Below are 57,671 nucleotides of genomic sequence, written 5' to 3'. Positions count from 1 at the left end.
TAGATGTAAATACTAAAAAAGTAATAAATAAAATAAATGTAGGTTTAAAGCCAAATGGTATTGCTATTTGGGAATGATAATATGGAGTTATTGGAGGAAATTAGGAGTTTTGTATGCGTTTTTGAGAATGAAATTGCGATAAAAGAACGTTTTATTTCTTTTATTGAAGAAAATGATAATTGTTTTGAAAGGACGCTATTAATAGGACATATAACTGCATCTGCTTTCGTATTTGATCCTAATACTTCAAAAGTTCTTCTATTGCATCATAAAAAACTAGACAAATGGTTACAACCTGGTGGGCATTGTGATGGAAATACAAACACGGTTGAAGTTGCTCTCACTGAAGTTTGGGAGGAAACGGGTTTAAAAATTGCCAATCCAAGCAATAAGATTTTTGATTTGGATATTCATACCATACCAGAACACAAAAATGTCCCAGAACATGAACATTTTGACGTAAGATATTTGTTTGAAGCAGATTCTAATGTTTCTTTAATTCAAAATCATGAAACCAATGAATTGAAATGGGTGTCAATAGCTGATATTGAGAATTATACAAAAGAAGAATCAATCTTGAGAATGGTAAAGAAATTAATATAAAATCCTGAAAATAAGGTCTTGATAAAGTTCACCCTCAGAAACAGAGCCCGCATCCACACCTTTTGATTTTTTGTCTGCGATTTTCAAAGCATGAATAATATTCATCAAATGGCTTATTGGATACAAAGAAGCAGCTTTTTTGTAATCTTTCAGAAAATAAGCATTTACCCCCATCATTTTTGCCAAATCAGCATCAGAATGATTTTTTAAACCTTGTAGCAACAATACTTTCGAGAAGAAATTATACAATATGATTATGTTTGGCGTAATTGGGTGGTCTTTTGTATTGTCCCCAAAGTATTTAATGATTTGATAGGTTTTCTTAGGGTTTTTCTCAATCAGGGCCTTTTGAAGTTCAAAAACATTGTAATCTTTTGAGATGCCTACATATTTTTCTATTGTATTCGCATCTATTGCTTCCTCAGGTTTAAGATTAACTTTTAGTTTATCAATTTCATTATGAATAGCTTGAAGATTGTTGCCAATGTGCTCATTTAACAATTGAACGGCTTTTGGGCTTATTTTAAGTTTTAAATCAGAACAAAGCGAAAGAATAAAATCAGGAACTTCATAATCATACATTTTCTTGAAGTTCAGAATTTGGCCATGTGTGTTAAAAGCTTTAATCCAAGTTTTGCGTTCGTCTTGTGCTTTTCCAAAACTAAGAACAAGTATAGTTGAATTCAAAGGATTTTTGGCGTAATTCTCTAGAAGTGCTTGATTTTCTTTATTGTTTAAGTCCGAAATCATGTGAGCTTCTTTCACTACAATAAGCTGCTTTTCGGCCATCATTGGAAACTTTCTGGCATAATTTATTACATCGCCAGTAGTTATGTCTTTGCCATAAAGAATATATTCATTAAATCCTTTTTCGAAATCGGGAATGGCAATCTCAATAATTTTCTGGACGAATGAATCTATGTAAAATGATTCTGTTCCATGAACAAAGTACAAGGGTTTGAGCGTTTTTTGCTCTAGTTTATTTATTATTTGCGTATTATTATTCGCCATTTAATTTGTTGTCTATCAAAAAATTATCGCAAACTTTTTTTAATTCTTCAAAAAACTCAAGGAATTTTTCATTTAAGAAATAATAATTTTCTTCAAATTCTTTCAAAGACAATGTAAGGTCTATTTCTGATTTGTTTATTTTGTTATTTAGGTTTTTGAAGGCTTTTTCTAAGCCCCAGTTTTCTATATAATTTTTTAGCCAATCGTGTTCAATCATCGAGTTGATCATTCCTTTGAGCATTTCTGGCTGAATCTCTTGGTAGTTTTTCAAAGAATTATATACTCTTTTTCTAAAATGCTCAAAATCTTCTTCTGTAAAAATCAACCAGTTTTTAATTAAAAAATGATCAAATAAAACATCAACAATAATTGGAGAATATTTGCCAAAATTTGGATAAAAAACTTCTTTACATTCTTTAACCACTTTGTGTGTATCAGTTAATGTATCAATAGTTCTGTGTAATTGAAGGCCCATTTTTACATCCTTTGGCAAAATACTATTAGTACTATTCTCGATATTTCCTTTGACAAAATCCTCCAGAAGGTTACCTAAAATTACCCCGTCATTATTTCCAGACAAAAACAAATGTGCTAAATAATTCATGAGATTTCATATTTAACTACTTCGACTCCAAATTTCCTCAAAAAATCAACGCCTTCATCACTCGGAATTCCTTTATATTCGGCATAAGAATTCAAGAAAAATACTTTCTTGATTTTCATTGAATAAATAACTCTTGCACAGGCGATACAGGGAGATAAAGTAACATAAAGTGTAGAATCTTCAACTTTTGCACCGTTTTTTGAAGCATATAAAATGGCATTTTGCTCGGCGTGAAGTGCTAATGAGCAACTACCCTTCGAATCTCTCGGACAGCCGGCATCTCCAAAGTCTTCGTCACAGTTATGTGTTCCTGAAGGCGGACCATTATATCCAATAGATATTATTCGAGTTTCATTAACCAACACTGCTCCTACTTGTGCTTTTATACAGTGGGACCTTTTTGCCAAATCAATGGCCAAATTCATGAAAATATCGTCAAATTTGGGTTTTTCGGGTTTTACAAATTCCATTGATTGTTATTAAAAAGAAAGATAATTTCAAAATTAATCAAATTTGGTTTCGATAAAAAACTTAAATGTTTTTAAAGAGAAATTAGTTTTTTGAAAATCATTTCATTGCCTGATTTGACTTTGAGGTGGTAGATTCCTTTACCTAATGAATTTTTAGAGATTTGAATAAGTCGACTTGGCGTGTCAGTGTAAGATTCTGAAAGAATTTTTCTTCCAAAATTATCAAAAATTTGGTAATCGAAATCACCGAAAGCATTTAATAAAACCTGAAACTGTATATTGTCTGTTGAACTAGGGTTTTCAAGGACTTTAACCACCAATTGCTCCGTTTGAGGAAGATTAAATTCAGCAAAAGTGAGCAGTCTTTTTCTTCTTTTGCTTATTTCTAAAATAGCTCTGGTTCTATTTTTTTGATCTTGCGTAAAAATATTCATACAACTATCAACAGTGTAATCCATGAAGTTTTCTATCATGTTTAGGGTTTTCTGACCTTTACAATTTGAATATTTCGGAACACAAATAGTTGTCAGGTTTGCAGATTCAGTTGGTGGCGTATCATTGCAGAAATCATCTCCACAGTAGTCGTCACCCCAAGTATGAATTAATCCTCCTAACCAATGGCCGATCTCGTGTGTAAGTGTGCGGCCATCTGTATAAACACCATTATTGGCAGTACCTATTTTTTTGCCAAAGGCGTGATGGTCAATCATGACACCATCAATTTTCTCATCGGTTTCGTCTAATTCTAATCCATCATATTCACCTGTCGGAAATTCTGCATAACCTAAAAAGTCATCTTTGAGAGATGTTACCCAAATATTCAGATATCGATTTGAATCCCAGTAGGATAGGTTGGATAAATTAAAATTATCCTTGAAAACATCAAATGAAGCTTTGGGAGAATAAATCCTGTTAATGCCAGAACTAGGTTTTCCATCAGGGTCAAAATTGGCTAAAAAAAACTCAATATTCATATCAGAGCCTACTGGTGAAGTATTGTAGCCTAAAGTTCCGAATTGACGCCTATAATCTTCATTAAGTACTTTTATTTGAGAGAAAACTTGTTCGTCAGAAATGTTGCCGTTTTCTTTTCCTCCTATTGTTCCAGAGGAATTATTATGAATGATATGAACAACAATAGGAATTCTAAGTAATTTTTCTTCAAAAATGGTATTTGCTCCATTTTTTAAAAAAACTTCTGATTTTTTTGCAAAATAAGGAGAATATTTAACACCATATTTTGGGTCTTTTAAGTCTCTAACCGCACATTTTTTTAGCGTTTGTCCATTTGCTCCAATTAAACTAAAAAACAATAGGCTAAAGATCAGCTTTCTCATAGGCTTCCAATATTTGAACAACAAGTGGGTGTCTAACTACGTCTTTTCCATCAAGCTCAATAAACTCAATTCCTTTGATGTTTTTGAGTTTTCTTTCAGCATCTTCCAAGCCAGATTTCTGATTTTTTGGTAAATCAACTTGCGATTTATCTCCTGTTACTATTATTTTCGATGCTGGACCCATTCGCGTCAAAAACATCTTTAATTGCATTGGAGTTGTATTTTGGGCTTCGTCTAAAAGGATAAAGGCATTGTCTAAAGTTCTACCTCTCATATACGCCAAAGGGGCAATCTCTATTGTGTTCTTTTCCAGATATAATTTTAGTTTTTCGCTCGAAACCATATCTTCCAAGGCATCATAAATTGGCCTTAAATACGGATCAATCTTTTCTTTCAAATCGCCAGGTAAAAAACCAAGGTTTTCACCTGCCTCTACAGCAGGTCTTGTTATGATTATTTTCTTGATTTTTTTATCTTTTAATGCTCTAACTGCTAAGGCGACTGCCGTATATGTTTTTCCTGTTCCAGCAGGTCCAATGGCAAAAACGATATCAAATTTTTCGGAAGCTTCAACTAAACGCTTTTGATTAAGTGTTTTAGCTTTTACAATTAGTCCCCTATTACCATGTACAATTACGTCTTTTTGGTTTAAAAACTCGTCAATCGTTTGAGTTTCACCTTCAATGTAATTTTTAACTGCATCCAACGTAAGTTTTCCTGTTTTTTCAAAATGGCTCAAAAGCTTCTCAAACAAACCCTCAAGTTTGTTTACATCTTTTTCTGGACCTTTCAGGTAGATTTCATCCCCTCTTGATATTATTTTGCTTTGAGGATATGTTTTAGCAATTTCTTTTATGTTTTCGTTCTGAATTCCGAAGAATTCATTCAATGCGACGGCCTCAAGTTTAATAGTTTTTTCTGTCAATTGATAGAATTTTAAATTTTTACCAAAATTGTAAAAATTATTCACAATTTCATTGATTTTTCCACAAAATTTTAAGTTAATTTTATTAAATTACTGATAGATAAAGGCTTCTAAGTTTTAGTGAAATGTATCCATTTAAATATTTATTTTTTTTGATGTAATATTGTATCGCGGTTAACCCAATATGAAAAAATAAGGCTTTGAGCGAATCTATAAATATATCGACTATCAGTGAGAATTTATCTCTTCAAAGAGGTAAAGTAGCTCCCCAGGCAAACGAAATGGAAGAGGCTGTTTTGGGAGCTATTCTTATTGATAAAGATGCATTTGCTATTGTAAATGAGCTACTTAATATTCAAAGTTTCTACAGCGAGTCACATCAAATTATATATTCTACACTTTTAGAATTATATAAAAATTCAGAACCTATTGATTCTTTGAATCTCATAAGGAATTTAAGGATCTCAGGTCAAATTCAAAAGGTTGGAGGAGCAAAATATATTGCCACTTTAAGTAGTAAAGTCAATTCAGCGGCTAATATTGAATATCATGCCATGGCTATATCTCAGTCTGCTATCAAGAGAGAAATGATTACCGTAGCCAATGAAATTTTAGAAGATGGATATTCTAACAACAATGACATTTTTGATTTGTTGAATAAAACAGAGCAATCTTTTTTTGGAATTTCAGAGAAAAACATCCGTAAGAATTATTTAGATGCCAATACCATCATGCGTAATACCATTGATGAATTGGAGCATAAAAAACAAACCAATGTTGACGGCTTGACTGGAATTGCCAGTGGTTTTACGGATTTGGATGCATTGACAGGTGGATGGCAAAAGACGGAGTTAACGATTATAGCGGCAAGACCAGGTATGGGTAAAACCGCTTTTGTAGTATCTTCTATGCGGAATGCAGCCGTAGACCATAATATTCCAATTGCTATATTTTCATTAGAAATGTCGGCAACACAGCTAATGCTCAGGATGATTTCTGCAGAAGCAGAGATCGATAGTGAAAAACTCAGAAAAGGAACACTTCAGGGCCATGAATGGGAGCAATTGCACCATAGAATTACTAAATTATCCAAGTCTAACATATTTATTGACGATACCCCAGCTTTGTCAATATTGGAGCTTAGGGCAAAATGTAGACGTTTGAAAGCACAGCATAATATTCAAATGGTTATCATAGATTATCTTCAATTAATGACAGGTGATGATGGTTCAGGCGTTTCGAGCAGCCGTGAGCAAGAGATTGCTGCAATCTCAAGATCATTGAAAAACCTTGCTAAAGAATTAGAAGTGCCTGTTTTGGCTCTTTCGCAGTTAAGTAGAGCTGTAGAGACCAGAGGCGGTGATAAAAGGCCGCAACTATCGGATTTGAGGGAATCGGGATCAATTGAGCAAGATGCTGATATGGTAATGTTTCTTTACCGTCCTGAGTATTATAAAATCACTGAAGACGAATTAGGTAATTCAACAGAAGGAATCGGCGAATTAATAATTGCAAAAAATAGAGCGGGAACAATAGAAAATATTAGACTTCAGTTTATTGGTAAGTTTACCAAATTTGCTAACATCGGTGAATACTCTGTGGGCGGAAGTTCCAACGCTTCATTTAGCCAACATTCAGGTATTAGCGATTTCGAATCCCAAGCAGTAGATCCTGGTTTTAAGACTTTCAGTAGCAGAATGAATGCCGACAAAGAAGCCCCAAAACCAGATTCTGAAGAAGAATACCCTTTTTAAACTCTATAGTTTTTAAGTATCCAGCCCCCTCCTATTACATCATCTCCTTCGTAAAAAACTGCGGCTTGACCAGGTGCTATTGCAGCAACGGATTCTTTGAACAATACTTCAATCTTGTCTTTTTCTATTTGCTTTATAAAAGCTTCTTGACCTTTGTCTTTATATCTAACTTTTGTAACGGTATTTAAGCCTAATTCTGGAATTTTATCATATTTCTGAAGGTTCAATTTTCCTACTGTCATCCCGTTTTTAAGCAGATATTCTTCCGTTCCTAAAATTACTTCGTTGGTCTCTTTTCTTATTTCAGTAACGAAAACTGGATAACCCATAGCTATTTTTAATCCTTTACGCTGTCCAATGGTATAAAATGGGTAACCTTCGTGTTTTCCAACTATTTCGCCAGATTCAAGAACAAAATTACCTCCTTTTACTTGTTCTTCTAGTCCTTCTACTCTCCTTTTCAAGAATCCACGATAATCATTGTCAGGTACAAAACAGATTTCATAAGATTCAGATTTATTCACTAAATCATAAAAACCTTTTTGTTTTGCCATTGTTCTTATTTCCTCTTTTGTATATCCACCAAGAGGTAACAATGTCCTGGATAGACTTTCTTGTGAAACGCCCCATAAAACATAACTTTGGTCTTTGGTTAAATCAACACCTTTAGATATAATATGTCTACCATTTTCCTCCCGAATTTTGGCATAATGACCTGTAGCTATAAATTCACAATCAAGATTATCGGCTCTTCGAAGTAAAGCGTCCCACTTTATATGGGTATTGCAAAGCACACAAGGATTTGGAGTTCTGCCTTCGAGATATTCTCCTGTGAAGTGGTCGATTACAAAATCACCAAATTCAGCCCTAATATCTAATATATAATGTGGAAACCCAAGATCGACAGCAATAGCCCTTGCATCGTTTATAGAATCTAAACTGCAGCATCCAGTTTCTTTTTTTGTACCTCCTGATGAAGCATAATCCCATGTTTTCATGGTCATACCTATTACTTCATATCCTTGTTCGTGTAATAATACAGCTGCAAGCGAACTGTCGATACCGCCACTCATGGCTACTAAAACTCTTCCTTTTTTACTCATGTGTCTACTGCGAGGGTTCAAAGCCCTCCGTTAAATTTTTAAATTAAATACAAAATTACTTAACATTAAGGTCAAATGATTGGTTCTTGTTTATTTTTGCAAAAAAAACTTTAATGATAAACAAGACGATTTTAGTTAAAAGTATTACCAGTCTTTCGGAAGCGAGGTTTTGTGCAGGAATGTTTGTGGATTTTATTTCATTTGATTTTAATCCTAATAGTGAAGATTTTATAAACAAAGCCCAATTTGATGAAATCAGAGGATGGTTAAGTGGTGTTAAAATTTTAGGATCTTTAAATTCAAACGATATTTTTGAAATAATTGAATGTATACAATCTAATAAACTAGACGGATTCCTTTTTGCCGAAGACCAGATTGCCATGATGAGCGAGATTACCGTCCCGTTTAAAGTTGTAGAACTAGCGTCTTTGGATAATATTTCATTAATTGAAAAGGAATCATTAATTATATATACAGGAATGTTTGAACCTGATCTGTTCGAATCAATTGATATTAACAATGAAATATTGCTTGGTTACGACTTTGAAAATGTAAAAATTGATTTTGAAAAGCTCAAAGGTTATGCATTTAAAGGTTCAAAAGAGAATCAACCAGGTATCAATAATTACGACCAATTAATGGATGCATTTGACCTTTTAGATATGTAATAATTTCTTCGTATAAGATAAAATCGGTTTATCAAGTTTTAATACCACTTATGTAGTTTGCAATACACAGTACCTATTTCTGTTCTAAGTTTGTTTCATCAAAAATGAAAAGCTATAAAATTATGTACAGAATTAAAAATCAAGACAGTGTATTAGGAGGTGTCTGCCTAGGATTGGCAGAAAATTTAAAAACAGACGTTGCTTTAGTCCGAGTGGTATGCGTCATATTGTTTTTTACTCCATTTCCCATCGGAATCGCCTACTTTATACTATGGGCTGTATTGCCCAAACATTATTATCAATTGGCAAATAGTGAAGGAATTAATGACAACAATATAAATTTTAAATCAATTACAAATATGAGCAATCAATCAAAAAATGGAAATATGGTGGGTGGATTAATCCTCATCATATTAGGAGCTATTTTTTCTTTCAAAACTTTCTTCGACATTAACCTTTTTTCTTATCTGAAAAATATGTGGCCTTTGATATTAATTGGCCTCGGGGTTTGGATAATAGTGAAAGAAAAAGATGATAATGGTGGCGGGGATATTAATGGAAATATAACTGGTACTGGTTATTAAAAAATATTAAAATGAAAAACAACAGTAGTATATTCTGGGGTGCCATTTTGGTAGCTTTTGGATTTCTAATGCTTGGAATTGTAAACGATTGGTTTCAATTTGAAGTTAGTATCCGTGAAATAGCCAAATACTGGCCAGTACTGATAATTTTGGGTGGAGTAGCTGTTTTATTTAATCATAAAAAAACAGTTTTCAATCCTACGACTGCACTTTTAGTGGCTTTTGCAATTCCATTGGCTATTTATAATGCATCCACTACCGCAATAGATCATGTTAAAGATAAAATAGAAGGAGATTTGAATTTTGACTTTGATGATGATAACGATGATTCTGATTTTACTTTTGAAGATGACAGCGTGAAATCCGAGAATTTTTCTCAAAATTTCAATGTACCATTTGATAAAACTGTAGAAGAAGTTGACTTAGAAATTGGTGGTGGAGCAGCCGAATTTTTTCTTTCTGAACCAGAAAGTGGAAATTTGTTTGAAGCAAATACTAAATTATTTGGCAACAAATTTAACCTAGAAGAAGAAAAAATTGGAACGAAACAGGACATTAAGTTCAAAATGAATTCTAAAAATAATAACAATAATATTAGAATTGGAAAAGGAATGAACAATGACGTTCACTTGAAACTTAGCAAAACTCCTATTTGGAATTTGGATATGGGTATTGGTGCAGGAGAATTGAAATTTGATTTATCTGATTATAAAATCAAAGATATTAGCCTTAAAACTGGTGCTGCCGATATCAGTTTGAAATTGGGAGATAAAATGAAAGAAGCAAAAGTAAAAGTAGAAAGTGGAGTTGCAAAGATTAAAATTTCAGTACCTAAAGGTGTTGCTTGTCAAATAAACATGGAAGGAGCATTAAACGCCAAAGATTTTGATGGATTTACTAAAACAAACTCAGGAACTTGGAAAACTGATAATTTTGATTCAGCTGAAAAAAAGATTTTTATTGATTTAGAAAGTGGACTTTCAGCAGTTTCAGTAAATAGGTATTAATTGATTTATAATAATATCATAAAGACTGGGCTACAAATTAGCTCAGTCTTTATATTTTAAGGCTTCTACAGGACTTATTCTTTTTATAATCAATGACGGCAAAAAAGTGATTAAAAATACCACCAAAAACACAGCAATATTTATTATGAAAACTAAACCCCAATTCCAAGTAATAGGTACAAACTCCATGTAGTAGTTTGTTGCGTCCAGCTTGAATATTTTATATTTATCTTGGATAAAAGCTAAACCTAAACCTATAATATTCCCCCATAATAATCCCCAGATGATTATCCTTGAGCCGTTTGCAAGGAAAATATTTCTTATTTGACTATTTTTTGAACCTATAGCTTTTAATAGCCCTACCATAGGTGTACGTTCCATTATCATTATCAATAATACTGAAATCATATTAAATGCCGCCACAACAATGATAAGAGCTATAACCATCACAATGTTTCGGTCCAAAAGCTTGAACCAATCAAAAAATTGTGGAATTATATCTGTTACTTTTAATACTTCGAATTCTTGTGGAAATATATCCAGTAATTGCTTTTTTACTTGTTCCACATTCTCCATGTTTTTTATGAAAATCTCATAATGGCCAAATTCTCCATTTTCCCAATTGTTTATTTTCTGAATTGCCGAAAGATTGGTTAAAACGTATACTTGATCCAATTCCTCAACATTGGTATTATAAATTCCCACAATTTTCATTTTTCGAGCTCTTGGCGGATTTTGGATAAAATAAACCAATAAGTCCTCATTTAATTTTAACTGCAATTCTTTGGCTATTCTGCTGCTAATCAAAACCTCATTAGTTGAATCATAATTAAGTTTTCTGCCTTCAATTATGTTTTCTGAAAACTCCGTCCAATCAAAATTTTTCTCTAATCCTTTTAACACTACTCCCGATATCTCTTCCTCTGATTTTAGAATTACGGATTTAAGAGCGACTTTATTTACGGATTTAATTTCATTAATATTTTTAGCTTTAGTATAATATTCTAAATTATTTAGCATTGTCGCTTCTTCAAACGAGCGATTAAGTGTAATTTTGTTAACTTGAAGATGGGAAGTTTGGCTGAAGAGTTTTTTCTTTATCGTGTTTTTAAATCCTAAAAGCACAAAAAATGATAAAATTAGCACTGAAACAGCTATAGATATACTTAAAATACCAACTTTAATTATTAAAGATGAGAATGTTTGGTTTTTAGTGTGCCTGATTTTATTTGCCAAAAACAATGCTATATTCATCTATAAAATTATATTTTTGAGAGGTCTATTACTTATATCTATCTTACAAAAGTAATGCATGCAGCTTAAAACTATAAACAATGTATCAAGGAGTTTGAATAATAAATATTTACTTTTAAAAATTTGATGAAGACACAAGAGATTTTAATAATTGATTTTGGTTCCCAATTTACACAGCTTATCGCAAGAAGAGTTAGAGAATTAAATGTTTACTGTGAAATCCATCCGTTTCATCATCTGCCAGAAATAACCGATAATATTAAAGGTGTTATTTTATCTGGTAGTCCATGCTCTGTGAGAGATGAGGATTCACCGAACGTTGATTTGAGCAATATCAAAGGAAAACTACCCTTGTTGGGCGTTTGTTACGGTGCTCAATTATTAGCAAATAATTATGGGGGAAACGTTGAAGCCTCCAATACAAGAGAATATGGCAGAGCATTTTTAGAGGACTTCGATGCATCAAGTGAGTTAATGAGCGGAATAGCTACCAACTCTCAAGTATGGATGTCACATGGAGATTCTATAACTGCTTTGCCCAAAAATGCTAAATTGATAGCTTCTACTAACGATGTCAAAAACGCAGGTTTTGTTTTTGAAAATGAAAAAACTTTTGGAATACAGTTTCACCCTGAAGTAACACATTCACAGGACGGAATTAAGCTAATTGAAAACTTTTTAGTAAATATTTGTGGCTGTGATCAAAGTTATACTCCTAACTCATTTGTTGAGACATCTGTTGCAGAATTAAAAGAGCAATTAGGTGATGATAAAGTAGTAATGGGTTTATCTGGTGGTGTAGATTCTTCAGTAGCAGCTTTACTGATTCATAAAGCCATCGGAAAGAATTTGTATTGTATTTTCGTTGATAATGGTTTACTTAGAAAAAATGAGTACGAACAAGTACTTGAATCTTATAAAGGCTTGGGTTTAAATGTTATCGGAGTAAATGCTCAAGATAGATTTTATGATGCATTAAAAGGATTAAGTGAGCCAGAAGCCAAAAGAAAAGCTATTGGGAAAACATTTATTGAGGTTTTTGATGACGAAGCACACAAAATTCAAGATGTTAAATGGCTTGGTCAAGGAACAATTTATCCAGATATTATCGAATCTGTTTCTGTAAAAGGGCCTTCAGTAACCATTAAATCCCATCATAATGTTGGTGGTTTGCCTGATTATATGAAACTTAAAATTGTAGAACCATTAAAGCTTTTATTCAAAGACGGGGTAAGGATGGTTGGTAAATCTATGGATATGCCAGCTAATATTTTAGGTAGACATCCTTTTCCAGGTCCAGGGTTGGGGATTAGAATACTTGGAGAAGTAACCAAAGAAAAAGTTGAGATTTTACAAAATGTAGATGATATTTTTATTAATGGTTTAAAAGAAAAAGGCCTATACGACAAGGTTTGGCAAGCTGGAGTTATGTTGTTGCCTGTACAAAGTGTTGGAGTGATGGGAGACGAAAGAACTTATGAAAGTGTAGTTGCTTTAAGAGCTGTAACGAGCGTAGATGGTATGACAGCAGACTGGGCACATTTACCTTATGATTTTTTAGGCGAAATAAGTAACAGTATAATTAACAAGGTCAAGGGAATAAATAGAGTGGTTTATGATATTAGTTCTAAACCACCAGCTACTATTGAATGGGAATAATAAAAAAAGCCAAACGAAAGTTTGGCTTTTTTTATGAATTATTTCTTTTAAGTTTCTAAAAAATTCAATTTGGGTTAATACTCCCTTCAAATTTAATTTTTGTTTTCTTAGTTATCTTACTGTCTAAATCTTTATTTGATATTTTTTGTTTATGATATTTTAAACGTCTTACCTCTAGATTTCTTGCTATCAACAGATAAGCAACAAAAAGAATCAACAAGAACAAGCTTAATTGCGTATTAGTATAAAACTTACGTAATATATACGTAATTGCAGTTAATGAGATAGTTGCGAAATACAATATAAATGAGGTTGCAATATGTGATAGACCATTATCCACCATCAAGTGATGTAAATGTAATCTATCGGCTTTAAATGGAGATTTTCCTTTGAGTATTCTTAAACCGAAAACTCTTAAAGTATCAAAAATTGGAACACAAAGAAGAATAATTGCTATAACAGGAGCGTTTTTATAAACTGTGTCTGGATTTGTGTTGTGAACATTATGGTCAACAAACTTTATTGCCAAAACAGAAATTATAAACCCAACAATTAGAGATCCAGTATCTCCCATAAAAATTTTGTTGTTTGGAGAGAAATTGTATCTTAAAAATCCTAATAAAGATGCAGCTAAAGAAAAACCTAAGCATGCCATTGACCATTCGTCATTTAAAGCAAACCAAAGAGCAAAACCTGCAGATGCGATCATTCCAATACCTCCTGAAAGACCATCTACTCCATCAATTAAGTTAAATGAATTAATTAATGCTACTATTAGAAAAATTGTAAAAAAGATACTTACTAAATAATGAAGTTCATATACACCGAAAATTCCAAAAAAACTTGTAATTCGAAGGTCGCTTCCAACTACTACAATTATAGCAACTAAAACTTGAGATCCTAACTTTTTCAGTGCATCTAAAGCAAAAAGATCATCTTTGATTCCTAAAAAAAATAAAATAACTAATCCTGCAAATACCTTGTGAAGTAAAAAACCTTCATCATTAAAATTCCACAACATGTAACCAATTAATGTACTTGCAAAAATTGCAACTCCTCCGAAAGTAGGAGTTGGTGTTTCATGGGAGCTTCTTTTAATTGGGTCTACCATAAGTCCTTTTAAATTGCAGATATTAATTATTACGGGAATAGACCTCCAAGTAATAAGAAAAGACAAAATCATTGAGATTGAGACTTGGTAACTCTTTTCAAAAAAAAGGTTTTCGAATATAAAATTCATTTTTTAAATATTTTCTTTTACAGAAAGTACCAAATATAAGAATAAAACATTTTTTAGTCCAAAAAATAAAGGAATATTGCTCCAAATTCTTATTTAAAGGAAAATTAATTAAAGTATTTCTCGATTTCTGACAAATATGGCCGGATTTCCTTGATAAATTTTATATTCATCCAAATCCTTAGTTGCAACTGAACCAACTGTCAAAATCGCATGTGATTTAACCTTTACTCCTGGACAAACTACAGACTTTGCTCCTATCCAAGCTCCTTTTTCAAGGATTATTTTGCCAGGCATTAAATCAAACAATTCTGATTTATAATTGTGATTTCCAGTTAATAAAAGTGCATTTTGCGATATACAAACATTTTCATGAAGTACAACTTCCACAAAATTATCAATCCATACTTTTTCCCCTATCCAAACATTATCTTTTATTTTTAAAAACCATGGATATTTTATGTTCACACTTGGCTTTATGGTTACATTATGACCAACTTCTGCTCCGAAAAGTCTCAGAATAAATATTTTTATTTTGATCGGAACGGGTAAGTTGCTGTTAATAAATATACTACTAATAACGTGCCAAGTGAATCTTTTAAAAATACTACCTGGTTTGTACCAAGAATTGTCGAATTTTTTAAGGTTAACTTCTTTCATTGATTTATCCTTGAAATAAGTTCGTTACTTTTTTTTCTACCTTCTTCTAATCTTAGAGCTAAGAATTTCGCTGTAGCCTCAAAATGCTGTTGATAGGCCTTTTTATCTCCTAATTCTAAAATATTTGTCCATTCATGAACCGCTGTATGGAAAGCTAAATCATCAATCAAAGCAGATTTATCAAATACAGCAGTTTCAATAGTTTCATTTAAAAGGTCGTCATTTAAAAACAAATATTCCGCCAAGCCAACTCTTAGTTTGAATGGAGGCGTTTGACAAACCAAGTTTTTGTAAGGATTTATCCCTAAATCAGCCCAAGTACAAACCATACTTACTAAACTCAGGTGAGAGTTTGGCTTGTGGTCGTCGCCAGGGTTTAAGGTGTATTCTCGCATGATGTCATCGTTGAGCATCATTTTTTTATTATGATCTTTAAAAACTTGATCTCGGGCTTTTAAGATTTTTGACCTGAATTTTTCCTTGTTTTCAGTTATCATCATTCCAAAAAGCTCATTTTCGATAGTTGCAAATTTTCTGACGTCTTTGATAGCGTAGGGATTATGAAAAGCCAAACCAGAATAAACATGAGATTTATATGAAAAAATCCTTAGCGTAAGCAAAATCTTTATATTATCAATTCCGTGTATTTGATTTTTGTTTTCCCATGGGAATGATTTCCTGTGCATAAAAGCAGTGCCAATACTTTCAAATCCTACGTGTGTAATCACTTGAATATCAGCCATCATTTTGTCGTGGGCATGGAAATCATCTAAAACTTCAACTTTTGACCCCAATTTATCGAATAAATCAAATGCAGTCTGAAATGCAGAAAGGCTAGCTCTGTGATTAAAAAGAGCAATTGTTTGACCTTTTGGGTTTATTGCAGGACCAAAAAGTGCATGAGACCCAACTATCTGAGAATCAGCCGGAAGGTGTTTTTCAAAAGCAGCCATTTCTGGCGTTTTTACGGACGTTTGCCCTGTAACGATTGCTCCATATTTAGTTGATGGACCTGCATATTTTACTACTTCTTCAATATTTTCGGCTTCAACACAATACATGATGAAATCACAAATGCGTGAAACTGAAACTGCGTCTTTCAGAATTTGAATATTTGTATCGGAAAGTTCATTTTGAAGAGATTCAAATTTAGAAGAAACATCACAACCATATACTTCTAAAGATAAGGAATCCCAGATTTTGGCAAACAACTTGCCCATGTCACCCAAGCCAATAATCCCTATTTTCATTAGTTTTAGAAGATTTTTTACAAATTTAGGACAAAACAATGGTTATAAAAAAAGGTTTGACGTAAATAGCCAAACCTAATTTTTCAAAATCCGAACCGAAATTATTTGATTCCGTATTTATCATTATATTTTTCAGCTAATCTTTTTTGTTTGTCATCAAGATTAACTTCTGCTCCTCTGATAAAAGCATTGGTAACTTTTGAAGTTCGCATATCTAATATATCGCCTTCTGAAACTATATATGAGGCTTGTTTCCCAACTTCTAAAGATCCTACAAAATTATCAATGCCTAGTATTTTGGCATTATTTAGTGTTATCATTGATAAGGCTTGTGCCTTCGTCAAACCATGCCCAACAGCATTTCCTGCCACAAAAGGCAAGTTTCTTGTTCTCCAATAAGAGTCATTGTATTGCATACCTACCAAAAGTCCTTTTGCAAATAACTTTGCTGGAAGTTTGTATGCTTCCCAAACTTCAGAATCACCACGTGAAGGTAATCTATGAGTTGAAGGAATAATAATTGGTACATTGTTTTCTTTAAGAGCAGAAATGGCTAAATCTGAACTAACTTCCCCGACAATAACTGGGAATTTAATCGCATGTTCTTTGCAAAATGCTATTGCATCAATTATTTCTTTGTCACTCCCTGCTTGTATATATAGTCTATCCACTCCATTTAAAACACCATTTAAAGCTGTTAGTTTTAAGTTGTCGTATTTTTTGTCGTCTTGGGACAATGCTAAAGCTTGATTAAAAAAAGTGTGAAGTTCGTCAACTGTTTTATTATAGTTCTCGTTCTTTTTACTTTCCCTCTCAAAAGTGGTTCTATTAAATGAGTTAGTAACCTTTGAAGGCCAATTTAACCAAACACCATCATCTGCTTTTAAAACTGCATCTTCCCAGTTCCAACCATCAAGGTACATTACTGAAGAACGGCCTGGAATTAAACCACCTTCAGGAGTAGCCTGCGTTAATAAAATACCATTACTTCTTACAGTAGGAATTACCTCAGAGTCTGTATTATAAGCTATCAAAGCTCTAACATTAGAATTTATTTCACCTATTTCATTAAAATCTGAGGTTGTCCTAACTGCTTGTATTTCGGTAAGGCCCAAAGAGTTCGCAGGTGATATTATTCCCGGGTAAATTTGTTTTCCAGCAAATGATACTTTTTTTGCATTTGGGTATTTTGAAGAAAGATCTCCATCGCCGATTGCTAAAATTTTTCCTTTTTCAATAACTAAAGAGCCATTATTGTATTCAACTCCATTGCCTACAAAAATATGTGCACCTGTGTAAATAATCGTTTCTCCAGATGATTTTCCAACTGTAGGGTTCTGGGCAAAACCGAGAAAGGTACTAACAATTAAATATATTAATATCGATATTTTTTTCATTTTCATTATTTGTTTAGATTTTCAAGAAACTGATCAAGTTGTTCAACTGAAACACCGTCATATTCAAGTATAGCATCGCAGTGGATATTATCTCTTCTTGGTCTTGCGGTAGGTTTTACTGTTGGGGTGCCTTTACTTTTTTCAGCTAATAGTTTCTGAATGATTCTGTTTTTTTCTATTTCAAGGTCTTCTATTTTGGCAGCTTCTTTATCTAAATCAAAATAAATAGTACCATCGATAATTGTTTTTTCTGGTTTAGCATAAACCGAAAGTGGATTATCTGTCCAAAGCACTAAATCAGCATCTTTTCCTTTTTTGATAGATCCTAATCTTTCATCCAAATGCAACATTTTAGCGGGATTAAGCGTAACTGTTTTCCATGCTTCAGCCTCGCTAAGTCCACCATAAAGCATTGTTTTTGCAGCTTCTTGGTTCAATCTTCTGGCCATTTCGGCGTCATCTGAGTTTATCGCTGTATTTACACCAACTTTAGTCATAATGGCTGCATTGTAAGGAATTGCTTCTTTTACTTCCATTTTGTATGCCCACCAGTCAGAGAATGTAGAACCATTGATGTTTCTGGCTTTCATTTTGTCAGCCACTTTATAACCCTCTAAGATATGCGTAAAAGTATTAATTTTGAAACCCAAAGAATCGGCAAGTTTCATCAACATGTTAATTTCAGATTGTACATAAGAGTGACAGGTAATATTTCTCTTACCATCCAAAATCTCTACTAATGCAACTAATTCAAGGTCTGTTCTAGGAGCTGTTAATCCTGTTTTTACTTTTGCTCCATTATAAGTCGCCCATTCTTTTTTGTAAGCAATAGCTCTGGTAAATGCATCAGTAAATACTTGCTCTACTCCCATTCTTGTACTAGGGTATCTGTTTGGCACCTGAGGCGAATTTCCTCTTTTTACGTTTTCACCCAAAGCAAATTTTATAAATTTCGGAGAATTTGGGATGATTAATTTATCCGCACTTTCACCCCATTTAAGCTTAATTATAGCAGATTGACCTCCGATACAGTCTGCCGAGCCGTGCAAAAGTTGAGAGGTAGTAACACCTCCAGCCAATTGACGGTAAATATTTATATCTTCCGAGTTTACAACGTCTTCTTGTCTTACTTCTGACGAAACAGATTCAACTTCATTTATAGAGAACAATGCGATATGGCTGTGTTCGTCAATGATTCCGTTTGTTAAGTGTTTGTTTGTACCATCAATTACTTTTAGTCCTGCAGAAGCTAAGTTTTTACCAATGGCATCAATTTTTCCGTTTTTTATTATGACGTCGCCTTGGATATTTCCATCTGCTTCATTGGTCCAAATCGTGGCATTTTTGATAATAAAATCTTCCTTAGAAGGTTTTTCTTTATTTCCAAATGCAGTAAAAGGATAAATAATTTCCCCTAATTTTTCCTCAGACGATTTTTTTGTCGAATCTGCTTTTTTGTCTTCGGTTTTCGAGTCTTCGTTAAGTGTTGCATTCCAAACAAAAGATTTGCCATCTGCGTCTTTCCCATCACCGTTTATTTTTTTGTCTGTTATATAACCTGATAACCTAACAAGACCAGCATTTCCCTTTTTATAATTGATAGTTAAAAAATTTCTGTCTCTGGTCGTTGTAGCCTTAACTTTAGTAGAATCATTTTCAAACAACTCTATAGAAGGTTTTTCGTTCTCGCCAGTTATTTCCAATTTTGAAAATCCTGAAAGATCAGTAGAATAGGTTCCTTTAACTGATGAAAGGCTTAAGTCGTTTATTACGAATTTATTGCCTTGTATCCAGTTTTCTAGAATTTTGGCCTTTGGGTCAAATATTTCCTCATTACTTATCAATAAATTTGCAATCATTCCATTTTTAATACTTCCAACCAAATTATCTATTTTTAGGGCTTTTGCAGGGCTTGAAGTCAAAGCGTCAAGAGCAGTATTTTTGTCTAATCGCAATTTTATCGCCTTTTGTATATTTCCAAAAAACTGAGACTTATCTACTAAATCAGATGGTGAAATAGAGAAACTTATATTATTCTTTGCAAGAACCGCTAAGTTTGAAGGAGCCATTTCCCAGTTTTTCAAGTCTGTTAAAGAAACGATTTCTGCATCAAGAGGATCTTCTACATCAAGGGCTTTAGGAAAACTTATAGGAGCTATTATATGTGTGTTCAGCTCTTTTATTTCACTAATTCTTTTGTAGTCATCGCCACCAGATTTAAGAATATATTTTATTCCAAATTCTTTTCCAATCTTATCAGCTCTTTGAGCGTCTAAAAAGCTTTTACCATGAAATACTGCTGGCAATGCCATGTTTTGAGCTAAGGCTTCTAAAGATAAATTTCTTTCTGAGCCAATTCCACCGTTTGTATACCATTTAGCGTCATAATATGCTTGACGTAAAAGGGCAACAGAACCCATTAAAGAAACTGGGTAAGATTGTATACTTGAACCCTTATCAAATGAAAAATGAGAAGAAACATTAGATTTTAATAAAACTTCATTTTCAGTTGTATTATTTAACGAAACTAAAGCTGAATTCCCTCTTGCTATTCCATCTTTTTGGTGAGTTACTGTTGCTCCGAAGCCAATTTTTCTTAATTCCGCCGCAGATTTATCATCCACTTTGAAAATCTCATCTGCTTTTACTTCAGGTTTAATGGCTTGATTCCATGCAAAAGCTCCTTCTTTTCCTGACTTAAATTCCATATTGTAATATCCGCCACCAGGTTTTCTTTTGATTTCGGGCATACCATAATCAGAATAAATATCTACAAATCCAGGATAAATATGTTTGCCTGACATATCCATAACTTGGGTTGTTTTAGGGTAATCGAAGTTTTTACCAACTTTTTCGATTTTATCGCCTTTTATTAAAACCCAACCTTCATTTATGGTTGTTTTTCCATCCACATGAACGGTAGCATTTTTAAATAGGTAATAATCAGGCCTTTTGTCTTTTACTCCATTTTCATGAAAAGTTTCTTGCGAAAAAGCAGAAAACTTGCAAATGATAAAGAGAATAAGTAAGGATAGGTTTTTTCTCATAATATATTAGTATTGTTGAAAATATTTAATCTTTAAAAGTATAAAAAAGTGTAGAAATAAAAAAAAGCTTAAGAACAGAATATTAAATATATAGATGTAAGTTAAGTATTTGAGGATTTAATGCAATTTTGGGTAAAAATGAGCAATAAATTGTTTTTCTACTGTTAAAAAAGACCTATAAAATCCGTACTTTTGCCAAAATTTTAAATTTATGAAACCTACGCTTTTGATTTTAGCAGCCGGTATGGGCAGCAGATATGGAGGAATTAAGCAAATTGATGCTTTTGGTCCAAATGATGAGACAATTATTGATTATTCTTTGTTTGATGCAATTAGAGCTGGATTTGGCAAAATAGTTTTTATTATTCGAGAGGAATTAAAAGAGGATTTTGTTAGACTTTTTGGGCCAAAATTGGATGGTAAAATTGAGTATGATTTTGCAATTCAAGGTTTTCAAAGTTATGTTCCTGCCGAATTATCTAATGTAAAAAGAGAAAAACCTTGGGGAACTGGACACGCTGTACTTTGTGCTTGGGAACAAACCTCGGCTCCTTTTGCTGTAATAAATGCGGATGACTTTTATGGATATGATGCTTTTAAAACAATGGCAGATTTTTTAAGCACAAATACTAACGAAAATGTGCATTCAATGATTGGTTATCAGATTAAAAATACGCTTTCTGAAAATGGAACAGTTTCGCGTGGTGTATGTGTAACTAATGAAGAAGGTTTTCTGATAAATGTAACTGAGAGAACAAAAATAGTAAGGCAAGAAAATGGAAAAATAGTTTTCTTAGATGAAGGCGAACCAGTAGTTTTAGGTGAAAATACACCTGTTTCTATGAATTTTTGGGGTTTTATGCCTTCTGTTTTCCCAATTATAAAAGAACTTTTTGAAGTCTATGCTAAAGAGAATTTTGATGCTCCTAAAGCTGAGTTTTATATTCCAAAGGTTATGAGTTATTTGATAGAAAATAATAAAGGCAATTGCAAGGTTTTTGAAAGTTCATCTGATTGGTTTGGGGTTACTTACCCTGAAGATAAGGAGATGGTTATGGGAGCTTTGAATAAGCTGATAGAACAAGGGAAATATCCTGAGAAATTATGGAATTGAAAAGAAGCCGAGATTAATTCTCGGCTTTTTTTTTTTTTATAGTATCTATTATCGTTATTTGTTCTATTATTTGGGATGGTTTTATAATAGATTCCGCATTTTGGAGAATCACATCTGCAATATTATCAAATAATAAATTCCAGTTTCCGCCAAACGTTTCTATTTTTCCCTTTAGCTCTAAACCTTTTATAGACGTTTTAATCGTGCCGTCCATCTCTTTCGGTTCAAAACCAAATCCTGCTTGGTTTGGCCATAAACCTGCCACCAAATGGTCTTCTTGAATATCAATCCCGTATTTGGTGAAACTACCCAAGGTGCCATGTACGATATATTTTGGGCCTTGATCTTTCACCATTAAACTTGATTTTAGTGAAACTTTTAATTTTCCATAATCTAGTTTCAAATCAAATGCATCGTCAATTTCAGAATGGGCTCTTTGGGTAAAAACCTCTCCAGATATTTTTTCAGGATTACCGAACAAATAAATAGATTGGTCGATAAGATGAGAACCTAAATCATATAAAATCCCATTGGCTGGAGCTATTCTTTCTTTCCATTTTTTAGCATTCAAAACTGGCTTGAATCTATCGAAATGTGCTTCGTAGGCTAATATTTCTCCTAAAACACCAGATTCTATTACACTTTTTACGGTCATAAAATCCGAATCAAATCTACGGTTTTGGAAAACAAAAATTCTAAGGTTCATGGCTTCTGCCAATCTGAAAAGTTCTTCGGCTTCGTGTTTATGAGCTGTAATGGGCTTTTCTATCAATATGTTTTTTCGAGCTGAAAGGCATTTTTTTGCATATTCGTAGTGGGTGTCACTGGGAGAGCAAATAGAAATTAAATTCAAGGATTCATCTTCCAATAATTCCTCATAAGAATCGGCCCGCGAAGTATTTGGAAATAAATTCTGCGGTATTTGTTGAGAGGTTACAATCTTTTTTAAGTTAAAATTTTGATTGGTTTGAAAAAAAGGAGCTTGCAAGTATCTTCCAGATAATCCAAAACCTATAAGACCTACATTTATCATATTAATATTATTTAAAAGATTGAATACCCGTTATTTCGTTTCCTAAAATCAATAAGTGAATATCATGAGTGCCTTCATAAGTCACTACCGATTCCAGATTCATCATGTGCCGCATTACTGAGAATTCACCTGTGATTCCATTTCCACCCAAAATTTGGCGTGCCTCTCTCGCTATTTCTAGAGCAATCTGTACATTGTTTCTTTTGGCCATTGAAATTTGGGATGTTGTTGCCGTGCCATTGTTTTTGTTGACTCCTAATTTCCAAACCAAAAGCTGAGCTTTCGTGATTTCGGTCAACATCTCGGCCAATTTCTTTTGAATTAATTGAAAGGAGGCAATTGGTTTTCCGAATTGGATTCTTTCCGCTGAGTATTTTCTGGCTGTTTCATAGCAATCCATAGCGGAACCTAAAGCTCCCCAAGCTATACCGAAACGGGCGTTATCCAAACATGATAAAGGTGCTCTTAAGCCATCTGCGTCAGGCAAAATGTTACTTTTCGGTACTCTAACATCATTAAAAACTAACTCACCCGTGGCACTTGCCCTCAATGACCATTTGTTGTGTATTTCGGGAGCAGTAAAACCAACCATTCCTTTTTCTACTATTAATCCTTTGATTCTTCCAGCTTCATTTTTTGCCCATACCACTGCCAAATCAGCAAAGGGAGCATTGGAAATCCACATTTTTGCTCCGTTTAATATCACATGATCGCCGTCTTCTTTGAAGTTGGTGACCATACCGCTTGGATTAGAACCATGGTCAGGTTCTGTTAAACCAAAACATCCCAGCCATTCTCCAGAGGCTAATTTTGGTAAATATTTCATTTTTTGTTCTTCCGATCCATATTTGAAAATGGGAAACATCACCAAAGAACCTTGAACAGATGCCGTGGAGCGAATGCCCGAGTCACAACGTTCTAATTCTTGCATCATCAATCCATACGAAATATAATCAGCTCCCATCCCACCGTAAGCTTCTGGTACTGTTGGGCCAAAAACGCCCATTTCGCCCATTTCTTTTACCAAATAATAAGGAAATTTGGCCTTTTGAGCGGCATCTTCAATTATTGGAGAAATCTTTTTCTTCACAAAATCTCTTACTGAATTTCGAATCAATTTTTGATCTTCAGTAAGAAGTTCATCTATATTGTAAAAGTCAGGCGACTCAAATTCGTCTTTTTTGCTCGATTTTATGAATTGATTTTCCATAATTATAATTCAACTAATATTTGATTGGCTAAAATATCAACTAAAGTCTCTCTTTTTCTGATTAAATGCACTTTATTTTTATAAATTAGAATTTCTGCAGGTTTAAATCTTCCGTTATAATTAGATGCCATAGTAAATCCATAAGCTCCGGCATTTTTTATACAAATAATATCTCCTTCATCGGTTTTGGCTAATTCTCTATTTTTTGCGATATCGTCTGTTTCACAGATATATCCTACTACGTCATAAACTTCGTTTACTGCAGCATTTGGTTTTGAAACATTCACAACATCGTGAAATGCATCATACATCATCGGCCTTATGAGGTGATTTAAACCTGTATTAAGTCCCAAAAGTGTTTTTGTAGGGTTTTCTTTAACAACATTTACATTTCCGAAAAGAAAACCACTCTCACTTACCAAAAACTTGCCTGGCTCAAACCAAAGCTCTAGTTCTCTTCCATATTTTTTACAAAAATCTTGAAAACTTGCACTTATTTTTTCGCCTAAATCCACCATGTCTGTAACGCTATCACCGTCTTTGTAGGCAACTTTAAAACCACCCCCAAAATCGATGTATTTTAAGTCTGGGAAACTCATAGCAAAGTCAAAAATCACTCTGGCTACTTCCACAAAAGTCTTTCCATCTTTGATATCAGAACCCGTGTGCTGGTGAATTCCAACTATATTTAGATTATATTTTTTAGCTATTTCAAGAATTTGCTCTTTATACTCTATCGCTATTCCGAATTTAGATTCTTTGTGGCCTGTACTAATTTTCAGGTTTCCACCACCTTCTACGTTTGGTCTTATCCTGATCAAAACTGGAACAGAATTGCCATATTTTTCTCCAAATTTTATCAAAGTTGGGAGATTATCAATATTGGCAAGGACGTCGTTGTTTATACTTACTTCTATCTCATCAAAAGATACTCCGCTCGATGTATAGGTGATTTGACTAGGATTAAAACCTGCTTTCAAAGCTACTGCCATTTCTTGAGGCGAAACCACGTCAATATCTACACCTAAAGTATGCATTAATTTAAGTATAGAAATGTTGGTATTGGCTTTGCAGGCATATTTTATTTTCATTTTTACACCCTTAAAGGCATCTTTCAAAGCATTGGCTTTTTCTTCTATTTTGTCGCCATCATATACATACAATGGCGTGCCGAATTCTTCACATAAAGCTAAAACACTTTGATTTTGAATAACAAATTGCCCGTTTTCTACTGTCATTAAAATATTTTTTTTCGCAAAAATACGCTTTTAGCCTTGAAATATTGAAGGATTTGAGAACATAATTTAAGGCTTTTTATTAAATTACTGAATCTTAATTTTAGTTTTTTACAAATTCAAAAAGAAACCCTTAAATTGCATTAAACAAATTACATTTCATGAAAAAACAAACCTATCTGTTATTTATTCTTTTTACTTTTTTTCATATCACTTCACAAGCTCAAATCAAATCTGGGCCAATGCTGGGATATTCAGACATGCGTGAAGTTCTATTATGGGTACAAACCGATAAAGCTGATTTTGTGAAATTTTCATACTGGGATAAAGAAGCTCCAGCTAAGAAATACTTTACAGAGGAAATCCAAACAAAAAAAGACAATGCTTTTGTAGCAAAATTAATCGCAGATGAAGTTTTGCCTGGCAAAAAGTATGGTTATGAAGTTTGGATTAATAAGAAACCTATAAAAGCCGCAAATCTTCAGGAGTTTCAAACACAAACTCTTTGGCAATATAGAACAGATCCGCCGAATTTTAAATTTGCGGTAGGAAGTTGCACTTATACCAACGAAGAAAGATTTGATAGGCCTGGAAACCCATATGGTAAAAGTCCGGATATTTTTACAAAAATATATGAGCAAAAACCCAATTTTATGGTTTGGGGCGGTGATAATATCTATTTGAGAGAGCCAGATTGGAATACCAAAACTGGTATAAATCATAGATACACAGATTACAAAAGCTTAAAACAACTTCAACCATTGTGGGCCAATGTTCATCATTATGCTATTTGGGATGACCATGATTTTGGTGATAATGACGCAGATAGGAGTTTTTGGAACAAAAGAATGACTTTGGAGGCTTTTAAGAATTTCTGGGGTAATCCAAACTATATTTTTGAAAACGAGGGAATTACGGGAACATTTATGTGGGAGGATGTTCAATTTTTCTTGATGGATAATCGGTACTTTAGAGCTCCAAATAGCCTAATTGATTCAACGAAAGATTATTATGGAGAGAAACAATTGAATTGGTTGATTGATGCTCTGAGTACTTCGCAGGCTCCATTTAAGTTTGTAGTCACTGGCGGACAAGTAGTAAATCAGGCTGGTGTTTTTGAAAATATGTCAACATATCCTGTTGAAAGAAGAAAATTATTGGATAGAATAGAAGCCAATAAAATATCAGGTGTAATTTTTATCTCAGGTGACAGGCACCATACCAATCTTCAAAAATTAGAGCGGCCAAATAATTATACTTTGTATGATTTAACTATTTCTCCTCTAACATCTAGTGCAGGCAAACCTTTAGATCAAGAATACAAGGCTAAAACAATAATAGATGGTACGGAGTTGAATAACTCTCAAGCCTTTGGTATTATGGAAATTACAGGAAAAAGAACAGATAGAGTTCTTAAAATTAATGTATTCGATGGAAAAGGAGAAAAAAAATGGGATTACACAATAAATGCCAAGGATCTCAAAGCTAAAAAATAATTGATAAATTTATGAAGAATTCAGTTTTTGTAGATTCAGAGATAAGCCAACTCAAACGGCTCATTATTCATAGTCCCGACAGTGGATTAGGGAAAGTGGTGCCTTCCAAAGCCCAGGATTGGTTGTTTGAGGACATCATCCATTTGGAAACTATGCGTAGAAAAGAGTATGATTACTATGTCAAATTGTTACTCTTTTTTTTAGATCCAGAAAAAATAAAAGGGAAAGCTGAAGAATCAAGTGCTAAAGGTAATCGAAACTTTTTTAAACCAAATGCCGAAGGATATTTCAACTCTGATAAAGTTATAGACTTTGAAAAATTGCTCGCAGAAGTATTAAGTATAGAATTGGTAAAAGTGCAATTGATAGCCGCTGTCAGTGCAATAGAAGAATGTTCTTATCTGGAAATGCAAAGTTTTTTGACTTTTGATGCAAAAGAATTATCAAAGGTTTTGATTACTGGAATAACAGATAAAGGCGAAATGTTTTTTCCTCCTATTCCTAATCTTATTTTCACGAGAGATATCGGAATTGTAGTAAATGACTATCTGATTTTAAACAAACCAGCCAAAGTTGCTCGTTCCAGAGAATCTCTTTTGGCTAAATACGTTTTTTTTAATCATCCATATTTCACCGATTTGAAATATAAAATCATTGAAATTGAGGAAGATGAGGAGCATTTTTTACTTCCTGAAGACCAAGGAAAACGGATAGATACGCTAGAAGGTGGAGATGTAATGATGGTTGCCCCAAATCATTTGCTGATTGGAATTAGTGAAAGAACAACTGTAGAAGCTGCTCGACAAGTTATTGATAAGTTATTTGAAAAAGACATTGTAAAAAAAGTAACTTTAATAAAAATTCCGGCCAAGCGTGATTACATGCACATTGACACCATTTTTACCCAAATTAAAAAGAATGTTTGGGTTTTGTTGGGTTCATTGGCACGTACCAAGGAAGTTGCTCAAAATGAAAAAGTTTGGGATGAATTAGGTCAAAGGTTTAAACATGAAGATATTGTAATAAAACAATTTTTTAAAGAAGCTGGAAATATTCAAAGCCGAGATTTCGATAATTTAGAAGAATTACTGAAATATGTTTCCGAAATTGATCTAAAATGTATGGAACCTGTTAATTTTATCTATTCTGGCAACAATATTTTTCCGTTTGGTGCCAGAGAACAATGGACGGATTCATGTAATCTGTTGGTTTTGAAAGAAGGTGTGGCTATCGGTTATGATAGAAATGATTATACTGGAGAAGCTTTTAAAGAGCATGGATTCAAACTCATACATGCCAAAGAATTGGTTTCGATGTTTGAAAAAGGTACCGCTAAGCCTGAGGAAATTGAAAATACGATAATTTTACTACCATCTTCAGAGCTTTCAAGGGCTAGAGGAGGATCGCATTGTATGAGTATGCCTTTGGAGAGGGTTTCGGTTATTAAGAAATAAATTTATAGGTTAGATTAAATTTTTAAAATTATGCAAGAGCAAATCACATCTAATGTATTGATGGTAAGACCAATAAGTTTTGCCTATAATGAGGAAACAGCTTTATCAAATAAATTTCAAAAGAAAATTGAAAATTCAGATGTCGATAATAATCAATCAGCTCAAATTGCTTTTGATGAATTTGTAGAGCAATTGAGACTTAGAGATATAAACGTCATGGTGATTCAGGATTATGCAGAGCCATTTACACCAGACAGTATATTTCCTAACAATTGGCTTTCAATGCATCATTCCGGTAAATTGATACTATATCCAATGGAAGCTCCCAACCGCCGAGCAGAAAGGAGGAATGATATTATAGAAAAGATAAAAACAGAATATACTGTAGAAGAATTGATAGACCTCTCCTATTTCGAAGACCAAAATAAATTTTTAGAAGGAACTGGAAGTTTGGTATTGGATAGAATAAATAGGATTGCATACGCGTGTTTGTCGTCTAGAACCAATATTGACGTTTTGCAGGAATGGGAAAGAATTATGAATTATGAAATGGTTCTTTTTAAGGCAGAAGATCAAGATGGTGTTGCAATTTATCATACAAACGTGCTCATGTGCATGGGAGATACTTTTGCTGTGGTTTGTTTGGATGCAATTTCAGATATAGATGAGCGACTCGCCTTAAAACAAAAAATAGAAAGCACTAATAAGGCTGTAATTGAAATTAGTTTCGAGCAAATGAATAATTTTGCGGGCAATATGTTGCTTCTGAAAAATAAGAAAAATAAGAAGTTTTTGGTAATGTCTGATAAAGCTTATGAATCTTTAAATGAAGCTCAAAAAGCTAACTTGTCTGATTATGCTGAAATAATACATCCAGAATTAGGTGTAATTGAGACTATTGGTGGTGGCTCAGCTCGTTGTATGATAGCTGAGATACATTTGGTAGCCAAATAACACCTTATTTTTATAAAAAAGATGCTGCCTTTTTGGGACAGCATCTTTTTTGATTTTATTGGAATTTAAAATTATAGGCAAGAGATAAAATTGGAGCACCAAATACTGTCAATTTATAAGCTTTGATGGCTGTTCCTTGATTTTTTAAGAATACTGAATATGCATTCTTTCTTCCATAAAGATTGTAAACCGTAAAATTCCAATTTCCTTTCCATCTTTTTGCTGGGTCCATACTTGGGTTGTAAATATTCCATGAGAAATCTAAACGGTGGTAATCAGGAATTCGGGCGTTGTTTCTAAGCGAATAAAAAGGATAGCTTCTGTCTTGAAACAATATATATCCTTGAGGCATAGTGAAAGGTCTACCAGTGCTATATGTAAAATTAAAGGAAAAATCGTGGTGTGTTCCTTGGTTTATGATTACAGTAGCATTAGCCGAATGCGGTCGGTCATAATTTGCTCTGTACCAATCTCCCTGGTTTATTTGTTGAGAAGTCGTTGGACCTTCATTCACTTTATTCAAACTCCTAGAGTAAGTATAATTTATCCAACCTGTCAACTCCCCTTTTTTCTTTGAAAGCATAAACTCAAAACCATAAGATTTGTTTTTACCTTGAAGTAACTGGCTTTCTGGATATTCTTGTAAAAGAAAATCTGCACCAGGTTTATAATCAACTATGTTTTTTGTTTGTCTCAAGTATGTTTCAAACGAATATTCGTATACATTATCTGGCAATTCTTGGAAAAAACCCATTGTATATAAGCTACTTACTTGTGGTTTTATGTAAATATCTGAAGTTTTCCACCGAGAGGTTGGTAATGGAGTGGTAGTGTTGGTAATAACTTGCAAATATTGTCTCATCAAATTATAGCCAAACTTTAATGATCTTCGCTCCGTTAATTGATAACGCATACCAACTCTTGGTTCAAATCCACCATAAGATTTTTGCACTTGGCCTTTATTTACATACGCCGTATCTAATAATGAAACCTCGTCTCTCGGCATACCAGCTTGGTAAATTCTGTATGAGCCTGGTCCCATGTTTAAAAAGTGGGAATATCTTAATCCTGCCGTAATCACAAATTTATCGCTTACTTCTATTTCATCTTGTACATAAGCACCTAATTCATAGGCGTTTTCGTGTTGTGTAAAAACTGGAGTAATGTTTTGATTTGTACCTGGGTCCAATTCCCCTGGGTTTATCAAATAGTTTATAGCATCTAATCCAACTTCTAATTTGTGTTTTCCTTTGAAATAATTCAGGTTGGTTTTTATCTGTTTATAGGTAATTCCTGACTTGATTTTCACCTTGTTATCAACGTTTAATTCAGGTAACAATGTGGTTGGGCTATAATCCGAGGATATTAATTTAGTTTGAAAGTTTAGGTTATTATTAATGGCATAAAACCAGTTCAAAGTATTGTTGATAGTTCTGTATTTGTATTGGGTATTTGTAGAATTTATTTCGTTTATCGTACCCAATATTTCCGTTTGAAAAAAATCATAACTTCCATAAGAACTTAGGGTAAGGGTATTTTTTGAATTTACTCTAAAAAAAATCTTTGACGAAGCATCACCGAATTTTGCTTTGATATTGTCAAGTTTTGGTGACACCAAAGGCAGTAAAAAATCATTGAAAGCTGCTCTTCCTGATAATGAAATTCCTAATCTATCTTTTATGATAGGAATATCCATTTTTAATCTATTCGAAACCATACTAATTCCACCAGACATTTTAAATTTATCCAATGAAGGGTTTGCTAAAGATACATCTAATACAGCAGCAGCTCTTCCTCCAAACCTTGTTGGAACATTTCCTTTGTATAAATCAAAGCTTGCAACGGCTTCAGAAGGGAAAGCCGAAAACAAACCAAACATATGAGTTGGGTTAAATATAGGGGCATCATCTAATAAAATCAGGTTTTGGTCGGTTGCTCCTCCCCTAATGTTAACCCCGTTTGCTGCTTCACCAACGCTAGTTACACCGGGTAACATTTGCAATCCTCTAAGTATATCCACTTCACCTAGTGCCGACGGAATCTTATTTAAAGTCTTAATACTGATGGAATTAACGCCAAGGATGGGTCTTTTTACATTGGTTTCTTGGTTTTTGCTACTTACGATTACCTCTTCGAGGTCGTTTGAAACCAAGAATAATTTGATATCAAGTTTTACATCATTTTTCTCATTTAATGTAATTCTCCAAGGTTTATAGCCAACAAATTTCACAACTATAATATTTTCTTTCTTTAGAGCAGTGATGTTAAATTTTCCTGCCTTATCAGTTATCGCATTTTGTTCGCCATAATTTAAATTTACATTGGCACCTACAAGTGGCTCATTGCTTAATGAGTCTGATACTTGCCCAGAAATTATGATGAATTTTTGGGCATTCACTTTTGTCGCAAAAAGCGATAATAATAAAAGTAGAAGTATGTTTTTCATATTTTTCATTTACTTATAAAGGCCAACCTTCTGGTTTTAAGGGGGTTCTCGTGTTTGTTTTTATACATGGGGCAAAAGGCGGTCTAGAGCCATCAGCATTTGCGGGTTCATAAACAGCAGCTCTTCCCATTAGATAAATCGGAACGGCATCTTTTGTGTCTGTTCTGTCTACCCAAATACTTTTAGTGACAGCTTCGCCTACCATAAAATACCCACCAACGGCTTCTGTACTATTTTTAATGTTTTTTAAGTTTCCAATCAAAGCCGCTGGTGGTGAATCAACCAGTGTACCGTTGTTTTGGCTTTGGTTACCTAATATTTTTAAATATTGAAAGGAACCCGCCGAAACATTTTGCTGCTTTATTTGCACTACAAAACCGTTGTTTTGGTAAAAAGGTATTTTAGCAACTAATCTATTTTTAATTTCCTTTCCTCCAGATAGTGCATCACTCATTACGTTAAGCTCTTCTGAATATAGTACTTCCCAACAGTTTCCATCACATCTGTAATCGTAGATTACACCATCTTCAGCAAGGGAACGGACAGTAGAGCATTTTCCTAATGGTGCTGGTGATGTTAGAAAAATACCTCCTTCGCAGGTTTTACAAACTGTTTGTTTTTCATAAAGTCTATAAGTCCACATGTAATTATCTCCAGGAGCTGCATCATCTTTTGTACTAACATATACCAAATGAGCTGGGACATAATTTTCCCCTTTTTTTATACCCTTTGGATCAAAAACTACAGTGTAATCAGTAATAGGAGGCGTTTTTTTCATGGTTTCATCACTTGATTCATAAATGTTGCCATCAGCTAATTCCACTCTCAGTTTATATTTATTCCCAACTTTTGCCTTAAAACCCAAAGGCAAATAGTAATACCCATTTGTATTTTCAACACAATTAACCACATTGAGTCCATTTTCTATAATTGTTACCTTAGCTTTTGTTTCAGGTAAATATCTTATGCTATTGCTGTTGTCTGTAGGAATGAACTTCTTTAAGTTAATAAATTGGTCTGTATTTGAATCGTCAATTGTTCCATCGACAATCAATATCGTTTCCGTAGTAATCACATTAAGTTCGAAAGGCTCTACGCAAGCAATGAAAAGACATAACACCAAGATGTAATAAATCTTAGTTTTTAAAACATTGAATATTATTTTCATTCTACCCATCCTAATGGTTTTTTATCAGTTCTATTTTGTGAAGCAATACATGGAGCTGCTGGTGGACTAATCGCTGAAGGTTCAGGAGTAATTGGTCGTCCATTAGTAAAACCAATAGCTTTGATGCCAGCAGACATCTCAGTCCTGTTAATTACAAATGTTTTTGAGGCTTTTGAGCTTACCATAAAAACACCTCCAATAGGTTCGGTAGAGTCATTGATATTTTTAACATTTCCAATTAAGCCAGCAGGAGGTGTATCTGCAAGGCTACCATTTCTTTGTGTTTGATTTATTAAAATATTAAAATATTCAAAAGCGGATTGTGAAATAGAATATTGCTGAACTTCAATTAGGGCATTTCTAAACTGGAAAAAAGGAATTTTAGCTATAAGCCTTCCCGTTATATTTTGACCATTTGCATATTTATCTGACATAACATTTACGTCTTCATTATAAAAAATATCCCAGCAATCTTTATTGCATAAGTAATCGTAGGTAGTTCCTCTTCGTTTTAAATTTGCATCATCAACACATTTGCCAAGAGGCAATGGATTTACATTAAATCTTCCACCTTCACAACTTTTACAATAGCCTTGTTTTTCAAACAATCTCCATTGCCATAAATAAAATTGCTTATCGGTATTAATGTCTTTTGTGTCTATATAAATTTCATGACCGTCAATATTTTTATCCTTGTAAATTATCCCATTAGGAGATAATACCGAATAGATTTTTTCGATCGGAGCAACCTTATTAGCAGTTTCGTTACTTGATTCGTAGGTTTTCCCATTTAGCTCAAATCTAAGTTTATATGGTACTCCAATCTTCCCTAAAAAACCTTCAGGTAGATAATATTTACCTCCTTCAGCATAAGTACAATCATAAACTTTGGTCTCATTTTCAATCACCTGAACTTTTGCCTTTTCTACACTAAAAAAATCAATGTTTTTATCAGAAGGAGTATTTCTTCTAATCCTAACAAATTGTTCAGTATCCAAATCGTTTATATCAGCCTCAATAAACAATATCTCTTTTTGGCTGCCGTAGTTAATTTCAAAAGGTTCTACGCACGCTAAAAACGTCCCTAAAACAAATAGGTAATAAATTTTCTTTTTAAGTATATTGAATATTCTATTCATATTAATCTACCCAACCCAAAGGTTTCTTATCAGTTCTGTTATGGTCCTCAATACACGGTGCTAGCGGCGGTCTTGTAGTATCATTCCCCATTGGCTCTGGATTTGCTTGTCTACCTTTTAGTAATCCGATTGCACTTACTCCAGGAATCAATTCAGTTCTGTCAATTACAAAGGATTTAGTAGTTTTAGCACTTACCATAAATATCCCTCCCACGGGTTCTGTGGCATCAGTAATGTTTTTCACATTGCCAATCAAGCCTGCTGGTGGTGTATCTGCCAAGCTACCGTTTCTTTGTGATTGATTTATTAAAATATTGTAATAATCAAAAGCAGATTGAGAAATTGAATATTGCTGAACTTCAATTAAAGCATTTCGATATTGAAAAAAGGGTATTTTTGCGACCAATCTACCTTGAATATTCTTACCATTTGAATAAATATCAGACATAATGTTTACGTCTTCATTGTAAAAAATATCCCAACACTGAGCATCACAAGTATAGTCGTAAGTTACACTGCGTCGTTTTAGGTTAGCATCTTCTACACATTTTCCAAGAGGAAGAGGACTCGTGTAAAATCTGCCGCCTTCGCAACTTTTACAATAGCCCTGTTTTTCAAATAATCGCCATTGCCAAAGGTAAAATTGTTCATCAGTATTTATATCCTTGGTATCAATAAAGATATTATGTCCATCAATTTCTTTCCCTAGATAACTTATGCCTTTTTCATTTAAAGTTGAGTATATTTTTTCAATTGGAGAGACTGGATTGGCTATTTCTGAAGTGGATTCATAAGTTTTTCCTGCTAATTCAAACCTCAATTTGTAAGGAGTTTCAAGTTTACCTAAAAATCCAGAAGGAAGATTATATTTACCGCTACCAACGTATTGACACTCGATAATATTATTTTCGTTTTCTATCAAATACACTTTAGCGGATTCTACATTTACATATTCAATACTATTAGCAGAAGGAATATTTTTTTTGATTTTAACAAATTGCTCTGTATCGAAATTATTAATATCAGCTTCGATAAATAATATTTCTTTTTGACTTCCAAAGTTCAAATCGTACGGCTCTACACACGCCAAAACAGTTAAAAAAACTGCTAAAGCTCCCAACTTTACACTATATTTCATTAAGAGAGTTAAACTTTGTAAATGTACTGAAAATCTTATTCTTTACAGTAGATTATTTCTAAATCAGCCCAAATTTGCTAACAAAGTATCGAAATGTGTAGACAGATTTTGCAATTTTTATTATTTCAAAATAAAATGTTGCTTGATTATCCCTTTTTTGAAAAATACAATTCCAATAAAGAATAAGTCAATGGTTATACTTACTTTTTCATGATGAATAATTGTATTCCATGCGTTTTTCATTTCTTCTGACCAATAGATATCATCAAATACGAAGCAAGAATTCTCATCAATTTTTGAGAGGCAAAGTTCGAAATACTTAATAGTAGGCTTATATTGATGATTGGCATCAAAAAAAACGAAATCTACTTTTTCGAATTTATTTATTGCTAAAGCCAAATTAACGTCAATATTTCCTTCAATGGTTTCAATGTTATTGGTATTTAATGTTCTAAAATTGTTCTTTGCAATTTTTAAAGTCTCTGGACATCCTTCTAAAGTTTTAATTTTTCCATTTGGAGCGGCTTTTGAAAAATACAAAGTTGTGATACCAAATGAAGTACCTAAATCAATAATGTTTTGAAATTGATATTTTGAAATGAGTCTGTAAAGCATTTGGGCCCATTTTCTGGGCTTTAATGAGGTCCTAGCTAAATCTGAAACGCGTTCTGGATGGTTATTTTTTTTTCCAGCTCCAAAATCTACCCTTTGTATTTGCTTATTATTTTGAAGTAGTAATTTTCTTATATTTTCGATCTCTGAAAAATCCTCTTGAGCGTTTTTTCCTTTAAATATAGAATTGTAAAAATCAAAAACGAAGGGGGAGTGAATTCCATGAGCATTTTTTGCTTTGAAATAATACTTTAGGAAATCAAAATACATGTATTAATTTAAAATATAAGGTACGGTAAGTACAAACTCAGGAATAGCAATCAAAAAGGTTTTGCCATCTAATAATCTCTCCATGGTATAGAAGCCGTACATTTTCCCAATAGTGGACTTAAAATTACATCCAGATACATATTCGTGAAAGTTCCCTGGCTCTATAATGGGTTGATTACCAACTACTCCGTCGCCAATTACTTCTATAGAAGAACCGACTGAGTCCCAAATGTACCAATGACGTTTTAATAGCTTAAAAGTCGATTCTGAGTTGTTTTCTATTTTGATTTTATAAGAAAATGCAAAATGATTTTGCTCAGGGTCTGAATAAAAAGGCTGGAATTCTGCTATTACAGATACTTTTATGCCCTTTGTAACTGCCGTTTCCATAATCATTTAGTGTTTTTTTATTCAAAACGAATCTTTTTTGAATTTCGTTGTAAATAAAACAATAATTTTGAAACCAATCAATTAAAATCGATTAAAACGTACTAAATGGATATTAAAATAGAGAATTCGTGGGCAGATATTTTAAAAGAGGAATTTGATAAAGAATATTTTCGGAATCTAATGCAATTTATTGATAATGAATATGCTAACAAGGTTTGTTTTCCTCCTAAGAATCAAATTTTTAATGCTTTTAACCTTTGTGATTTAAAGAATACTAAAGTTGTGATTTTGGGCCAAGATCCTTATCATGGAATTGGTCAGGCAAATGGGCTCGCTTTTTCGGTCAATGATGGTGTTCCGTTTCCTCCTTCTTTAAGAAATATATTCAAAGAACTTAAAAACGATTTAGATATTGATATTCCATTTTCTGGGAATTTAGAAAAATGGGCTTCTCAGGGCGTTCTATTATTAAATGCAACTTTAACAGTAAGGGGAAATCAAGCTGGATCTCATCAAAAACAAGGCTGGGAAGTATTTACTGATGCTGTAATTTCTATTTTAAACAAAGAAAAAGAGAATCTTGTTTTTATGCTTTGGGGTGCCTATGCTCATTTAAAAGGCAAAAATATAGATGAAAACAGACATTTGGTTCTAAAATGCAAACATCCATCGCCTTTATCAGCTAATCAAGGAGGTTGGTTTAATCAGCAACAGTTTTCTACGGCTAATGCATATTTAGAAAAAAACCACCTCGCTCCTATTATCTGGTAATCTATTTCTGAATTTTCGAAAAATTAGCTTTAGTTTTGCAGTATGCAGAAATATGAAATTGTAGCTACTACATTTATGGGTCTTGAGCCCATTTTGGCAGAAGAAATCACCAAAATGGGAGGAGAAAACGTTGAAATACTCCGAAGAGCCGTGAGGTTTATTGGAAGCGACGAATTGCTTTATAAAGGCAATCTCGCATTAAGAACAGCACTACGCTTATTGGTACCCATAGATGAGTTTGAGGCAAAGAACGAAGAAGAGCTTTATCAAAATGTGTATGGTTTTCCATGGGAAAAAATCATGGGGCTCGACCAGACTTTTGTTATCGACGCAACCATTAGTGGCGAGTTTTTTAAACATTCCAAATATGTGGCACTAAAAGTTAAAGACGCTCTCGTAGATAGATTTAGAGATAAAAAAGGCAAACGACCAAGCGTAGCTCGTGATCATGCTGACGTGGCTATTAATGTGCATGTTTCAGGAAGTGCTGTAGTTATTTCCTTAGATTCTACGGGTCAAAGTTTGGACAAAAGAGGATATAGAAGAAAATCTAATGAGGCACCAATAAACGAGATTCTTGCGGCCGCTATTATTCTTAAAAGTGGTTGGAATGCAGGTATTCCTTTTTATGATCCTATGTCTGGTTCGGGTACTTTTAGTATCGAAGCAGCACTTATTGGTACAAATACGCCACCGGGGGTTAATCGCTCTTTTACGTTTCAAAATTGGAGAGATTTTGATGCAAGAACATTTGGTGAGGTAAAAAAGAAATTAGAAAGTGAAATTGTACAACCTGATTTGCAGATTTTTGCAAGAGATATTTTAGCCTCAAACTTGGAAAACATTGCAGAGAATGCTGAATTAGCTGGAATGGATGAATTTATCAATGTCAAAAAGGCAGATTTCTTTGAAACTGAACCTAAGACTGAAGGTGGAATTTTGGTGCTTAATCCTCCTTATGGCGAAAGAATGAAACTCGATGACTTGTTTGATTTTTATAGCAGAATTGGAGACACTTTTAAACAAAAATATGCGGGTTTTGATGCTTGGCTGATTAGTTCAGATAGAGAAGCTATAAAGAAAGTTGGCTTAAGAGGCGAACAAAAAACAGACTTGATGAACGGAGGTTTAGAGGCAAGATTATTGAAATACACCCTTTTCAAAGGAAAAAAAGAATAAAAAAAAGTTTGCTTTTTTGAAGCAAACTTTTTGATTTTTTATTTTATCAAGCTAAACAACCTACTCCATCGAATCTTATTCAGAAGTGAGCCGTCTGCGTCTATTGACATCCATATAAATACAGCCTTACCTACTACATGATCGGCCGGAACAAATCCCCAGAATCTTGAGTCGTCTGATTCATAACGATTGTCTCCCATCATAAAGTAATAGTCTTGGTTGAAAGTGTACTCATTGATTTGTTTTCCGTCAATAAATATTTTTCCGTCCTTGTATTCGGCATTTTTGTTGAGATCAAAAACTGTAATTACTGATTTGTACAAAGCAATGTTTTTCTCATCCAAGGTAATTTTCATACCTTTTTTTGGCACCGTAATTGGTCCCCAATTGTCTCTATTATTGGCAAACAAAGTAGTTTGATGAGGAAATGCATTGTAGTTTTGATCTGAAGTATCACCTTTTGCAATAATGTCAGGGTAGATATTGGTCACAAAGTCGTATTTTTTCAATTCCGACAAAGCAGCTTCTGTAGAGTTTATTTTATAAAAGACTTTTCCTTCAGAAGATTGAGCTCCCATATTTACAATTCCCAATTTTTCAAATAATTTCTCATTGATATTGGTATTGCACTCGATGTTATAATATTTCTGTGTGCCTGGAGCATCTTGAAACTTTACATTATTGACATAAGGAGCCGCATCTCTAACTTCTACTACATCACCAGCTATTCCTATACATCTTTTGATATAATTGGTTCTTAAATCCACCGGATATTTATCATAACCACCATATGGATCTGGTCTCTCAGGACATCCTGGATAGTTAAATACCACTACATCACCGTTTTTTACATGTGTAAAACCGGGTAATCTGTAGTTTGGAACTTGAATTAATGTAGAAAAAGAAGGGATTTCAGTAAACCAAATCTTCTGATGAGTCAAAGGAACCTGCAATAAAGTTTTAGGTGTACGAGCTCCGTAATGTACTTTTGAAACAAATAGGAAATCGTTTATTAATAAACTCTTTTCCATTGATCCGGTTGGGATGGTATAGGCCTCTAAAAATAATCCTCTAATCAATGTGGCGGCAACTACAGCAAATAGTACTGAGTCCCACCATTCTCGCATGGGTGATTTCTGTTTTTTAGTTTTTTTTTCTTCTTGTTCTGCCATGAATCTGTCTAAAATTAAATTTTCACAAAAATATACATTATACGGAATAAGACACAGTAAATTGTCAATATTCCATTTTAAATCTTTATCAATCAATAGAATCTATGATTTCATCAAAATCATTTTCCATTTCTTTGAATCTTTCTACCACTCTTTTTAAAAAAGTATCGCCCATCATTTCGTCAATATCGTCCTCTCCGGATACGTCTAATTCAGAAACTTTGTAAATTTGCTCAAACATTCCTGCTTCAAATTTTATTATATATTTGTTGTTGAATGAATAAAGTTCTGCCTTGCAGAAGTCATTTTCTATATTTTTAACAAATCTCATGAAAAATATACTATTTATTGTTTTGTTGTTTCCTATTATTTTGGCCTGCAAAGGTAACAAAGAATCTGCTGAATTTTTTAAACGTGGAAATTTTCATTATAAAAACAACGAATTAGACAAAGCAGAGCATTTTTTTACGGAAGCCATCAAAAAGGATGAGAATTTTGCCGATGCTTATAATAACCGAGGTGTAGTATATTTGAAAACCTCCAAAATAGAGAATGCTATTAAAGATTTCGAAAAGGCAGTGGAGCTTGATGGAACATTTATTGATGCCAAACTCAATCTGGCTAAGGTTTATAGCGAAATTGGGAAAACAGAAGAAGCCGAGAAACTTTTCAAAGAAATTGAGCCTAAAATGAAGACTTCTAGTGATTTTTATAATCAGTTTGGTCAAAATTTTGTTCGCCAGAATCATTTTGAAGAAGGAGAAAGCAATTTGAAGAAATCGCTTAAAATAAATCCTAAAAATGTGGAAGCACTGACAAATTTGGGTTACATAAAATTGATAAGCAATGAAGTAACTGAGGCAGAAAGTTTGTTTTTGAAGGCTTTAGAAATTAATCCTGACTTTGCATATGCTCTTAATAATCAGGCAGTGGTTTTGGGTAAAAAAAGATTATTTGCTGAAGCAATAAATCTATTAGAAAAGGCTGAAAATAAGGATGTTAATAATATAATTTATACCAATAACATGGCTTTGTTTGCACTTGAAAATAGCAATTCGATATTAGGATTGGACAAAATCAAGAAAGCTGAAAAAATAGATGAAACCAATCCTTATACTGTGCGTAATCAAGGTATTTATTTACTAAATATGAAGAAATTTCAAGAAGCTTTACTTAAATTTTCGGAAGTTGAGAAAAACAATCCTGAAGTTGATTATATCTATTATTATTTGGGAAAATCTTATTTAGAATTAAATAATAAACCTAAAGCATGCGAATATTTTAAACTAGGAACCAAACTTAATGATGCTTGGTCTAAAGATTATGCTGTGAATTGTAATTAAATAGGTTTTAGAAATTCGATATTACGTTTTAAGCCTTCAAATTTTGTCCTTTTTAATGCAGAATTTTTAAAAACTGAATTAAATATTTCTTCCGTAATTTCTTCCCAATCACCTAGTTTTTTTAAATCATCATTCATTTTGAATTCTTGAATAGAATGTGGCTTAGTAAACCGATTCCAAGGGCAAACATCTTGGCAAATATCGCAGCCAAAAGCCCAATTTTCCATTTTTCCTTTGAATTCAGCAGGAATTTGTTCTTTTAATTCTATAGTCAAGTAGCTTATACATTTACTTCCGTCTACCACATAAGCATCTACGATGGCATCTGTTGGACATGCATCTAAACATGCTGTGCATGTACCACAATAATCTTTTATTGGTCCATCATATTCTAGTTCTAAATCGCAAATTATCTCTCCAATAAAGAAAAAACTCCCAATGTTTCTATTGATTAAATTGCTGTGTTTCCCTATCCAGCCTACACCTGATTTTTTTGCCCAAACTTTGTCCATTACGGGAGCAGAATCTACAAATACTCTTCCATTTATTTCTCCAATCTCAACCGTCATTGCAGCAAACAACTCTTTAAGTTTGTCTTTTATAACAAAATGATAATCAGTCCCATAAGCGTATTTAGATATTTTTATGTCTTCTTTTTCTTCTGACTTTTTTTCTTCAGGAAAATAATTCAAAATGAAAGTTATAACCGATTTTGCACCTTCAACCAAAAGCCTAGGATCTAGCCTTTTGTCGAAATGATTGGCCATATAGGCCATTTTTCCATTGTAGTTTTTTTTAAGCCAAATATCCAAAAGCGGAGCTTCTTTTTCTAGAAATTCAGCTTTTGAAATTCCACAAAAGTCAAAACCTAGCTCCTTAGCTTTTTCTTTAATAAATCTTGTATATTTCTCTTTTTGCAAAAAAAACTATTATTTTTCCCAAAAGTAAGTTGGTTTATTTTCTAAGCAAAGGTTTTTTATTGTCAGTTTAGAAAGTATTTTTGTAAGAATCATTGCTAATTGAGTAGATGAACCCAAAAATTCGTGCTTTTATAATTCTTTTATTTATTGGTTTTGGTTGTCAACCACCGCCTGATTTACCTCCTTTTGAGATTACAGTAACTGTTTTACCCAATAGTACATCAGTTCAATTAGATTGGACTATTGTGAATGACCCAAGGATTGGAGATGTTAGATATGATCTTTATCTAAGCAATACACTTATAAATGGTAATATAAACGGCAATACTTACACGATAAATAACCTTCAATATAATACCTTATATACTGGCCAGTTGGTAGGAAAAACACTTCGAGGTGATACAGAGTCTAGAGATTTTTCATTTACAACAGGTAAGGAATACATTTCTATTCCAGATGCAGGATTTGAAACTGCATTAATTGATGCAGGAATAGATACTGAATTGATTCAAGACGGAAGAATGATAAAAGAAGATACAAAAGGTGTCAAATCAATATCGGCAAATTCTTATAGTATCGCTAATCTTGAAGGAATTCAATATTTTACAGACTTAGAAGTTTTGAATGCTTCCCAAAATTCTATTTCTTTGGTTAATTTGGGAAGCAATGTCAATTTGATAAAGCTGGATTTAAGTAAAAATAACATTACAAACTTGAATCTTTCAAGTAATACTAAAATTAATCAATTAACTGTTTTTTCAAATCAACTCAATCAACTTAATATTACACAATGTGTTGATTTGGAGGTTCTTGTGGCTGATCATAATAGATTAAGTGCTTTGGATTTGACGCGTTGTACTTTGTTAAAAACTTTGGGTCTAGGTTTTAATTTATTTACTCAAATAAACTTATCCGCAAATACGAAATTGACAGATTTAGACATGGAAGCCAACAGTCTCAATTCTATAACCTTAACCCCTTTTGTAAATATGTTTAATTTGAATTTGAAGGCTAATAATCTTTCTAGTTTAAATATTTCCACTAATACCAACATAAATTTTTTAAATTTGCAAAATAATAGACTATCAAGCGTCAATTTGGCTTCTAATTTGTTATTAAAAGCTTTAGACGTTTCAAATAACAGACTGACCAGCTTAAGTGTAAAGCCTCATTCTCAATTGATAAGTTTAAATACTGTAAATAATCCGAATTTAGGACAAATTTGTGTTGCGGATGTACCAGCTGCACTAGACAATTTTGATTTTGAAAAGGACGTTTTTACGCAATATGTTTCTAATTGTAATTAAAATAAAATGACTTACGCGACAACCGAAATAACCAGTGCTGAGATTCTTTCAGACAATCCAGTACACCAAAGATTGTATTTTCCATATGAAATGGCCGCAAAAATTATTAGTGGTAAAGTGCTTGAGTTAGGTTGTGGTTGGGGCCGAGGGGTTGAAAAACTAATAAGTTCGTGTGAGCATTTTACGGGTTTGGACAAAAATGAGCCATTGATTAAGGCTCTTCAAGAAAAACACCCAAAGCATTATTTTAATACGGCTAATCTTCCTTTTTTAACAGAATTTGAAGATAATACCTTTGATTTTATCGTTACTTTTCAGGTAATTGAGCATATACAAAACGACCATAAGTTTTTACAAGAGGCACACCGTGTGCTAAAACCAGGTGGAAAAATACTCCTAACCACTGTCAATAAAGATTATTCTTTAAGTAGAAATCCTTGGCATATTAGAGAATATAAAACGGAAGAACTTAAAAACTTGATGTTGAAGTATTTTAAAACTTTGGACGCCAAAGGTGTTGGTGGAAATGATAAAGTTTGGGAATATTATGCTCAAAACAAAGCTTCGGTAAACAAAATTATGCGTTGGGATATTTTTAATCTTCAACACAATTTGCCTGCATGGATTTTGAGAATTCCTTACGAAATACTGAACAGATTCAATAGAAACAAACTTTTGCAACAATCTGAAGGTTTGGCGGCAGAAATCAATTGGGACGATCATTATTTAAGCGAGGAGCCGGAGAAATGCATTGACTATTTCTTTGTGGCTACCAAATAATGCACCTTTACATTCATATTCCTTTTTGTAAACAAGCATGTTATTATTGTGATTTTCATTTTAGCACCAACCTTCAACAAATGGAGAAAGTTGTAAATGCTATTTGTAAAGAGATTGAACTTCAAAAAGATTATTTAAAAGAGAAAAAACTCCAAACGATATATTTTGGAGGAGGAACACCTTCGCTCCTATCAGGAAATGATTTTGAAAAAATCTTTTCTACTATTTCAAATATTTATGATTTATCAGCTTTAGAAGAAATTACCATTGAGACCAATCCGGATGATATTTCTTTGGAGGCAATAAATACTTGGAAATCATTTGGAATAAATAGAGTGAGTTTGGGTATTCAAACTTTTAATGAAGAGCTTCTAAAATTTATGAATCGTGCTCATAATTCGGAGCAAAGCTTTGAAGCCGTTAAACTTTTGCAAAGTAATTTTTCTAATAATCTTACGGTAGATTTAATTTATGCCAAAAATGGCGGTGATTTTTCGAATGAAAAACACAATGAGATTCTCCAAAAAGATTTAGAGATAATTAAGGATTTTAATTTAGAACATATTTCTGCCTATAACCTAACTATTGAAGATTCAACTGTTTTTGGTAAATGGCTTAAGCAAAAAAAAATAGCTCCAATTAGTGAAGATTACGCAGCTGAACAATTTGAAATACTGGTAGAAGGCTTACTAAAGCAGGGTTTTATTCAATATGAAATATCAAACTTTGCAAAAAATGATAAATTCGCTATACATAACTCATCCTACTGGAAAAACGAAGAATATTTGGGCATAGGGCCTTCTGCACATTCGTATAATCTTGAAACAAGGCAAGCGAATGTTTCAAATAATACAAAATATATCAAAGAAATTGAAGCGGGAATTGTTCCTTTTAATTTAGAAAAACTTTCCGTTTCTGAAAAAATTAATGATTATTTACTCTGTGGACTAAGAACCATTTGGGGAGTTGATTTAAACAAAATATCCCAAATGTCAGAAGTTGTTCCTTCTTCTTTTTGGGATACTTTAGAGACTCTGAAATCTCAAAATCTTATTTTGCAAAACGAAAACACTATCAGAATCACGGACAGAGGTCGAATATTTTCTGATAAAATCGCTTCTGACTTGTTTTGGGACTGAAATTATTCAGCTACACAAACTTCTTCGTAAACTGCAGCCAAGTGACCACCAATCATTTCAGCTGAACGACCTTCAATATGATGTCTCTCTACGAAATGCACCAATTCACCGTCTTTAAATAATGCTATAGAAGGAGAAGATGGAGGCAATGGAATATAGTCACGCATACGTTGCGTCGCTTCTGTGTCTACACCAGCAAAAACTGTCACCAATTGGTCAGGCTTATTCTCTGACATTTGAAGAGAAAGTTTTGCACCTGGACGACATGTACCTGCCGCACAGCCACAAACTGAATTTATTACTACTAAAGCAGTACCTTTTTGATCTGCCATAAATTGATCAACATCTGCTGCAGATGTCAATTGCTTAAACCCTACTGATGTAAGGTCTTCTTTCATTGGAGCTACTAAATGAGGAGGATACATTTTTATTTTTTATTTTAATCCCCGACCCCTTCGGGAAATTTCAAATTCTTTTCAGCAAAATGGAGGGGTTAACCCAAAAAGCTTTTTTTACAAAAAACCAAGTTCTAACTTGGCAACTTCACTCATCATCTCGGTGCCGTAAGGAGGATCAAAGGTAAGTTCTATACTAACGTCATTAACTCCCTCAACTTCTCTGATTTTTTCTTCTATCTCTGAAGGAATTGCCTCAGCCGAAGGACATGATGGTGATGTTAGTGTCATTAAAACGAATACATTATTGACAGGGAATATTTTGATATCATAAATTAATCCCAACTCAAAAACATCTACGGGTATTTCGGGGTCATATACTTGCTTTATGGCCTCTATTACTTTATTTTTCAATTCTTCTTCCTGTGCGTCCATTTCAATTAGGCTTTAAATACTTTCTAAAAAACACTTATTTAATTTATTAAGTTCTTTATTTTCCTAAACTTTGGTAAGCCAAAGCGTAGGTTTTCATTTGCTTAACCATAGAAGCTAATCCATTAGAACGGGTTTGAGCCAAATGGCTTGTAAGGCCTATTCTATCTATAAAATAAAGATCCGCATCTAATATTTCTTGCGGAGTATGATCAGATAAAACCTGCAAAAGCATGTTTACTAATCCTTTTACTATAATCGCTTGACTATCAGCTTCGAAAACAACATTTCCATCTTCAAATTTTGCATTAAGCCAAACCAATGACTGACAACCTTTTATTATATTATCCTCTGTCTTGAATTCATCAGCCAATCCGGGTAATTTTTTACCTAAATCAATGATGTATTCGTACTTCTCTTCCCAATCATCAAATAATTCGAAATTCTCAATTAATTCTTCCTGTTGTTCGTTTATCGTCATTTTTATGAAAGAAGTTTTTGTACTTTCTTGATGCCAGCTATTAAAGAATCGACTTCTTCAAAAGTATTATATACTGAAAATGAAGCCCTTGCAGTGCCTGGGATGTTAAATCTTTGCATCAAAGGCTGCGTACAATGATGACCAGTCCTTATAGCAATACCTTGCTGGTCTAAAATAATTCCTATATCTTGGGGGTGAATATTTTCTAGAACAAATGATATAACGCTAACTTTTTCCTTTGCTTTTCCTATAATTTTCAGTCCTGGAATTTCTTCTAATTTCTCAGTAGCGTATTCTAAAAGTTGATTTTCATGTTCTGCAATGTTCTCCTTTCCGATTGTATTTATATAGTCAATCGCAAACTTAAAAGCCATAACATCTGCTATATTGGGTGTTCCAGCTTCAAATTTATATGGCAAATCGGCATAAGTTGTTTTTTCAAAAGTAACCTCCTTTATCATTTCGCCGCCACCTCTGTAAGGAGGCATGGCCAAAAGAAGGTCCTTTTTTCCATATAATATACCTACTCCCGTAGGACCAAAAAGTTTGTGTGCTGAAAGAGCATAAAAATCTACATCTAAATCCTGCACATCTATATTAATATGACTACTTGCTTGTGCACCGTCTATTAAGACCTTTGCCCCTACTTTATGAGCTTCATCAATGATGGATTTAATTGGATTTATTGTCCCTAAAGCATTAGAAACATGAACTACTGAAACCAATTTCGTTTTATCAGAAAGCAGGTTCTTGTATTCATCCATTAAAAGTTCACCATCTTCATTTATTGGAATTACTTTTAAAATAGCACCTTTTTCTTCACATAGCATTTGCCAAGGCACTATGTTGGAATGATGCTCAAGTGTCGAAATGATTATTTCGTCACCTTCTCCAATAAATTTTTTCCCAAAAGTATTGGCTACTAGATTTATTGAATCGGTAGTGCCATAAGTAAAAATTATTTCCTCAGTTGAGGCGGCATTCAAAAAAGTCTTTACCGTTTTTCTTGTATCTTCAAATGCAGCAGTTGCTTTTTCAGCCAAATGATGAATGCCTCTGTGAATGTTGGCATTGTAGGCCGAATAGTAATCTGTAATAGCATCGATTACTATTTTTGGCTTTTGCGTGGTGGCTGCATTGTCAAAATATACTAATTTTTTGCCACCTACCGTTTCTTCTAAAATAGGGAAATCTTTTCTAATCGTATGTATATCAAGCTCCACTTTACCTATTTTTTTTATCTCAAAACGAGATTATGTTAATTTATTTTCAATTAATACATCCAGCATATCTCTTAATTTTTCAATTTTTATTTGAGATACAACGTCTTCAGCAAAAGCCACCAATTGTAATCTTATGGCCTCTGGTTTAGGAATACCGCGAGATTGCATATAAAATATTGCTTCATCGTTAAGTTTTCCTGTTGTGGTACCATGCGAACATTTTACATCATCTGCCCAAATCTCCAACTGAGGTTTAGAATTCATTGATGCATTGTCAGAAGTAATTACGTTTCTGCAGTTTTGATAAGCATTTGTTTTTTGGGCATCTTCTCTAACAAAGATTTTACCATTAAAAACGCCATTGCTACTGTCCATTAACACGCCTTTATAAAGTTCATTACTTTCGCAATTGGGCTTTCTGTGGTCTACTAATGTATGATTGTCAATGTGTTGTTTGCCATTAGGAATATACAAACCAAACATGTGGCTTTCTATATGCTCTCCATCTAAAACCAAATTTAGGTTATTTCTAACAAAGCCTCCATTGATAGTAACTGTGGCTGCATAAAAATAACTTTTTGCGGCTTGAATTACTTGAGTTGTTCCTAAATGATAACTTTTATCGTTTTCATCTTGAATTTTATAGTAATCTGCTCTTGCGTCTTCATCTACAAAAATCTCAGTAACAAGATTCGAAATAGCTGCATGCTCTCCAACAGTTTGGAATATTTCTACAACTTTCACCTCAGCATTTTTACCAATAACTATCAGATTATGAATGTTATTAGAAATGTCACCAGAATTTACGTCTGAGATGTTTTTTATTATTACTGCTTGGTCTAAAGTAGAATTATCAGGTATTATGATGACTGAACCAGTCGATGCTAAGGCTACATTTAAGGCAGAAACACTTTCTTTTTCAAGATCAAGGGATTTTCCGTAATATTTCTCAATTATTTCTGGATTTTGCTCCAAAGCTTGGTCGAGAGACATCACTTTGATTTTGCTACTTTCCTCAATATGTGATAGCTCAGTTTGGAAAATTCCATTTACAAAACACAAAGAAATACCTTCTAAATCACTTAAAGGTAGACTTTTGAAGATAGAAGAATCAAAATTTGAGGCTTTGGGGAACGAAACGGAAATTTTCTCTAAACCTTTCAGATTTGAATATTTCCAATCTTCATTTTTAACACTTGGTAAACCCAAAGATTTATATTTCTCAAATGCAGATCTACGAATCTTGTTAAATGAAGAATCGGACTTTCCGTTGAGATTTTTTTGAATATTTTCAAATTCAGCCTCGTATTGGGCCTGAATATTGGGAAATGACATTTTTGTTTTATTAAATGAATTAAAAAATTAAACCATTGAAGCTTCTAAAGCATCTGCTTCGGCTTTAATCCAATCGTAACCTTTTTCTTCTAGTTCAAGTGCCAATTCTTTTGTACCTGATTTCACAATTTTTCCTTTGTATAAAACGTGAACAAAGTCTGGCACGATGTAATCCAACAATCTTTGGTAGTGGGTAACTACTATGAAAGAGCGATCTTTCGAACGTAATTGGTTTACACCATCCGCCACAATTTTCAATGCGTCAATGTCAAGACCTGAGTCAGTTTCGTCCAAAATACCCAAAGAAGGCTCTAACATGGCCATTTGGAATATTTCATTACGTTTCTTTTCACCGCCAGAAAAACCCTCATTAAGCGAACGTCTCAATAATTGATCATCGATTTTTACAGATTTTGCTTTATCTTTCATTAACTTAAGAAACTGTGCAGCATCTAGAGGATCTTTTTCGTGGTATTTTCTGATTTGATTGATAGCAGTTTTCAAGAAATTGATGGTTGTCACACCAGGAATCTCAACAGGATATTGAAAAGCTAAAAATATACCTTCAGCAGCTCTTTCCTCAGGTGCCAATTCCAATAAATCCTTACCATTGAATTCAACAGTTCCTCCGGTTACTTCATAATCTTCTCTTCCTGCTAAAACAGATGCCAAAGTACTCTTTCCTGAGCCATTTGGGCCCATTATAGCATGCACTTCGCCTGGTTTTATTTCTAAATTTATACCTCTAAGTATTTCTTTACTTTCTACTCTTGCTTGTAAATTACTGATTTTCAGCATATTCTAATTCTGAATGATTATATGGTACAAAGATAATTCATTAATATAAATATTAATCATTATTTTTAATAACTCTAAATAAGGCTTCCTTGTTCCATTTTTTGGTTTTTTTAAATGAAATATTGAATTTAGATCCAATATTAGGTTCAATAATACTTGCCTTTCCAAACACATTCCACAAATAATCTAATTCAATCGATTACAATTTTGGATTTTTCGGCTTTATAGGCATTTCAAAGTTATTTGCACCCTGAACATTAACTTTTCTCTTATATACTTTATCATGAATAGAAGCATAAAGTATATCGAAATTTGGCCCACCGAAACATAGATTGGAAACTTGTCCTTTGGTTTTGGGAACTGGAATTATGGCATTTACTCTACCTAATTGGTCCATCACCTGTAATCCACTTAAGCTTGTTACATAAATCCTTCCTTCTTTGTCACATTTAATTCCATCGCTCCAGGCATTTTCGTCTTTGTCAAGTACATGTAACCAGCCAAATCTTTGTTTGTTGGCTAAGCTTCCGTCTGGCAAAATAGAATAAACCCAAACCCAATGCGAAGCAGATTCTGTTACGTACAATTGTGTTTGGTCAGGCGAAAAGCACAATCCATTGGCAAATTTCAAACCCTCATCTACAATCGTTCTTTCTCCATTTGGTTTGATCAGATAAAGTTTACTTGGTTTTTCTCTACCATCTGGCGAGGTAACATACACATTTCCGTTGTAGGAAATCGACACATCGTTTCCAGGGGTTTCTTCAGCTAAAACTGAATAGGATTTATTGTCTTTATAAGCATGAACCTGCTTGGTTGGCGGTTGTGACCATCCACCAGTTGCGGTTATCATATCACCAGCTTTTGAGAAAGTAGTTCCACTTGCTTTTTTTGAATCTTCAATATATACTTCTACCTTACCATCTAGTGTAATTTTATAAGTCTTGGCATTAGGTATATCTTGAAAAAACACTTCTCCTTTCGCATTTACGGCTGTCCCTTCTGTAAAACCGTAGTTTTCACCGACCAATTCCCAGCCTTCATTTTCAATTAAAATATCTTTCAAAAATGGATTATTGGTACTTCCTGTCTTGATTTTGTTTGGATAGTCTCGCCATAACCATCGCATGGCTTCTGGGAAAACTGCCGTTCCGTGCTGTCCGTTATGTGCTCCTTCTCCCCAAATATGCTTGACATCATAGCCTGAAAAAGTCAAAGCTCTTTCCATTGATTCGTTGGCTTTCCACCAATCACCAGCATAAATATTTAAGTCATTTGAACCGTCTTGTAAGAAAATTCTGATCGGTTTTGGTTCGTGTTTTCTTACTAAAATATCATATCTATCTGCTCCACGTAAACCTGTGTAAGTTCCGATAGCACTAAAAACTCTCGAAAACTCTTCGGGACGCTCCCATGCTACTGTAAATGCACAAACAGCTCCACTGCTTGAACCTCCAATTGCTCTATCATTGCCATTTTTAGAAAGAATTATCGACCTTCCATCTTTGGTTTTAATTTTTTCTACTTCGGGTAAAATTTCTTCCAGTAAAAACCTTACGTAATTGTCTCCAAGACCATCATATTCAAAGCTTCTATTGAATCTATCGATAGCATTTTCTGCATTTTTTGTTTTTACTTTGCCAGGCGTGATAAACACACCTATAGTTATTGGCATTTCTTTGGAATGAATAAGGTTATCAAAAACTATGGGAGCTTTCCATTGTATGCCGTCTTGGTTTACATAAACACATGCAGGCTTTTTTCCATCATATTGTACTGGAATATAAATACTTACCTCTCTTTCTGTACCAGGGAAAATCTTGGAATTGTCATAAGTAAATTTAATTATTTCCCCTTTTGGTACATTGGACTGTTCAACAGAAGCTGGGTCTACTGAATAGTTTTCAAGGTTACTTTGAGCGAGGGTTTTGCCCAAAATAAACATCAGCAGAAATGTTATATTTCTTTTCATTTTTTAAGGTGATTGGTTGAATATTAATCAAATTTTAATTGCAATTTATTGAATTAAAAGCACTTATTTTTGAAAACTTTAAAAGTATCGGTTAATAGCCAAGTATCTTCAATTTATTTTTCAAAAAAAATATAGATTTAGTATTTCTTAAAAACTATGGGTGCTATTTTTGCTTTGAACTAAATGATTATTTAATGGAAAACAATATAAAATTTCTCTACGAATACCTCAACAACGCCTCTCCTACTGGTTTTGAAAGTACTGGACAGCAGATTTGGCTTGACTTCATAAGACCCTACATTGATGAAACCATCATTGATGTTTATGGAACTGCTGTTGGAGTTGTAAATCCTGGGAAAGCGTATAAGGTAGTTATAGAAGCTCATTCGGATGAGATTTCGTGGTTTGTAAACTATATAACCGATAGCGGATATATTTATGTAAGAAGAAATGGTGGCTCTGATCATCAAATAGCACCGTCTATGCGGGTAAATCTTCATACCAGAAAGAACGGTATTGTTAAAGGAATTTTTGGGTGGCCGGCAATTCATGTTAGAGATTCTGCCAAAGAAGAAACGCCAACATTAAAAAATATTTTTATAGATGTAGGTGCTGCCAACAAAGCTGAGGTAGAGGCAATGGGCATAACTGTAGGAACAGTCGCGACTTTTGAGGATAGCTTGATGGAATTAAATGAAAAATTCTATGTTGGTCGTGCTTTGGATAACCGCATGGGAGGTTACATAATAGCTGAAGTGGCACGAAGATTAAAAGAGAACAAGAAGGAGTTGCCTTATACGCTTTATATTGTAAATGCAGTACAGGAAGAGATAGGATTGAGAGGTTCAGAGATGATTTCAAGAAGGTTAAAGCCTGATGTGGCCATCTGTTGTGATGTTACGCACGACACCCAATCGCCGATGTACAATAAGATTAAGGATGGAGATATTGCTTGTGGAAAAGGCCCTACATTATCTTATGGCCCAGCTGTTCAAAACAATTTACTAAATATGTTGATAGATTTGGCAGAAGAAAAAAATATTCCTTTTCAAAGAGCTGCGGTTAGCCGTTCGACTGGAACAGATACAGATTCGTTTGCTTATTCTGGAGAAGGTGTTGCTTCTGCATTGATTTCTTTACCTCAAAAATATATGCATACTACCGTAGAAATGTGCCATAAAGACGACATAAACGCTTGTATTGATTTGTATTATGAGTTTTTGTTAAATCTTAAAGCAGGAACTGATTTTAGGTATATTGCTTAAGAAAATACTTAAAAAACCCTTGTTGATGGTCAGCAAGGGTTTATTCACATCCCACAATTTTATAAATCTTACCATCAGTTTTGGTGTACAAATAAATTTCTCCAGCAATTCCTTGTCCAAATCTCAAATCGGTTTTCGAATTTGAACATAAATCTTTAAAATTTACAGAATTTCCATTCAATTCTAATTGAAATTCAAAAATGGGGCTTTGCTTTCCAAATTGCATTTCTTTGTTTTCTGCGTAAAAAACTCTTCCTGAAACAATATCCCCAAATATATATTTACCTTTTAGATTAGATATTTCATTTTCATTGTAAACAAAACCGGCTGAAATGGCATTTCCGTCTTCGTGGTCATATTGAAGACTTGGATATTGATAGCCAACATCATTTTTTGGTAGATTATATAAAACATCCATGTTTTTGAAAGGATCTATTACAAAATTTCCCTCTCTAACTGGCCAACCATAATCCGAACCTTTTTTTCCAATGTTGATTTCTTCCACATTTTTATGCCCAATGTCTGATATCAGCATTTTGCCATCAGGCGTCCAATAAATTCTATTGGGGTTTCGAAAACCTCTACAATATACCTCTTGAGCATCTTCTGGTTTAAGAAAAGGATTACTTTTTGGTATGCCATATTTTCCATTTTTACTGTTGTTTCCTTTTGGGTCAATCCGCAACACAGAACTCCAAGGTGTTTTTGTGGAATTACAAATTTGTGGAAAACCGTTTTCAGATGCACCTCCATCACCAATACCTATGAAAAGTAGACCGTAATCTTCGTCTGTCTTTTCAATATTCGGTTTGAAAGCGATTTCTTGCATACCGTGGATTTGCGATACGAAATCGATTCTGAAAATCTCTCTTGGTTTTCCTTTAAATTTTTCTGCTAATAGGTTATCTACTTTCCACTCCAAAATAACCCATTGCAAAGCTACTTTTATGCTATCATTGTAAAAATAGTCAGCCTTGGCAGTTTTTGCTTTTTCAGCGTGAGAGGTATAAAACAAGCCGTTTTCCTCAAAATCTGGATGGAAAGCATAGGAGCCTAGTCCAGTGGCTAGCCCTGGAACATGAATGAAATTTGGTTGAAGTTTTTGAAAATCCATATACGGAATCAATTCCTTTCCTTTCATTTCATAAATAATACCTCTGAGGTCAGATAGAAAAGTCCTATTTTTGAAATTGACCATCGTATTTATCCTAGCTATTGGAATTTTATTTGAAGTTGCTGGAGCGGTATTTATATATTCTAATTTGAGCTTTAGCTTAGACTTTTCTATTGGAGGTAAAATTCTTCCGTATAAACCTTCAATCGGTGTTGCTTTTTTGTCTTTTCTTTCAGAATGAATATATGCAACTAAATTATTGACATCTTGGTCTTTTAAATGTTCAAAAGAAGGCATTGTTTGTTTGTATTCTTGCACAAGTGTTGTGGCTCTTTTATCAAATGACTTTAGAAGTTTTGAAGTATTTATTATTGCATTCTTTACCCATTCCACCGGCATTTCATTGGTAACAAAAGCCAAATTAGGCCCAATGCCTTTTTGTTTAAAATTATGACAGGATGCACAATTCGTTTCGAAGAGGGCTTTTCCTTTAGCTATGGCTTTTGGGTCTTGAGAATAAACAGAAGTTTTAGTTTTTTGCCCAAATGAACAAATTGAGATATAAAAAAACAGTGAAAACAATGAGAGTTTTTTCACAAGGAATAATTTTAAGGTTGAAATGTTAGGTTTAAAATTACTATTAAAAATTTACTTTGTCCTACATTTCATAATCAGAAAATTATTTTTTTGTTAAGAATAGAATTAGAAAGGTTTTTTTTGAAAAAATAAAAGAATAGATTAGCAATTTTAGGATATTATTGAACTTTAAGCCTTAGTTTTGCATTGAAATAAAAGCAATGGGGACGACCGGTTTTGACGGCATGATGCCATTGCGAGTATAAGCATGTATGGAGTTGGTGGAAGGTCTCCATTTAAAAAATCTACCGAACAATATCTGGCAATACATCGTATGCCATGGCTGCTTAATTTCGGAGTAAATTAGCATTCGCCATCGTTCCACTCTAGCTAACCTCTGTTGCGAGAGATTCTGGGGCGTCGTAAATAGAGAGGCGTTTTAAGGCGGACTTCTGACTTTAGAATAGTAAACGAGAAGATAAGAATTGGGTTAGGTACGTCGGACGGCTTCCCAGTTTCGAAAATTAAGACCGAATAAACATGTAGAAGGCTCGACAGTAGCCGTGTTCGGACCAGGGTTCGACTCCCTGCGTCTCCACGAAGTAAAACTCTAACTAATTTATTAATAAATAGTTAGAGTTTTTTTATTTAAACATTTTACAATATCTCTTTTTAGTTTTAAACCTTTTAAATATGTTTGGGAAACGCTCCTCAAAAATTTCATAAATAACACTTCCTCTTTTTAGTAAAAACAGAGTTTGAAGTCAACGAGTTTGAAGTTTAAAAGTTAACTTAGAATTCTAAAATATTTTTTATTTAATCTGAAATGTTTTAAAGAAATGGTATTTTTAATTTTACATTTTTGAAATTCCATCATTTTTAATTTAATGTTATTTTTTGGTATGTTTTCTTATCTCTTGTAGTTAATTTTAAATAATAGTCGCCTTTTTTTAGGGTTGAAGTCTCAATTTCTACATTATATACCCCCGCTTTGTAGTTTTCCCCGTCTATAATCCTCATTTTTTCACCAGCGTAATCATTCAAGAGAACGAGTGTAACATTCTCGTTTTTATCTAATTTAAACTCAAAAAATACTTTCTTGTCATTAACGGCAGCAAAAATAGCTGGTTCAAATTTGATGGCTGATAAAGGTTCGGCAACTGAGGTTGTTATACCTTCATTGGTTGAAGCCACCAAAACATTATTCGAAGTTAGATTTTTGGTTTCAGTGATAGGAACACTAAATGTTGCGGGTGCTGGAGGGCAGCATTCAATACTCACAGTAAAAATGCTTCCAGCATTTACTTTAAATCCAGGATTCACTGTTACTGATTTGGCAGCCTTCATTGTTACATTGCTTGGAGGTTCAACGGTTCCTACTGTTTCTAACAATGATTTATGATATGTACAACCTACTATGGCAGTGCTTCCCGCATTATTATTAGTCAATACATACACATTTCCACCGTTCAAACAATCATCGGCATCGTCATTGAGAATAGTGCCTGTCATGGTATAGCTTGCACCGATGCCATAATCGCCACCTTCGTTAACGGTAATAATGATGGTTTCATCTCCTTCAAAAATACTATCACCAGTTGGGTCAATTGATAATTTAGCCGTTTTTTGGCCCGATAAAATTGTAATTGTACCATAAGTTCCATTAAACTTATTAGAATTTATCTTTCTTCCATTAGGGAAATTATTAGGAAAAAATGAAACAGTATAATCATTACTTGGATTGGCTCTCCCCGAAATTGAATAGTTAATCAAGTAATCATTTGGAGCATTGGCAGGTAAATTAAAATAGAAATCTAAAGTAGGTGTTGTGTCATTTTCCATCATTGAAATAGAAACATTAGCTGCTAAAGGACCCTCTGTTTGGCTGCTCGCAATGACATTTGATGAGTTGAGCGAAACTGCTTTATTTCCTGTTTCTGCTACCGAACTTCCAAGAATGAAAACCCATGAATCAGGAGTAGTTTTTATGTTGTCTGCTAAATCACGAATATTTTGTAATGTTACTCTCATGCTATCGTTCACAGCCCCCATGCTACTTAATGGCACAATCATAACTTTATTTTCATAACAACCAAATTGTGCAGGAATAATGCTATTAGTTTTCAGATTCTTTAGAACTAAATTCGTATTATTCATATTTGCACAGCCTAATGTTTCGTTGTATGTGGCCGAAATTTGGTCGACAATGACATAATAATCATCCGTTGGTTCTGGGTTGCCAAACAAAATTGAAGCAATGCGGTCAATTACTCCTGATACAGTCGGTGTATAAATTACATTGGTAGAGCAAAGCAGTTTTAATCTAAAATTATAACGTCCATCAGTAAGCGTAGATATATCCCATTTTACTTGCGTACCGCTTGGGTCTGATGTTTCTTGGGGTATTAAAATTTCGATTTTGGTGTTTCTTGATTTTAAAGAATACATGTTAAAATTCTTACAATCAATTACAACCACCAATTTTTGCTATGAATGTATTGCCCGTAGCACTAAAACCAGGCAGTAACGTAACCGATTTACTGGCTTGATAATTAACCGTGGCATTTGACACTTGATTAGTAGCCGTAATCTCTAATTCGGTATAATTTACAGAAGACCCTGAATTAATCGAACTGGTTAAAGTGATGTTCCCGCACCCTGTCGTACCTCTTCCCTGCACTACAAAATTGTAAATATTCTTATCGCAGTCATCATTGGCAATATTGACCATAGCTGTTTTAAGTCCTATGGTGGCGGGGGCAAAGGTCAAAGTAAATGTAACTGACCCTGCTGCGGCAATGGTAGTGGGTAGCGTGATGCCGCCAACCGTAAACAAAGACGCATCAGTACCTGTTAAAGTAATTCCCCCTGCGGGAACGGTCAATGGGTCTGTACCTGTGTTTTGAATGGTAAAGGTACGCACAAAGCTATTACCTATTCTTACCAAACCAAAATCCGTATGGTCGCTGGCAGTGGGTGTATTGTCGCCATCGACAATGTTGGTAGCATTACCTTGTAGGTTGATTTCAGCCAAATTTCCCGTTCCAGTACCTAACACAATGTAAACATTGTTTGAACCACCATTAGAGACCGCTATATCCTGCTTACCATCGCCATTAAAATCGCCCATAATTGCCGAAATAGGTCTTGTACCGAGGGTTATGTCGGTGCTACCCGTGAAATTGCCCGTGCCATCGCCCAAACGGATGGAAAGCGTATTTGAATTCAAATTTGCGGTAG

The 57,671-nt window shown here is 33.6% G+C and carries 52 protein-coding genes and 1 other RNA gene (2 of these 53 running past the window's edge); 19 read left to right on the top strand and 34 right to left on the bottom strand.

The genetic code is table 11. From position 1 onward, the window contains the following. Window positions 1-77 carry the 3' end of a hypothetical protein gene (locus EGI22_RS18615; RefSeq protein WP_255069950.1) on the top strand. It extends 952 nt beyond the left edge of the window, so 77 of the gene's 1,029 nt are visible here — the last part of the coding sequence; the start codon falls outside the window, past its left edge; the stop codon is at window positions 75-77. Continuing rightward, the gene (locus tag EGI22_RS18610; RefSeq protein ID WP_255069949.1) at window positions 55-603 is read left to right on the top strand and encodes an NUDIX hydrolase; all 549 of its coding nucleotides are present in this window, start codon (window positions 55-57) and stop codon (window positions 601-603) included. Before EGI22_RS18615 ends, EGI22_RS18610 begins: the two co-directional genes overlap by 23 nt. Here EGI22_RS18610 and holA read toward each other — a convergent pair. The 5 genes from holA to EGI22_RS18585 form a co-directional block, all read right to left on the bottom strand. Further along, a complete protein-coding gene (gene holA, locus EGI22_RS18605) occupies window positions 595-1,614 on the bottom strand; it encodes a DNA polymerase III subunit delta (protein WP_255069948.1) in 1,020 nt (339 codons plus the stop codon). The two genes, EGI22_RS18610 and holA, sit on opposite strands and share 9 nt — an antisense overlap. Further along, complete coding sequence (locus tag EGI22_RS18600; protein ID WP_255069947.1) at window positions 1,604-2,218, bottom strand: ACP phosphodiesterase; 615 nt, start codon at window positions 2,216-2,218, stop codon at window positions 1,604-1,606. Before EGI22_RS18600 ends, holA begins: the two co-directional genes overlap by 11 nt. Beyond that, window positions 2,215-2,688, bottom strand: a complete 474-nt coding sequence (locus EGI22_RS18595; protein ID WP_255069946.1) for a dCMP deaminase family protein — start codon at window positions 2,686-2,688, stop codon at window positions 2,215-2,217. Before EGI22_RS18595 ends, EGI22_RS18600 begins: the two co-directional genes overlap by 4 nt. 71 nt (window positions 2,689-2,759) lie before the next feature. Then, entirely contained in the window at window positions 2,760-4,025 is a 1,266-nt protein-coding gene (locus EGI22_RS18590) for a M43 family zinc metalloprotease (RefSeq protein WP_255069945.1), read from the bottom strand. After that, window positions 4,006-4,950, bottom strand: a complete 945-nt coding sequence (locus EGI22_RS18585; protein ID WP_255069944.1) for a PhoH family protein — start codon at window positions 4,948-4,950, stop codon at window positions 4,006-4,008. Before EGI22_RS18585 ends, EGI22_RS18590 begins: the two co-directional genes overlap by 20 nt. 200 nt (window positions 4,951-5,150) lie before the next feature. Between EGI22_RS18585 and dnaB the strand changes: the two genes are divergently transcribed. After that, a complete protein-coding gene (gene dnaB, locus EGI22_RS18580; protein WP_255069943.1) occupies window positions 5,151-6,704 on the top strand; it encodes a replicative DNA helicase in 1,554 nt (517 codons plus the stop codon). Here dnaB and mnmA read toward each other — a convergent pair. Next, the gene (mnmA, locus tag EGI22_RS18575; protein WP_255069998.1) at window positions 6,701-7,807 is read right to left on the bottom strand and encodes a tRNA 2-thiouridine(34) synthase MnmA; all 1,107 of its coding nucleotides are present in this window, start codon (window positions 7,805-7,807) and stop codon (window positions 6,701-6,703) included. The two genes, dnaB and mnmA, sit on opposite strands and share 4 nt — an antisense overlap. Window positions 7,808-7,920: 113 nt before the next feature. Here mnmA and EGI22_RS18570 point away from each other — a divergent pair, with 113 nt between their 5' ends. From EGI22_RS18570 to EGI22_RS18560, 3 genes are all read left to right on the top strand, one after another. After that, window positions 7,921-8,475, top strand: a complete 555-nt coding sequence (locus EGI22_RS18570; RefSeq protein WP_255069942.1) for a hypothetical protein — start codon at window positions 7,921-7,923, stop codon at window positions 8,473-8,475. Between the two features lie 104 nt (window positions 8,476-8,579). Continuing rightward, window positions 8,580-9,059, top strand: coding sequence for a PspC domain-containing protein (locus EGI22_RS18565; protein ID WP_255069941.1), 480 nt, complete (start codon window positions 8,580-8,582; stop codon window positions 9,057-9,059). A gap of 11 nt (window positions 9,060-9,070) precedes the next feature. Further along, window positions 9,071-10,066 (top strand): DUF5668 domain-containing protein, encoded by a 996-nt coding sequence (locus tag EGI22_RS18560; protein WP_255069940.1) that lies wholly within the window; start codon window positions 9,071-9,073, stop codon window positions 10,064-10,066. Window positions 10,067-10,108: 42 nt separating this feature from the next. Here EGI22_RS18560 and EGI22_RS18555 read toward each other — a convergent pair whose 3' ends face one another. Then, on the bottom strand, window positions 10,109-11,320 hold the full coding sequence (locus tag EGI22_RS18555; protein ID WP_255069939.1) for an FtsX-like permease family protein: 1,212 nt from the start codon (window positions 11,318-11,320) through the stop codon (window positions 10,109-10,111). A gap of 126 nt (window positions 11,321-11,446) precedes the next feature. Here EGI22_RS18555 and guaA point away from each other — a divergent pair, with 126 nt between their 5' ends. Next, window positions 11,447-12,979 carry a glutamine-hydrolyzing GMP synthase gene (gene guaA, locus EGI22_RS18550; RefSeq protein ID WP_255069937.1) on the top strand — a complete coding sequence of 511 codons (1,533 nt, stop codon included), beginning with the start codon at window positions 11,447-11,449 and terminating at the stop codon, window positions 12,977-12,979. A gap of 64 nt (window positions 12,980-13,043) precedes the next feature. On the opposite strand, the gene EGI22_RS18545 is transcribed toward guaA, so the two are convergent. The 5 genes from EGI22_RS18545 to EGI22_RS18525 all read right to left on the bottom strand — a co-directional run bounded on the left by EGI22_RS18545 (window position 13,044) and on the right by EGI22_RS18525 (window position 20,570). Further along, window positions 13,044-14,219: a glycosyltransferase family 4 protein gene (locus tag EGI22_RS18545; protein WP_255069936.1), complete on the bottom strand. Its 1,176-nt coding sequence runs from the start codon at window positions 14,217-14,219 to the stop codon at window positions 13,044-13,046. Between the two features lie 108 nt (window positions 14,220-14,327). Continuing rightward, window positions 14,328-14,876 (bottom strand): WcaF family extracellular polysaccharide biosynthesis acetyltransferase, encoded by a 549-nt coding sequence (locus EGI22_RS18540; RefSeq protein ID WP_255069935.1) that lies wholly within the window; start codon window positions 14,874-14,876, stop codon window positions 14,328-14,330. Continuing rightward, the gene (locus EGI22_RS18535; protein ID WP_255069934.1) at window positions 14,873-16,126 is read right to left on the bottom strand and encodes a prephenate dehydrogenase; all 1,254 of its coding nucleotides are present in this window, start codon (window positions 16,124-16,126) and stop codon (window positions 14,873-14,875) included. Before EGI22_RS18535 ends, EGI22_RS18540 begins: the two co-directional genes overlap by 4 nt. A gap of 101 nt (window positions 16,127-16,227) precedes the next feature. Then, on the bottom strand, window positions 16,228-17,523 hold the full coding sequence (locus EGI22_RS18530; RefSeq protein ID WP_255069933.1) for an amidohydrolase family protein: 1,296 nt from the start codon (window positions 17,521-17,523) through the stop codon (window positions 16,228-16,230). A 5-nt stretch (window positions 17,524-17,528) separates the two neighbouring features. After that, window positions 17,529-20,570: an amidohydrolase family protein gene (locus EGI22_RS18525; protein ID WP_255069932.1), complete on the bottom strand. Its 3,042-nt coding sequence runs from the start codon at window positions 20,568-20,570 to the stop codon at window positions 17,529-17,531. Window positions 20,571-20,781: 211 nt separating this feature from the next. Here EGI22_RS18525 and EGI22_RS18520 point away from each other — a divergent pair, with 211 nt between their 5' ends. Continuing rightward, a complete protein-coding gene (locus tag EGI22_RS18520) occupies window positions 20,782-21,684 on the top strand; it encodes a sugar phosphate nucleotidyltransferase (protein ID WP_255069931.1) in 903 nt (300 codons plus the stop codon). Between the two features lie 13 nt (window positions 21,685-21,697). Here EGI22_RS18520 and EGI22_RS18515 read toward each other — a convergent pair whose 3' ends face one another. Genes EGI22_RS18515 through lysA form a run of 3 tightly spaced genes read right to left on the bottom strand, consistent with a single transcriptional unit; the run spans window position 21,698 to window position 25,165 of the window. Then, on the bottom strand, window positions 21,698-22,717 hold the full coding sequence (locus EGI22_RS18515) for a Gfo/Idh/MocA family oxidoreductase (protein WP_255069930.1): 1,020 nt from the start codon (window positions 22,715-22,717) through the stop codon (window positions 21,698-21,700). Between the two features lie 7 nt (window positions 22,718-22,724). Further along, window positions 22,725-23,927, bottom strand: a complete 1,203-nt coding sequence (locus EGI22_RS18510; protein ID WP_255069929.1) for an acyl-CoA dehydrogenase family protein — start codon at window positions 23,925-23,927, stop codon at window positions 22,725-22,727. Window positions 23,928-23,929: 2 nt separating this feature from the next. Further along, window positions 23,930-25,165: a diaminopimelate decarboxylase gene (gene lysA / locus EGI22_RS18505; RefSeq protein ID WP_255069928.1), complete on the bottom strand. Its 1,236-nt coding sequence runs from the start codon at window positions 25,163-25,165 to the stop codon at window positions 23,930-23,932. A gap of 158 nt (window positions 25,166-25,323) precedes the next feature. Between lysA and EGI22_RS18500 the strand changes: the two genes are divergently transcribed. The 3 genes from EGI22_RS18500 to ctlX are packed head-to-tail and all read left to right on the top strand — an operon-like array spanning window position 25,324 to window position 29,066. Further along, window positions 25,324-26,658 (top strand): alkaline phosphatase, encoded by a 1,335-nt coding sequence (locus tag EGI22_RS18500; protein WP_255069927.1) that lies wholly within the window; start codon window positions 25,324-25,326, stop codon window positions 26,656-26,658. An 11-nt stretch (window positions 26,659-26,669) separates the two neighbouring features. Continuing rightward, complete coding sequence (locus EGI22_RS18495) at window positions 26,670-28,112, top strand: arginine deiminase family protein (RefSeq protein WP_255069926.1); 1,443 nt, start codon at window positions 26,670-26,672, stop codon at window positions 28,110-28,112. 30 nt (window positions 28,113-28,142) lie between these two features. After that, window positions 28,143-29,066, top strand: a complete 924-nt coding sequence (gene ctlX / locus EGI22_RS18490; RefSeq protein ID WP_255069925.1) for a citrulline utilization hydrolase CtlX — start codon at window positions 28,143-28,145, stop codon at window positions 29,064-29,066. Between the two features lie 55 nt (window positions 29,067-29,121). Here ctlX and EGI22_RS18485 read toward each other — a convergent pair whose 3' ends face one another. From EGI22_RS18485 to apaG, 6 genes are all read right to left on the bottom strand, one after another. Then, a complete protein-coding gene (locus EGI22_RS18485; protein ID WP_255069924.1) occupies window positions 29,122-31,512 on the bottom strand; it encodes a TonB-dependent receptor in 2,391 nt (796 codons plus the stop codon). A 13-nt stretch (window positions 31,513-31,525) separates the two neighbouring features. Further along, window positions 31,526-32,680, bottom strand: a complete 1,155-nt coding sequence (locus EGI22_RS18480; RefSeq protein WP_255069923.1) for a DUF4249 domain-containing protein — start codon at window positions 32,678-32,680, stop codon at window positions 31,526-31,528. Beyond that, a complete protein-coding gene (locus EGI22_RS18475; protein WP_255069922.1) occupies window positions 32,677-33,819 on the bottom strand; it encodes a DUF4249 domain-containing protein in 1,143 nt (380 codons plus the stop codon). Before EGI22_RS18475 ends, EGI22_RS18480 begins: the two co-directional genes overlap by 4 nt. Before the next feature lies 1 nt (window position 33,820). After that, on the bottom strand, window positions 33,821-34,957 hold the full coding sequence (locus EGI22_RS18470; RefSeq protein WP_255069921.1) for a DUF4249 domain-containing protein: 1,137 nt from the start codon (window positions 34,955-34,957) through the stop codon (window positions 33,821-33,823). A gap of 120 nt (window positions 34,958-35,077) precedes the next feature. Then, a complete protein-coding gene (locus tag EGI22_RS18465) occupies window positions 35,078-35,839 on the bottom strand; it encodes an O-methyltransferase (protein WP_255069920.1) in 762 nt (253 codons plus the stop codon). A 3-nt stretch (window positions 35,840-35,842) separates the two neighbouring features. Then, complete coding sequence (gene apaG, locus EGI22_RS18460) at window positions 35,843-36,229, bottom strand: Co2+/Mg2+ efflux protein ApaG (RefSeq protein WP_255069919.1); 387 nt, start codon at window positions 36,227-36,229, stop codon at window positions 35,843-35,845. Between the two features lie 105 nt (window positions 36,230-36,334). On the opposite strand from apaG, the gene EGI22_RS18455 reads away from it, so the two are divergent. Beyond that, window positions 36,335-37,000, top strand: a complete 666-nt coding sequence (locus EGI22_RS18455; RefSeq protein ID WP_255069918.1) for a uracil-DNA glycosylase — start codon at window positions 36,335-36,337, stop codon at window positions 36,998-37,000. 42 nt (window positions 37,001-37,042) lie between these two features. After that, window positions 37,043-38,179 (top strand): class I SAM-dependent RNA methyltransferase, encoded by a 1,137-nt coding sequence (locus tag EGI22_RS18450; protein WP_255069917.1) that lies wholly within the window; start codon window positions 37,043-37,045, stop codon window positions 38,177-38,179. Between the two features lie 38 nt (window positions 38,180-38,217). On the opposite strand, the gene lepB is transcribed toward EGI22_RS18450, so the two are convergent. Then, on the bottom strand, window positions 38,218-39,351 hold the full coding sequence (lepB, locus tag EGI22_RS18445) for a signal peptidase I (RefSeq protein WP_255069916.1): 1,134 nt from the start codon (window positions 39,349-39,351) through the stop codon (window positions 38,218-38,220). A gap of 88 nt (window positions 39,352-39,439) precedes the next feature. Continuing rightward, a complete protein-coding gene (locus EGI22_RS18440) occupies window positions 39,440-39,682 on the bottom strand; it encodes a hypothetical protein (RefSeq protein ID WP_255069915.1) in 243 nt (80 codons plus the stop codon). Here EGI22_RS18440 and EGI22_RS18435 point away from each other — a divergent pair. Beyond that, window positions 39,681-40,694: a tetratricopeptide repeat protein gene (locus EGI22_RS18435; RefSeq protein WP_255069914.1), complete on the top strand. Its 1,014-nt coding sequence runs from the start codon at window positions 39,681-39,683 to the stop codon at window positions 40,692-40,694. The genes EGI22_RS18440 and EGI22_RS18435 overlap by 2 nt on opposite strands. Here EGI22_RS18435 and queG read toward each other — a convergent pair. Next, window positions 40,691-41,614, bottom strand: coding sequence for a tRNA epoxyqueuosine(34) reductase QueG (gene queG / locus EGI22_RS18430; RefSeq protein ID WP_255069913.1), 924 nt, complete (start codon window positions 41,612-41,614; stop codon window positions 40,691-40,693). The genes EGI22_RS18435 and queG overlap by 4 nt on opposite strands. Window positions 41,615-41,721: 107 nt before the next feature. Here queG and EGI22_RS18425 point away from each other — a divergent pair, with 107 nt between their 5' ends. The 3 genes from EGI22_RS18425 to hemW are packed head-to-tail and all read left to right on the top strand — an operon-like array spanning window position 41,722 to window position 44,840. Then, window positions 41,722-42,921 (top strand): leucine-rich repeat domain-containing protein, encoded by a 1,200-nt coding sequence (locus tag EGI22_RS18425; protein WP_255069912.1) that lies wholly within the window; start codon window positions 41,722-41,724, stop codon window positions 42,919-42,921. A 6-nt stretch (window positions 42,922-42,927) separates the two neighbouring features. Then, on the top strand, window positions 42,928-43,701 hold the full coding sequence (locus tag EGI22_RS18420) for a class I SAM-dependent methyltransferase (RefSeq protein WP_255069911.1): 774 nt from the start codon (window positions 42,928-42,930) through the stop codon (window positions 43,699-43,701). Continuing rightward, window positions 43,701-44,840: a radical SAM family heme chaperone HemW gene (gene hemW / locus EGI22_RS18415; RefSeq protein ID WP_255069910.1), complete on the top strand. Its 1,140-nt coding sequence runs from the start codon at window positions 43,701-43,703 to the stop codon at window positions 44,838-44,840. The genes EGI22_RS18420 and hemW overlap by 1 nt, the downstream gene beginning before the upstream one ends. 2 nt (window positions 44,841-44,842) lie before the next feature. Here the strand turns inward: hemW and EGI22_RS18410 are convergent, their stop codons facing one another. The 7 genes from EGI22_RS18410 to EGI22_RS18380 form a co-directional block, all read right to left on the bottom strand. Then, window positions 44,843-45,265 carry a BrxA/BrxB family bacilliredoxin gene (locus EGI22_RS18410; protein WP_255069909.1) on the bottom strand — a complete coding sequence of 141 codons (423 nt, stop codon included), beginning with the start codon at window positions 45,263-45,265 and terminating at the stop codon, window positions 44,843-44,845. An 87-nt stretch (window positions 45,266-45,352) separates the two neighbouring features. Then, window positions 45,353-45,670: an iron-sulfur cluster assembly protein gene (locus tag EGI22_RS18405; RefSeq protein WP_255069908.1), complete on the bottom strand. Its 318-nt coding sequence runs from the start codon at window positions 45,668-45,670 to the stop codon at window positions 45,353-45,355. Window positions 45,671-45,725: 55 nt separating this feature from the next. Continuing rightward, the gene (locus EGI22_RS18400) at window positions 45,726-46,148 is read right to left on the bottom strand and encodes a SufE family protein (RefSeq protein ID WP_255069907.1); all 423 of its coding nucleotides are present in this window, start codon (window positions 46,146-46,148) and stop codon (window positions 45,726-45,728) included. A gap of 2 nt (window positions 46,149-46,150) precedes the next feature. After that, a complete protein-coding gene (locus tag EGI22_RS18395; RefSeq protein ID WP_255069906.1) occupies window positions 46,151-47,371 on the bottom strand; it encodes a cysteine desulfurase in 1,221 nt (406 codons plus the stop codon). A 30-nt stretch (window positions 47,372-47,401) separates the two neighbouring features. Then, on the bottom strand, window positions 47,402-48,706 hold the full coding sequence (gene sufD, locus EGI22_RS18390; RefSeq protein ID WP_255069905.1) for a Fe-S cluster assembly protein SufD: 1,305 nt from the start codon (window positions 48,704-48,706) through the stop codon (window positions 47,402-47,404). Between the two features lie 27 nt (window positions 48,707-48,733). Beyond that, window positions 48,734-49,504 (bottom strand): Fe-S cluster assembly ATPase SufC, encoded by a 771-nt coding sequence (sufC, locus tag EGI22_RS18385; protein WP_255069904.1) that lies wholly within the window; start codon window positions 49,502-49,504, stop codon window positions 48,734-48,736. A gap of 199 nt (window positions 49,505-49,703) precedes the next feature. After that, window positions 49,704-51,476, bottom strand: coding sequence for an SMP-30/gluconolactonase/LRE family protein (locus EGI22_RS18380; RefSeq protein WP_255069903.1), 1,773 nt, complete (start codon window positions 51,474-51,476; stop codon window positions 49,704-49,706). 194 nt (window positions 51,477-51,670) lie between these two features. Here EGI22_RS18380 and EGI22_RS18375 point away from each other — a divergent pair, with 194 nt between their 5' ends. Further along, on the top strand, window positions 51,671-52,741 hold the full coding sequence (locus EGI22_RS18375; protein ID WP_255069902.1) for a M42 family metallopeptidase: 1,071 nt from the start codon (window positions 51,671-51,673) through the stop codon (window positions 52,739-52,741). 40 nt (window positions 52,742-52,781) lie between these two features. On the opposite strand, the gene EGI22_RS18370 is transcribed toward EGI22_RS18375, so the two are convergent. Continuing rightward, complete coding sequence (locus EGI22_RS18370; RefSeq protein WP_255069901.1) at window positions 52,782-54,452, bottom strand: PQQ-dependent sugar dehydrogenase; 1,671 nt, start codon at window positions 54,450-54,452, stop codon at window positions 52,782-52,784. Between the two features lie 202 nt (window positions 54,453-54,654). On the opposite strand from EGI22_RS18370, the gene ssrA reads away from it, so the two are divergent. After that, window positions 54,655-55,032: a transfer-messenger RNA gene (gene ssrA / locus EGI22_RS18365) on the top strand. A 278-nt stretch (window positions 55,033-55,310) separates the two neighbouring features. On the opposite strand, the gene EGI22_RS18360 is transcribed toward ssrA, so the two are convergent. Both EGI22_RS18360 and EGI22_RS18355 read right to left on the bottom strand, forming a co-directional pair. Then, a complete protein-coding gene (locus tag EGI22_RS18360; RefSeq protein ID WP_255069900.1) occupies window positions 55,311-56,879 on the bottom strand; it encodes a 3-coathanger stack domain-containing protein in 1,569 nt (522 codons plus the stop codon). A gap of 16 nt (window positions 56,880-56,895) precedes the next feature. Further along, window positions 56,896-57,671, bottom strand: the 3' portion of a protein-coding gene (locus EGI22_RS18355; RefSeq protein ID WP_255069899.1) for an FG-GAP-like repeat-containing protein. It continues 2,863 nt past the right edge of the window; 776 of the gene's 3,639 nt are visible here — the last part of the coding sequence; its start codon lies off the right edge, out of view; its stop codon occupies window positions 56,896-56,898.

This window comes from Lacihabitans sp. LS3-19, assembly GCF_024343575.1.
Classification (GTDB): domain Bacteria; phylum Bacteroidota; class Bacteroidia; order Cytophagales; family Spirosomataceae; genus Leadbetterella.
The sequence above is the reverse complement of the archived record's forward strand: the minus strand, read 5'-3'. Positions and strand labels throughout refer to the sequence as shown.

What these genes read in the sequence shown, in the direction of transcription:
- EGI22_RS18610 (WP_255069949.1), top strand. Translation starts at nt 55, where the DNA reads ATGGTATTGCTATTTGGGAATGATAATATGGAGTTATTGGAGGAAATT.
- holA (WP_255069948.1), bottom strand. Translation starts at nt 1,614, where the DNA reads ATGGCGAATAATAATACGCAAATAATAAATAAACTAGAGCAAAAAACG.
- EGI22_RS18600 (WP_255069947.1), bottom strand. Translation starts at nt 2,218, where the DNA reads ATGAATTATTTAGCACATTTGTTTTTGTCTGGAAATAATGACGGGGTA.
- EGI22_RS18595 (WP_255069946.1), bottom strand. Translation starts at nt 2,688, where the DNA reads ATGGAATTTGTAAAACCCGAAAAACCCAAATTTGACGATATTTTCATG.
- EGI22_RS18590 (WP_255069945.1), bottom strand. Translation starts at nt 4,025, where the DNA reads ATGAGAAAGCTGATCTTTAGCCTATTGTTTTTTAGTTTAATTGGAGCA.
- mnmA (WP_255069998.1), bottom strand. Translation starts at nt 7,807, where the DNA reads ATGAGTAAAAAAGGAAGAGTTTTAGTAGCCATGAGTGGCGGTATCGAC.
- EGI22_RS18570 (WP_255069942.1), top strand. Translation starts at nt 7,921, where the DNA reads ATGATAAACAAGACGATTTTAGTTAAAAGTATTACCAGTCTTTCGGAA.
- EGI22_RS18565 (WP_255069941.1), top strand. Translation starts at nt 8,580, where the DNA reads ATGAAAAGCTATAAAATTATGTACAGAATTAAAAATCAAGACAGTGTA.
- EGI22_RS18560 (WP_255069940.1), top strand. Translation starts at nt 9,071, where the DNA reads ATGAAAAACAACAGTAGTATATTCTGGGGTGCCATTTTGGTAGCTTTT.
- EGI22_RS18555 (WP_255069939.1), bottom strand. Translation starts at nt 11,320, where the DNA reads ATGAATATAGCATTGTTTTTGGCAAATAAAATCAGGCACACTAAAAAC.
- guaA (WP_255069937.1), top strand. Translation starts at nt 11,447, where the DNA reads ATGAAGACACAAGAGATTTTAATAATTGATTTTGGTTCCCAATTTACA.
- EGI22_RS18545 (WP_255069936.1), bottom strand. Translation starts at nt 14,219, where the DNA reads ATGAATTTTATATTCGAAAACCTTTTTTTTGAAAAGAGTTACCAAGTC.
- EGI22_RS18540 (WP_255069935.1), bottom strand. Translation starts at nt 14,876, where the DNA reads ATGAAAGAAGTTAACCTTAAAAAATTCGACAATTCTTGGTACAAACCA.
- EGI22_RS18535 (WP_255069934.1), bottom strand. Translation starts at nt 16,126, where the DNA reads ATGAAAATAGGGATTATTGGCTTGGGTGACATGGGCAAGTTGTTTGCC.
- EGI22_RS18530 (WP_255069933.1), bottom strand. Translation starts at nt 17,523, where the DNA reads ATGAAAAAAATATCGATATTAATATATTTAATTGTTAGTACCTTTCTC.
- EGI22_RS18525 (WP_255069932.1), bottom strand. Translation starts at nt 20,570, where the DNA reads ATGAGAAAAAACCTATCCTTACTTATTCTCTTTATCATTTGCAAGTTT.
- EGI22_RS18520 (WP_255069931.1), top strand. Translation starts at nt 20,782, where the DNA reads ATGAAACCTACGCTTTTGATTTTAGCAGCCGGTATGGGCAGCAGATAT.
- EGI22_RS18515 (WP_255069930.1), bottom strand. Translation starts at nt 22,717, where the DNA reads ATGATAAATGTAGGTCTTATAGGTTTTGGATTATCTGGAAGATACTTG.
- EGI22_RS18510 (WP_255069929.1), bottom strand. Translation starts at nt 23,927, where the DNA reads ATGGAAAATCAATTCATAAAATCGAGCAAAAAAGACGAATTTGAGTCG.
- lysA (WP_255069928.1), bottom strand. Translation starts at nt 25,165, where the DNA reads ATGACAGTAGAAAACGGGCAATTTGTTATTCAAAATCAAAGTGTTTTA.
- EGI22_RS18500 (WP_255069927.1), top strand. Translation starts at nt 25,324, where the DNA reads ATGAAAAAACAAACCTATCTGTTATTTATTCTTTTTACTTTTTTTCAT.
- EGI22_RS18495 (WP_255069926.1), top strand. Translation starts at nt 26,670, where the DNA reads ATGAAGAATTCAGTTTTTGTAGATTCAGAGATAAGCCAACTCAAACGG.
- ctlX (WP_255069925.1), top strand. Translation starts at nt 28,143, where the DNA reads ATGCAAGAGCAAATCACATCTAATGTATTGATGGTAAGACCAATAAGT.
- EGI22_RS18485 (WP_255069924.1), bottom strand. Translation starts at nt 31,512, where the DNA reads ATGAAAAACATACTTCTACTTTTATTATTATCGCTTTTTGCGACAAAA.
- EGI22_RS18480 (WP_255069923.1), bottom strand. Translation starts at nt 32,680, where the DNA reads ATGAAAATAATATTCAATGTTTTAAAAACTAAGATTTATTACATCTTG.
- EGI22_RS18475 (WP_255069922.1), bottom strand. Translation starts at nt 33,819, where the DNA reads ATGAATAGAATATTCAATATACTTAAAAAGAAAATTTATTACCTATTT.
- EGI22_RS18470 (WP_255069921.1), bottom strand. Translation starts at nt 34,957, where the DNA reads ATGAAATATAGTGTAAAGTTGGGAGCTTTAGCAGTTTTTTTAACTGTT.
- EGI22_RS18465 (WP_255069920.1), bottom strand. Translation starts at nt 35,839, where the DNA reads ATGTATTTTGATTTCCTAAAGTATTATTTCAAAGCAAAAAATGCTCAT.
- apaG (WP_255069919.1), bottom strand. Translation starts at nt 36,229, where the DNA reads ATGGAAACGGCAGTTACAAAGGGCATAAAAGTATCTGTAATAGCAGAA.
- EGI22_RS18455 (WP_255069918.1), top strand. Translation starts at nt 36,335, where the DNA reads ATGGATATTAAAATAGAGAATTCGTGGGCAGATATTTTAAAAGAGGAA.
- EGI22_RS18450 (WP_255069917.1), top strand. Translation starts at nt 37,043, where the DNA reads ATGCAGAAATATGAAATTGTAGCTACTACATTTATGGGTCTTGAGCCC.
- lepB (WP_255069916.1), bottom strand. Translation starts at nt 39,351, where the DNA reads ATGGCAGAACAAGAAGAAAAAAAAACTAAAAAACAGAAATCACCCATG.
- EGI22_RS18435 (WP_255069914.1), top strand. Translation starts at nt 39,681, where the DNA reads ATGAAAAATATACTATTTATTGTTTTGTTGTTTCCTATTATTTTGGCC.
- EGI22_RS18440 (WP_255069915.1), bottom strand. Translation starts at nt 39,682, where the DNA reads ATGAGATTTGTTAAAAATATAGAAAATGACTTCTGCAAGGCAGAACTT.
- EGI22_RS18425 (WP_255069912.1), top strand. Translation starts at nt 41,722, where the DNA reads ATGAACCCAAAAATTCGTGCTTTTATAATTCTTTTATTTATTGGTTTT.
- EGI22_RS18420 (WP_255069911.1), top strand. Translation starts at nt 42,928, where the DNA reads ATGACTTACGCGACAACCGAAATAACCAGTGCTGAGATTCTTTCAGAC.
- hemW (WP_255069910.1), top strand. Translation starts at nt 43,701, where the DNA reads ATGCACCTTTACATTCATATTCCTTTTTGTAAACAAGCATGTTATTAT.
- EGI22_RS18410 (WP_255069909.1), bottom strand. Translation starts at nt 45,265, where the DNA reads ATGTATCCTCCTCATTTAGTAGCTCCAATGAAAGAAGACCTTACATCA.
- EGI22_RS18405 (WP_255069908.1), bottom strand. Translation starts at nt 45,670, where the DNA reads ATGGACGCACAGGAAGAAGAATTGAAAAATAAAGTAATAGAGGCCATA.
- EGI22_RS18400 (WP_255069907.1), bottom strand. Translation starts at nt 46,148, where the DNA reads ATGACGATAAACGAACAACAGGAAGAATTAATTGAGAATTTCGAATTA.
- sufD (WP_255069905.1), bottom strand. Translation starts at nt 48,706, where the DNA reads ATGTCATTTCCCAATATTCAGGCCCAATACGAGGCTGAATTTGAAAAT.
- sufC (WP_255069904.1), bottom strand. Translation starts at nt 49,504, where the DNA reads ATGCTGAAAATCAGTAATTTACAAGCAAGAGTAGAAAGTAAAGAAATA.
- EGI22_RS18380 (WP_255069903.1), bottom strand. Translation starts at nt 51,476, where the DNA reads ATGAAAAGAAATATAACATTTCTGCTGATGTTTATTTTGGGCAAAACC.
- EGI22_RS18375 (WP_255069902.1), top strand. Translation starts at nt 51,671, where the DNA reads ATGGAAAACAATATAAAATTTCTCTACGAATACCTCAACAACGCCTCT.
- EGI22_RS18360 (WP_255069900.1), bottom strand. Translation starts at nt 56,879, where the DNA reads ATGTATTCTTTAAAATCAAGAAACACCAAAATCGAAATTTTAATACCC.